Here is a 57,671-nt window from a genome sequence, read left to right on the forward strand (position 1 = left end):
AAACTTTTTTCAAGCGCTTAGCTTGGCTAATTTGACCTGCTGATTCGTTTTGGTTTCTTACGAAGCCATCCCGTGTCAGCGAGGTGGCATTATAGAGATTTCGATCACACTGGCAAGCCCTTTTTGAAGTTTTTCTTACTTTTTTGATTGTTCGAGCGTTTTTTGTTCAAAACACCCCATTTTCACTAGTATTCCTCTTAATTAAGGGCTTAAGGTGCCTATATAAAGGAGGATTTATGAGTTCAATACGCAGTTATAAAGGAATATCCCCTCAGATTGGGCAAGGTGTCTATATAGATACCAGTTCAGTACTGGTTGGTGATATCAAAATCGGTAACGACTCTAGCGTGTGGCCTTTGGTTGCAGCTCGAGGGGATGTGAACCACATTCATATTGGAGAGAGAACGAATATCCAAGATGGTAGTGTCTTGCACGTCACCCATAAGAATGCTGAAAACCCTGACGGTTATCCTCTCTTAATAGGTAATGATGTCACTATCGGGCATAAAGTAATGCTGCATGGCTGCACTATTGAGGATCGTGTACTTGTTGGTATGGGAGCGATCGTGTTGGATGGCGTGATTATCCAAAAAGAAGTGATGATTGGTGCTGGTAGCTTAGTGCCACCAAACAAGGTACTTGAAAGCGGTTACCTCTATGTAGGAAGCCCAGTAAAACAAGCTCGTCCATTAAATGATAAAGAGCGTGCCTTTCTACAGAAGTCTGCAGACAACTACGTTCAGAATAAAAATGACTATCTAGACTCTGTAATTTCAGTCTAAAGCGCTTTGATCTGAATCCGATTAGAGGAGTCATACTCCTCTTCTTCTATTAACTCTTCCGCTAGCTCTTCAATATCGAAACGTAACTCTGAAAAGATAACTAAAGCTTGATCGCCTTCTTCTATATCTTTACCTGCCAATCGTGATAATTCCTCAATAGACATGACACATTCAATCAATGCGCCCGACTGTTGTGCTGGGAACGTGATTGTTCGGCTCTCTTCATCCCAATCTTGGATATCAGGAAATAGAATTGATTGATTCATTTTTTATAAACACCCCATTACATCTCTAGATTTTTACGTAATTCTCTTAAAATCTGTTTTGTTCCCGGACGAAGACCACGCCAAAGCATAAAGCTTTCTGCTGCCTGCCCCACTAGCATACCCAAACCATCATAAGCAGCATGAACACCATTATCTAATGCCCATTGATTGAATACCGTCGTTCCAGATCCATAAACCATGTCATAAACGGCGCTAGTAGAATTGAAAATCACCTCAGACACTTCAGGAAGCTGCCCGCTTAGACCAGATGAGGTAGAGTTAATAATGACATCAAAGCCTTCATTAACATCACTTAGCCCCATCCCCTTGATGTTGCCATGCGACGAAAACATCTCAGCCAGAAGTTCAGCCTTGGAGCTGGTTCGATTAGCGACCACCAGCTGTTGTGGCTTTTGGTCGAGAAGAGGTTGAATCACTCCTCTCGCAGCACCACCAGCGCCAAGAAGAAGAACACGTGCTCCTTTTAGCGTGACTTGATGTTGAAGCAGGTCTTGAACTAAGCCCTCACCATCGGTGTTATCACCAATGATCTCTCCATCATCTAACTTCTTAAGGGTATTTACGGCACCAGCTAGTTCAGCTCTCTCAGTTAGGCGATTGGCTAACTGATAGGCATCTTCTTTAAAAGGCGCTGTGACATTGCACCCTCGACCACCTTCGCTGAAAAAGGTTTTGGCAGCAGTGATAAATTGACCGTGCTCTGGCTGTAATGCTGTATAGGTAAGTTGTTGGCTGGTTTGGCGAGCAAATAATGTGTGAATGAATGGCGATTTGCTTTGCCCAATAGGATTACCGAAAACGGCATAACGATCTACTTGCTGTGTCATATCCTTACCTAACAGAAATAATAAAAAGGGTCATCTATATAGATGACCCTATCACTATCCCTATAAGGAAGGAAGAACTACCAAACTCGAGGTTTGAGGTAGTCACTATAAAGCAGAGCTTCTGGTGAGCCCGCTTGCGGTTCGTAGCGGTATTCCCAGCGAGCCAATGGCGGCATCGACATTAATATAGACTCTGTACGACCGCCGCTTTGTAAACCAAATAGAGTGCCACGGTCATAGACTAAGTTAAATTCAACATAGCGACCACGACGATAAAGTTGGAAATCACGCTCGCGCTCACCATAAGGCGTCTGTTTGCGTCGTTCTACAATTGGTAAGTATGCGGCTGCAAAACCTTCACCGACCGCCTGCATATAAGCAAAGCTCTTTTCAAAGCCCCACTCGTTAAGATCATCAAAGAACAACCCACCAACACCACGTGTTTCGTCTCGGTGAGGAAGATAGAAGTACTTATCACACCACTCTTTATGCTCTTGATAAACATCATCACCAAACGGCGCACAAAGATCTTTAGCGGTTTGATGCCAAGATTGGCAGTCTTCATCGAAAGGATAAAATGGCGTTAAGTCAAAACCACCACCAAACCACCAAATCGGATCTTCCCCCTCTTTTTCCGCAATAAAGAATCGGACGTTCGCGTGTGAGGTTGGGATGTATGGGTTTTTAGGGTGGATAACTAATGAGACACCCATTGCCTCAAACTTACGTCCAGCTAATTCAGGGCGATGAGCCGTGGCAGAGGCAGGCATTGCCTTACCCGCTACGTGAGAGAAATTAACCCCACCTTGCTCAAATACCGCACCATTGGTCATCACGCGAGTTCGACCACCGCCACCAAGGCGCTCGCCGGGTTCACGCTGCCATGCATCTTCTTCAAACAATGCAGTACCATCAGCTTGCTCAAGCTGCTGGCAAATCGAATCTTGTAGGCTCAGTAAAAACTGTTTTACTGCTTCTTTATCAATTGCTGACATCTTTCTTCCTTTGCAGGGTTTAACCCTGTCTTAATATTTTCGACGTTTTTGCATCTCTAATTTCGCTTGGCTTCTCACGACCACCCGTTTGACCTTCTAAAATAGCCACCAAATGTTGACCCAGTTGCTGTTGAACTTCTTCAGTCGTCATACAAGGCGGTTCACCTGTCAGGTTAGCACTGGTCGAGGTTAACGGCTTACCGAATTCATTACACATTCTTTGAACTAAAGGGTGATCCGTCACTCGCACCGCGATGGATTCAAATTGGCCACTGACCCAGTCAGTTACTTTACTGCTGGTTGGCATTATCCAAGTCACTGGTCCCGGCCATGTTGCTTTTACGGTCGCTAACTGCGCTTCCGTCAACTGGCTTTCGTCAATATAGGGCAGCAACTGCTCGTAACTCGCAGCAATTAGGATCAACCCTTTCTCCATCGGCCGCTGTTTTAAATCGAGCAATTTCTTAATGGCTTGTGGATTATCGGGATCACAACCGACCCCAAAAACGCCTTCAGTCGGGTAAGCAATGACTTCACCTTGTTGTAATGCCTGCAAAGTATGTTGAAAGTTATCCACGGGTTGCCTCATTAAGTCAGTTATCGAACTCGCTAAGTGTACAAATTATCATTCACTGTGACTAAAGCTATTTGTTTATAAAATGTATCAATTAACAACTTAGACTGACGCAAACGTTTTCCTTAAGTAATTTTACCCGTATAATGCGCGCAAAATATCTAATCACTAATTAAATCGTACCTGAAGGAGTTTGAGATGACTGTCGGTATTATCATGGGTTCTAAATCTGATTGGCCAACAATGAAGCTAGCTGCAGAAATGTTGGATCAGTTTGGCGTGGCGTACGAAACAAAAGTGGTTTCTGCTCACCGCACACCTCAGTTGCTTGCAGACTACGCAACCAGTGCGAAAGAGCGCGGTATTAAAGTAATTATTGCTGGTGCTGGCGGTGCAGCGCACCTTCCGGGCATGGCTGCTGCTTTCACAAGCGTACCAGTTCTGGGTGTTCCAGTTCAGTCTAAAGCACTGAAAGGCATGGACTCTCTGCTTTCTATCGTGCAGATGCCAAAAGGTATCGCGGTAGGTACTTTGGCTATCGGTGAAGCTGGCGCTGCCAATGCAGGCATCCTAGCGGCTCAAATCATTGGTACACACAATGAAGAAGTAATGGCAAAAGTAGAAGCATTCCGTTCTGAGCAAACAGAAACGGTTTTGGCTAATCCAAACCCTGCAGAGGACTAATTTCCATGCATGTTCTTGTGTTAGGCGCGGGCCAACTTGCTCGCATGATGTCCCTAGCTGGGGCGCCGCTGAATATTGAAATTTCTGCTTTTGATGTTGGCAGCAAAAATATTGTTCACCCATTAACGCAAGCGATTCTAGGTAACGGCTTAGAAAATGCGATAGAGCGTGCGGACGTCATTACTGCTGAATTCGAACATATTCCTCACGATGTACTTGAGGTGTGTGAACGCAGCGGTAAGTTCTTACCGACAACAGAAGCAATTAAAGCCGGCGGTGACCGTCGTCTTGAAAAAGCCCTGTTAGACGAAGCAAATGTGAAAAATGCCAAATACTACGTGATTAACTCTCGCGAAGACTTTGACGCTGCGATCGCTCACGTTGGCTTACCAATGGTATTGAAGAGCACACTTGGTGGTTACGATGGCAAAGGTCAATGGCGCTTAAAAACATTAGACAATGTTGACGCAACTTGGACAGAAATGGCCGAGTGCATCGCCGCAACAGACAACCAAGCCATTGTGGCTGAAGAGTTCGTTCCGTTTGATCGCGAAGTATCACTGGTTGGTGCTCGTGGCGCTAATGGCGAGATTCAAGTGTACCCACTGGCTGAAAATGTTCACACCGACGGCGTGTTAAGCTTATCGACAGCGATTGATGACATTGAACTGCAAGAGCAAGCGAAAACCATGTTCACCGCAGTTGCAGAACGTTTGGACTACGTTGGCGTGCTTGCACTTGAGTTCTTTGATGTTCAAGGTTCACTGCTAGTTAATGAGATTGCACCACGAGTTCATAACTCTGGTCACTGGACGCAACAAGGCGCAGAGACTTGTCAGTTTGAAAACCACCTACGTGCAGTGTGTGGCATGCCACTAGGTAGCACTAAACTGATTCGTCCAACCGCAATGATCAACATTCTTGGCGAAGATACTCTTCCTGAGGCTATTCTTGCTCAAGGTGGTTGTCATGTTCATTGGTATGGCAAAGAAAAGCGTGCAGGTCGCAAGATGGGTCACATTAACGTGAGCGCTGACTACAACGCAGAATTACAAAGAGCTTTGTGCTCATTGGCTGAGATTCTTGATAAGCAAGCCTACCCTGCTGTGCATGAGTTTGCTGAGCAGATGAAGTAAGCCTACATTGGCTTATTGATGTAAAAAGTTTATTGGATACAAAAACGGCGCTCAGTGAGCGCCGTTTTTTTGTGTCTATAATATCGAGTTATTGAGATTGAATGTGGTGACACTTGCGATCAGCGCATTGCTTCTTGGTACCACTGGCTGTTTTCTTCTCAAGTAACAACGGGAACTGGCACTGTTCACAACGACCTATAACAGGTGGCTGATTAACGGCGAACTTACACTTAGGGTAGTTATCACACGCATAGAAGGTTTTGCCATAGCGAGATTTACGCTCAACCAAGTGGCCTCGACCACACTCAGGGCAGGCAACAAGTGGCTGCTCTTCAGGTTGTTCTTTCGGTTGGTCCAAAGATTCGATGTGATTACACTCTGGATAACTGCTACAGCCAATGAACATCCCAAAGCGACCTTGCCTTAATACCAATTCGTTTTGGCATTTAGGACACGGAACGCCCAGCTCTTTCACCACATGACCATCATTTTGATGAAGAGGCTTGATGTAATCACAGCTCGGATACTGCTTACAGCCTAAAAATGGGCCGTGCTTACCATGGCGAAGCTGAAGCTCCCCACCACACTGTGGACATGGTTTATGCTCTAACGCATGTTCATGTGCTGAAAAAAGCTGATTATCAATCTTACTACTCATGACAAGCCTGTATTAATGCAAGATACCTTGCTCTTTGGTGTACAACAGCTCTTCCATTTGCGTGTAAGCACTTTCATTACCCGGCACATTAAATAGCACCATTAAGATAATCCATTTCAGATCATCCAATTCAAATTCGTTGGTCTCAAGCCCCATCACACGATCAATCACCATTTCACGAATCTCTGTTGTGAGTACATTGATCTGCTCAAGGAACAGTAAGAAACCTCGACACTCCATATTAATACGTGAAATCTCTCGACTGGTATAAATACGCATCGAGGTATTGGAACACACACTAATCGCCGCTTGGTTCTCGGTATCTTGCAATGCTGCAAGATCTTCTAACCAATGGAGAGCCTTATAAATATCATCTTGGTGAAACCCTGCTCGAAGAAGCTCATCTTCCAGCTCATCTTGATCCACCTGCAATTCAGAATCGCTATGGATGTAGGTTTCAAACAAGTACATCAGTATGTCCATCATCATAGCTTAGCCTCTCCCCTTTCGAATATAGCCACCGGAAACTGCAACAACATGCCCTGAGAGCTCAAGCTCCAAAAGCTGCATCATGACCTCATGCACAGGTATATGGGTTCTCTGTGCCAAAATATCAACGGGTGTCGCCTCTAACCCTACGTTAGCGAACAGCTGTGGAAATGGCAATTGTTCATTTTCCCCAATACTGGACGTAGGTTCGAACAAACTGGGCTGCTGATCAATAGACCAGTCTAACAGACTCTTTATTTCAATCAGAACATCTTGAGCACTCTGTACCAAACATGCACCAGCTTTGATTAAACTATTCCCTCCACGACTGGTTGGGCTATGAATCGAACCTGGAAGCGCGAAAACCTCGCGCCCCTGCTCCATGGCATAGCGAGCCGTAATCAAAGAGCCACTTTTCTCAGCCGCTTCAACCACTAAGGTTCCTAGCGACAAGCCACTAATAATACGGTTACGTCGAGGGAAATGTTCAGGTCGTGGCTTTGCGCTTGGGCGGAATTCTGAGATCAGCGCACCATTCTCACAAATCCTATCCGCTAGGTTTCTGTGCCTCGCAGGGTAAATTGAATCCAAACCTGAACCTAAAACCGCGAAAGTCTCCCCTCCTTTATCTAGAGCGCCATCATGGGCATAACCATCAATACCAAGCGCTAAGCCGCTAGTGACAATCAAACCATTTTGTACAAACTCTTTAGCGAATGATTTCGCCGTCTGTAGACCTTCAATACTGGCATTACGGCTGCCAACCATCGCGATTTGAGGTTCAATCAGCTTTTCAACGTTACCTCTAACGAAAAGCACAGTAGGCGCCGAAGCAATCTCACTCAGCAATTTAGGATAATGTGGGCAACTCGGAGTCAGGATGTGATGGTTGGATTGTTTAGCTCGCCAAGCGAGACAAGCCTCTACCTCTCTTGGGGCCTGTTCTCTTAGATAGGAGATTTGTTTGGTTGATAAACCCAATGCTTGCAGCTGTTGCCCTGAGTAACCAACAATATTTAAAGGAGAATCAACACTGAGTAGGCGAGCAAGACGCTTTCCACCCAGTTGCGGAATAAAACTTAACGTTAACCAAGCGATCAGTTGCTCTTCATTCACTCGCTTCCCTCTTCTGTCACTGCAAGGTCCAAAGGCGATACCGCCACAATGTCATTACTTACTGGCTTTGAACTTTGAGTGATCAACGCGAGGCTAAAATACTCATAAGGACGAATGACCATCAAGCTACCGAGCGAGGTACTTGGTAGCTGCACTTTATTACTCGCCGCAGACTCTTTATAGCTGTATTCACCCTGCTTACCAAACACCACAGCACCGCTTTCACTGAGGGTAAACATAGAACCTTGGCGAAGGTTATCCTGTGAACCTTTGTTGATCACCACTACCTGATTCTTCGCGCTGTACTGGCTGCCATCTAATGAACCCAATATATTGGCAAACTGACCCGCAGCACTAGGCGCAGGGTAAAACGTGGTTGAGAGCTTCACCTGATCAACACCAAGCTCTGGCAACACAAGATCGTTAAGCAGTACCTCTTGCAGTTGAGTCTCTATCTGTAAGCTACTGAACTCAGCGTCCACTTCTTTTAAGCGTGCCGTGGCGACCAAACGCAACGAGGTCATACTCGCTTGAGGTTGCTGTCGCTGGTAGGTTTCAACGGCGCGGTAAATACCCCACTTTTGATGTTGTTGGTTGCCCGAGATAAACAACCGGTCTTCACCCGATAAGAATCTCTTCCCATCACTCGTTCCTAACACTCGTTGAGCCGATTGAATATCTTGCAGTTCAACCAAGCGATCAGATTGTAGGTAAGGAAGAACCAATCCTTCATTGACGGTTGGCACCGCTTTCTTCTCCGAGACACGAATCTTAGGGCTCAGCTTGATAACCGGTTTAAGACTCAATACCGGCTCACCATTAATCCAAACCAGAGACAATTTATCTCCAGGGTAAATAAGGTGAGGGTTTTCTATTTCAGGGTTTACCTGCCATAACCTTGGCCACAACCAAGGGCTATCGAGATACATCGCGGAGATATCCCATAAGGTATCGCCCTTAACCACCACATACGCCTCGGGTGCGCCTTGTTTAATGGTTAAAGGTTGCTCACTATTTTCAGCCATAGCGGCGAACGAAAGCGAGGCACAAATAAGAGATAAAGCGGGGGAAAAATGACGCATGACCTAGGTTCCTTGGTCTGAATATATGACATCTGATTGGAGAATTACCTTCAGGATGCTGTCATTTGACCTCTAAAATGTCTAGAATTGAGCCAACAAGGTTTAAGCTGTTTCGGCACAGTTCAATATTTCGAGTGTATATGTCTGTATTACAAGTATTAACATTACCAGATGATCGTCTACGTACCGTGGCGAAACCGGTAAAAGAAGTTACCCCAGAGATTCAAAAGTTCGTTGATGACATGATTGAAACCATGTACGACGAAGAAGGTATCGGCCTTGCGGCAACGCAAGTAGATTTCCATCAACGCATCGTTGTTATCGATATTTCAGAAACACGTGATGAGCCAATGGTGCTTATCAACCCTGAAATTACTGAGAAGCGCGGCGAAGATGGAATCGAAGAAGGCTGCCTATCTGTACCAGGCGCTCGAGCTCTAGTACCTCGCGCTGCAGAAGTAACGGTTAAAGCACTAGACCGTGACGGCAACGAATTCACATTCGACGCTGACGACCTTCTGGCTATCTGTGTTCAGCACGAACTTGACCACCTAGAAGGCAAGTTGTTTGTTGATTACCTATCGCCACTAAAGCGTAAACGTATCCAAGATAAGCTAGCGAAGATTAAACGTTTCAACGAGAAACAAGGTTAATAACCGCTGCTATTACTAAATTAGAAGGAAGCCTACCTTGAGTCAGTCTTTAAGAATTGTCTTTGCAGGTACTCCGGATTTCGCCGCCCGTCACTTGGCGGCGTTGTTGTCTTCGGAGCATGAAGTTGTTGCTGTTTACACACAGCCAGATCGCCCAGCAGGCCGCGGTAAAAAACTCACTGCGAGCCCAGTAAAAAACATCGCACTTGAAAACAATATTCCGGTTTACCAACCAGAAAACTTCAAGTCAGATGAGGCTAAGCAAGAGCTAGCTGAATTGAACGCTGACATCATGGTTGTTGTCGCTTACGGCTTATTGCTTCCGCAGGTTGTATTAGATACGCCTCGCTTAGGTTGTATCAACGTACATGGCTCTATCCTACCGCGCTGGCGTGGTGCTGCTCCGATTCAACGCTCTATTTGGGCAGGTGATAAAGAGACAGGCGTGACGATCATGCAGATGGATATCGGCCTAGATACTGGCGACATGCTAAGCATCGCAACGCTGCCTATCGAAGCGACAGATACTAGCGCATCAATGTACGAGAAGTTAGCGGGTCTTGGCCCTGACGCGCTTGTTGAATGTCTAGCGGACATCGCTTCTGGCAAAGCGGTTGCAGAAAAGCAAGACGATGAGCTTGCGAACTACGCGAAGAAGCTAAGCAAAGAAGAAGCGCGTATCAACTGGAGTGATGAAGCTGCGCATATTGAACGCTGCGTTCGTGCCTTCAACCCATGGCCAATGAGCCACTTTGAAGCTGCTGAGAACAGCATCAAAGTATGGCAAAGCCGTGTGGCAGAGCAAACTTCTGATAAGCCTTCAGGTACAATTCTGCAAGCGGATAAAACTGGTATCTACGTAGCGACAGGACAAGGCGTACTTGTTCTTGAACAGCTGCAAGTTCCAGGTAAAAAAGCCATGTCAGTTCAGGATATCTTGAACTCACGTGCAAGCTGGTTTGAAGTTGGTACACAGCTTTCTTAATCCGCTTTTAAAGCTGCTAATTACGCAGCTAAGAAAACCTTTACGAGGGCAGAGATGCCCTCATGTATTCAAATAAATATTCGGTACCCCTCATGAATGTTCGCGCTGCTGCTGCAAATGTCCTATTCCAAGTTGTCGATAAAGGCCACTCTCTTTCACACGCTCTCCCTGCGGCTCAAAAAACGATCCGTCCGCGAGACCATGCTCTACTGCAAGAGATTTGCTACGGCGCACTTCGTTACCTGCCTCGTTTAGAGTCAATCGCTAACGAACTGATGGAAAACCCACTTAAAGGTAAAAAGCGTGTATTCCACCACCTAATCTTGGTGGGCATTTACCAACTAAGCTTTATGCGTATCCCTTCGCATGCTGCGGTTGCTGAAACGGTTGAGGGTACTAAAACACTGCGTGGTCCAAGCCTGAGTGGTTTGATCAACGCTGTACTACGTAGCTACCTACGTGACCAAGAAGAACTAGACGAGAAAGCCGTTAGCCACAATGCAGGCAAATACGGCCACCCAAGCTGGATTCTAAAAATGCTTCAAGAGAGCTACCCAGATCAATGGGAGCAACTGGTTGAAGCAAACAACAGTAAGGCACCAATGTGGCTGCGCGTTAACCGCCAACACCACACTCGTGACGAGTATGTTGAACTGCTTAAAAACGAAAACATTGAATACACATTGCACCCTGAAGCTGCTGATGCCATAAAATTAGCTGCACCTTGTGATGTTACTTTGCTTCCTGGCTTCGACAGAGGTTGGGTATCAGTGCAAGACGCTGCCGCTCAGCTTTCGGTTGATTACCTAACACCAAAAGATGGTGAGCTGATCTTAGATTGTTGTGCTGCACCAGGTGGTAAAACGGCACACATTCTTGAGCACACTCAAGATACTGAAGTGGTTGCGATTGACTGCGACATCAAACGTCTAGACCGCGTTTACGATAACCTTGAGCGCCTGCAACTGCGTGCCGACGTAATTTGTGGTGATGCTCGCTACCCTGAAGAGTGGTGGATGGGTGATAAGTTCGACCGTATTCTGCTTGATGCACCTTGTTCAGCGACTGGCGTTATTCGCCGTCACCCTGACATCAAGTGGCTACGTCGTGCGTCTGACATTGATGCGCTGGCTGAACTGCAAAGCGAGATTATGGATGCAATGTGGCGTCAGCTGAAAGAAGGCGGCACCATGGTTTATGCGACTTGTTCTATCACGCCGCAAGAAAACGTGCTGCAAGTGAAAGCATTCCTAGCACGCACTGAGAACGCTACGTTGGTTGGGTCTGATATCGAAAATCCGGGTCGTCAAATACTACCTGGAGAAGAAGATATGGATGGCTTCTACTACGCAGTTCTAGTAAAACAGGCATAACAACTAACAGCGGCTAAGAATTTATTTCTTAGCCGCTGTTTCTTTCTAGTGCATTACCAAAGCGAAAAGAGAGCACTAGAATTACAACGGCAAAAAATAAGAGAAAGGCTATGAAGATCATTATTCTAGGTGCTGGACAAGTTGGCGGTACCCTTGCTGAAAACCTGGTTGGTGAAAACAACGACATCACCATTGTCGACCGTAATGCTGACCGACTTCGTGAACTTCAGGATAAGTACGACCTTAGGGTTGTAAACGGTTATGCCAGCCACCCAAACACACTACGTGAAGCGGGTGCGCAAGATGCCGACATGTTGGTTGCCGTAACCAACATGGATGAAACCAACATGGCTGCGTGTCAGGTTGCTTTCTCTCTTTTCAATACGCCGAACCGAATTGCTCGTATTCGCTCTCCTCAATACCTAGAAGAGAAAGAAGCGTTATTCAAATCAGGTGCCATCCCAGTCGATCACCTGATCGCACCCGAAGAACTAGTGACCAGCTACATCGAGCGCCTGATTCAATACCCAGGCGCACTGCAGGTTGTGAGCTTTGCTGAACAGAAGGTTAGCCTAGTAGCAGTAAAAGCCTACTACGGTGGTCCACTGGTGGGTAACGCACTGTCTGCTTTGCGTGAGCACATGCCGCACATTGATACCCGTGTTGCCGCTATTTTCCGTCAAGGTCGCCCTATTCGCCCACAAGGCACCACCATCATTGAAGCCGATGATGAGGTTTTCTTTGTGGCAGCGAGTAACCATATCCGCTCAGTAATGAGTGAGCTACAACGCCTAGAGAAACCGTACCGCCGCATCATGATTGTCGGTGGTGGTAACATTGGTGCAAGCTTGGCAAAACGCCTTGAGCAGAGCTACAGCATCAAGCTTATCGAGCGCAGCTACACTCGTGCCGAAAAGCTGTCTGAAGAATTAGAAAACACCATCGTCTTCTGTGGCGATGCGGCAGACCAAGAGCTGCTAACCGAAGAGAACATCGATCAAGTGGACGTGTTCATTGCCCTAACCAATGAAGATGAAACCAACATCATGTCAGCAATGCTGGCGAAGCGAATGGGTGCCAAGAAGGTAATGGTACTGATTCAGCGTGGTGCTTACGTAGACCTTGTTCAGGGTGGCGTGATTGATATTGCTATCTCTCCACAGCAAGCGACCATTTCTGCGCTGCTTACTCACGTTCGTCGTGCTGATATTGTTAACGTATCATCTCTACGTCGCGGCGCTGCAGAGGCGATCGAAGCCATTGCTCACGGTGACGAAACCACATCGAAAGTGGTTGGCCGAGCGATTGGCGACATCAAGCTACCACCGGGCACCACTATTGGTGCGATTGTTCGCGGAGAAGAAGTACTTATCGCGCACGATAGAACCGTAATCGAACAAGATGACCACGTAGTGATGTTCCTAGTGGACAAGAAATACGTACCTGATGTTGAGTCTCTATTCCAACCGAGCCCGTTCTTCTTATAGCCTTGTTCTCGTAAGTATCTTCTCGCAACCTTCTTCTTGTGAGAACGACGCTCCGGCACAAAGCTGTAATCAATTAAAGCTATGGTCTATTAAGCTATGGTCAACTTTCGTCCGATATTATTAGTGATAGGGTTAGTGTTATCAAAACTCGCCCTTTTCATGTACATCCCCACATTGGTTGCCTTTTTCACAGGCACCGGTGGCTTCCTCGAGTTTGGTCAATCGGTAGTGATCACGCACATTGTGGCGTTCATCTGCTTGAGCTTAGGGCGCTCCGCTAAGTTCCGACTTGGGGTGCGGGACATGTTCCTGATCACCTCTCTGGTATGGACGATAGCCAGTGCCTTTGCTGCACTGCCGTTTGTCTTCATCAACCACATCAGCTTCACTGACGCCTATTTTGAAACCATGTCTGGTATCACCACAACAGGCTCAACCGTATTAAGCGGCTTAGACAGCATGGCACCAAGCATTCTGTTGTGGCGTTCTATATTGCAATGGTTAGGTGGCATCGGCTTCATCGTTATGGCGGTAGCGGTTCTGCCAATGCTCAACGTCGGTGGTATGCGCCTGTTCCAAACCGAATCATCCGACTGGTCAGATAAAAGCAGCCCACGAGCAAAAACGGTCGCGAAGAACATCGTGGCGGTTTATCTGGTTCTGACTGGCTTGTGCATCATTAGCTATCTCTTTGCAGGCATGGGCATCTTTGACGCGATCAATCATGCCTTCACAACACTGTCTACGGGTGGTTACTCAACATCAGATGGCTCGATGAACCACTTCTCTAACAGTGCTCACTGGGTGGGAACCCTGTTCATGTTCCTTGGTGGTCTGCCGTTCCTACTGTTCGTTAGCGCACTGCGTGGCAGAAAACTCTCAATCCTCTACAAAGACGCGCAAGTGAGAGGCTTCACCTATCTATTCTTAGTCACCAGTGCCGTGATATCGACATGGTTGGTGGTTAGAGATGGCTACACGGTCATGGATGCGATGCGTGTTTCGATGTTCAATATTGTGTCAGTCGTAACCACAACCGGTTTTGGCTTAGAAGATTTCACCGCGTGGGGCGCTTTACCTACCACGCTGTTTGCCTTTTTAATGATGGCGGGCGCGTGCTCAGGTTCAACCTCTGGCGGTATCAAAATCTTCCGCTTCCAGATCGCGATGACCATGCTTCATAAGCAAATGATGAAACTGATTCACCCGTCGGGCGTGTTTGTTCAACGCTACAATCAGCGACCGGTGAATGACGATATTGTGCGTTCACTAGTCGCATTTGGTTTGATGTTCTTTATTACGATTATCTTAATTGCAGGTGGCTTGAGCGCGATGGGGCTTGATCCCGTGACCAGTATATCTGGCGCCATCACAGCCGTTGCCAACGTTGGTCCTGGTATGGGCAGCGTTATCGGTCCAACCGGGAACTTTGCTCCACTGCCCGACGCCGCTAAATGGTTGCTAAGCTTAGGAATGCTGATGGGGCGACTCGAGATATTGACGCTCATTGTTCTATTTTTCCCAGCCTTTTGGCGACGTTAACCAAGCACAAAATCAAGGAAACACAGATGAAATCATACGTACTTCTCGCTAGCGCATTGCTCGCAAACTCAGTATTCGTAAGTTCTGCCTTTGCTGATCAAATGGTCACCTTGCCTGATGGCAAGCAAGTGTTACTCAAAGATGATTTTACTTGGCAATACGTGGCACCGAAGCAAACGGAAGCAGCAGCGACAACATCTGAGTTCGCAGTGCCTGTTTCAGCAGCGCCTATTGCAGCAGCCCCTGTCGTAGCCGTACCTGTCGCAATGAACACGCGTGGTACTACGATTGTGGTTGATAGTAAGAAGCCAAGCTTACAGCTGTCTCAATCAGGAGTAGATGTTGTACTGGGTGCAAGTCGCTATGAAGATGGTGAGCTTATCATTCCGACAGCCATCACTAACCAAGGCACTCAAGCGGTCATTTTGGTATCACTTAACATAAGCGTATTTACTACAGAAGGTGAGTTGTTGGCAGAAGAAGAGGTTGCAGTGTGGAAATCAATCAAACGAATGGCCGACACATACCTACGACCAAAGACAGGTGAAGAAGGCAAGCTCATCAAGCTCGACCTAGAACAACACCCTGAATATCAGATTAAAGCTGAGATTACTGAAGTACTGGCTCGCTAAACCGGAGTCACATACAAATAAATAGCGAAGAAATGGCAAGCGCAGCCCGCCAAAACAAACAAGTGCCAGATGGCGTGGTTGTAAGGGATGCGTTTTGCCACATAGAAAATAACACCCAACGAGTAGATCACGCCACCGAGCGCCAATAACACCAAGCCACCTATCTCGATATTCATCGCCAGTTGATACACCACAATCAACGACAACCAGCCCATCGCTAAATAAATGAACAGCGATAGACGCTTAAACCGGTAGACGAAGGCAATCTTCATGATGATACCGACCAGCGCAATTCCCCAGATAACCGCCATCAAGCCCATCGCCAATGGGGTTCTTAAGCCAACCAATAAAAACGGGGTGTAGCTACCTGCGATGAGTAAGTAAATTGCACAGTGATCGAGGGTTTTCAATAAACGCTTGGTTTTTTCTGTGGTGATCGAGTGATAAAGCGTGGAAGCAAGAAAAAGCAGGATAATGCTGCTGCCATAGATTGCCATACTGGCAACCGTCAACATGTCGGCTTGGTAATCAAACGCGCGAATCAACAACAAGATCAGACCAACCACGCCAAGCACGACGCCCAAACCATGGGTTATCGCATTGGCGCGTTCTTCGATATCGCTGTATTCGCTAGCTGATGATGCAGACATGAGTATCCTACTAGAGTAAATGTTCAATTGACCTAGTATTGCACATTAAGATTACACGTGTAAGCTTAAATTTATATGACATCTTTTATGACATTAATGACGCCTAAACTGTGTGATGAGGCTAGGCTCTCTAAAGCTAAAGAACCAAAGAGCCAACTAAGAGGCGCTATCTAGATATTCAAGTACCATCTTGCCGGCTTCTTCCGGTGAGGTATCCAATGGCACACTCAATTGACGCTGTAGCTGACCCACTCCCAATAAACTCGCCAACATGCCTTTGGCACCGTCGCGATTGCGGTCTATCTCAAACCACAACTTAAGCTCAGTTTCATCACGATGAGCTACAACCTCAAGCTCACGCCAACGGCCATGATAAGGACCCGTCGTCGGAACAAACTCGAACTCTTGCACAAATGGCAGTTCAAAGCCTTCTACCGCTTCACACTCCACTTGGCGAATACGCAGCCCTTGAGCTTCAAGTTCGTTAAAAATACCATCAAGGAGTGCGTCAGGGCGCACTGTTAAGATGTCTTTATCCGATGGATCAATCGCCATCGCAATATCGAGCCCGGTTTCTAGCCACACCTTTGAATCACCAATCGTGACCGGAGTGTTCAGCGGGACATCAAACTCACATTCAAAATCACGGGTTTCACCCGGCTGAATAACAAAGGCATACGGCAGGCTCCATTTGGCCAACGAGTATGTCTGGTGCATTCGACGTGTTTGACCGCCCTCTTGCCTTTGCGAATTCATAGTAATTTCTTTGACGTAACGACAGCACAAGTTGAGATCGATATTGTCGATCTCTTGTGGCTGAGCGCCACCATAGACATGCACAATAATGCTCGCCTTCTTGCCTGGATAAAGCACTTCCTGTTGCAATACAGAATCCACCTTGGCAGATCCAATTCCAAAACTTGCTAACGTTTTCTTTAAGAACGACATATGCACCTCCTTTAAAGCATCATCTTAAGCCTGAAAGAGGTTCAAACTCAAATATACTGCTCACACTATTTTAGCTCTAATATCGTCTATTTATCACTCAGGCGTCGATCGATAACTTAGATAGTGATAATCTAAGCCTTGATATGCATGCATATCATTATCCTGATTTATTCTTCGGATTGGCGAAAGCCAGACGAGTGACGCTTCAAGCAATTGAGGTGGAGCTCATGGTAAATCAGGCCATTAGATTGGCAATGGATATGCCTGACCGTTAGGTAAATTAATGCGCCCAACAGCTGTCAGGTTCTCGCACACCAACCGTAGTGCGATGCGTCGTCGTAGTGGCTTTGTTGCTGCTCCAACGGCTAAGAAATTGGCTCCTACAATGACTCTAGTTGAGAAGACTGCTTTATTAGCACCGACTACAACGAAAGTGATTAAAGCCGCTTAACAAAAAGCGCAGTTTTTACTGCGCTTTTTTCTTGCCCGCTCCCATCTTGAAATGTGTTTACACATTGGTATTCCCTACCCGATTTGATACCTTAGCCACAAATCATTATAAAATTTGTGGAGAAATAAAGTATGAAGTGTCACCGCATTGAAGAACTGCTTGAACTGATGGAGCCTGAGTGGCAGAAAGATCAAGAGCTTAACCTATTAGAGTTCATCATTAAGCTATCAAAAGAAGCGGGCTACCAAGGCAAGCTTGAAGAACTGACTGACGATGTTCTTATCTATCACCTAAAAATGCGCAACAGCGAAAAAGATGAGATGATCCCGGGCCTGAAAAAAGACCAAGAAGATGATTTCAAAACCGCAATTCTAAAAGCACGTGGCCTTCTTTAGTCGCCCGTTAGTTTAGAGCTCAATTGCCGTATAGATAAAACACTCAATTTTAAAAAGCGACCACCAGGTCGCTTTTTTGTTTCTGTTCGCTATTTTTTCGTCACAACTGTTATGACTTTTGTTGTTAAAGGTTGATAGCGTTAAAGAAATGAGAACAAGATTGTCGCTATAATCGCCATCCATAAGAATCTTCTAAAATAATAAGAGTGAGTGCGATAACAACAAATGCACCAAGCTCAATTTCAACAGGTTCTCTAAACCATACTTTCAAGTAATGTCGTCATGCCCGACTTAACCGGGCAAACAAGCCACAAAAAGGATAGTCCATGAGTCAGGATAAAATCGATATCAAAGATGTGACTCCTAAAACCTTTAACCCGAAAACACATAAAGGTAATGGAGATCGATTTAACCCAAGTAACCGAATCTATGTTCGAGAAAGCAAAGGTAAATTCCAACAACTGCGTCGCTATGGCGGTTGGTTCTTACTTTTACTTTTTGCGCTTATCCCATGGATTCCCTTTGGTGAACGTCAAGCGATCTTGCTCGATATCGGCAGCCAACAGTTCAACTTCTTTGGCACCACCTTATACCCGCAAGATCTGACCCTACTCGCGATCCTATTTATGATTGCCGCGTTTGGCCTGTTTTTCATAACCACCTTCTTAGGCCGTGTCTGGTGTGGCTATTTATGCCCACAAACCGTCTGGACCTTCATGTATATCTGGTTCGAAGAGAAGCTAGAAGGCGCTGCCAATAAGCGAAAAAAACAAGACTCGGGCAAACTGACGAGCAATTTAATCCTCAGAAAAACCCTCAAACACATTGCGTGGTGGGCGATTGCCATTGCGACGGGCTTAACCTTTGTTGGTTACTTCATCCCAATCAAAGAGTTAGTGGTTGGCTTCTTTACCTTTAACTCGTCTTTCTGGCCGGTGTTTTGGGTACTGTTCTTTGCTGGATGTACTTATGCCAATGCGGGTTGGATGCGTTCAATTGTTTGTCTGCACATGTGTCCTTACGCGCGTTTCCAGTCGGCAATGTTCGATAAAGACACCTTCATCGTTGGTTACAACACAGAACGTGGTGAAAGCCGTGGCCCTCGCTCTCGTAAAGCCGATCCAAAAGAGCTTGGTCTAGGCGACTGTATTGACTGTAATCTGTGTGTACAAGTGTGCCCTACGGGTATCGATATCCGTGACGGCCTGCAATACGAGTGTATTAACTGCGGCGCGTGTATTGATGCCTGTGACAACACGATGGAGCGTATGGGCTATGAGAAAGGCCTGATCAATTACACCACCGAGCACAGACTTGAAGGTCACTCGACCAAGGTAATGCGTCCCAAGCTGTTGGGCTATGGCGCTATCTTGATCGTGATGCTGGGCTTGTTCTTCGCCCAAATCGCGAGCGTTGATCCTGCCGGCCTAAGTGTTCTGCGTGACCGAAACCAACTGTTTAGAGTCAATAACCAAGGGTTGGTTGAAAACACCTACACCTTGAAAGTGATCAACAAGACTCAACAAGAGCAAGAGTACAAACTCGATGTTAGCGGACTGCCCGATTCTATCTGGTATGGTAAACAGACGATTACTGTCGATCCAGGCGAGGTTTTGAACCTACCTATCAGTTTGGGCGCCGACCCAGAAAAACTGAGCTCACCAGTTTCGACAATTCAGTTTATACTCTCGGATAATGAAGAGTTTACGATGGAAGTCGAAAGCCGCTTTATCAAGAAGCTCTGATACCCGCACCGTAGTGCTTGGTATAACAACCCAATAAATGGAAAAAGGCTCAGTAATGAGCCTTTTTTATTCTATGACGATGCAAGCCTTTAACTTTGATAACCTGACTCCTGACTTCATGTGGTACGCACTGGAGAGCATCGGAGTTCGCGCTGAATCCGGGCTTCTCGCTCTCAACAGTTACGAAAACCGTGTCTATCAGTTCACCGATGAAGACCGTAAGCGCTACGTCGTTAAGTTTTACCGTCCACAACGCTGGAACAAGGCACAGATCCAAGAAGAGCATGACTTCGCACTCGAGCTTATCGAACAAGAGATGCCGGTTGCGCCTCCAATGCGAATCAACGGTGCAACCTTACATGAATACCAAGGCTACCTATTTGCACTATTTGAAAGTGTTGGCGGCAGACAGTATGAAGTTGACAATCTAGATCAATTGGAAGGCGTAGGACGCTTTCTTGGTCGTATTCATAAAGCCAGCGCGGGAAGAACATTCCAGCATCGCCCGACCATCAGCTTAGATGAATACCTTTATCAGCCACGTAAGATTCTAGAGAACTCTCAGTTTATCCCGACGCACCTAGAAAATGCCTTCTTCAATGACGTTGACCTTCTGATCAAAGAGCTAGAGAGCCAGTGGCCGAGCAACATTGAGAATATCCGCCTGCACGGTGACTGCCACCCTGGCAATATTTTGTGGCGCGATGGGCCAATGTTCGTCGATCTTGATGACGCACGTAACGGCCCTGCGATACAAGATCTGTGGATGCTGCTCAATGGCGAGCGCCAAGATAAGCTGATGCAACTGGATATTTTGCTAGAGAGTTACCAAGAGTTTTGCGATTTTAATACCGCACAACTGAAACTAATCGAACCACTACGCGGTCTACGTATGGTGCATTACATGGCATGGTTGGCGAAACGATGGCACGATCCTGCGTTTCCTCTGGCCTTCCCGTGGTTTAATGATCCGAAATATTGGGAGCAACAAGTACTTGCTTGTAAAGAGCAAATTGCTACCCTGCAAGAGCCACCACTTTCGTTAATGCCTCAGTGGTAACAGCAATCGCAACATACAACTAGATAAAAATTCAAACATAATGGAGATTGGATAAATGAAAAAGCTATTCGCATTTTTCTCATTGATCATGTTGAGCCTTACCGCTCACGCTGCGAAATTTAACGAAGGTGAACACTACAAAGTTCTCGACCTAGAAGCATCAAAAAAACCAATGGTGACAGAGTTCTTCTCTTTTTACTGCCCACACTGTAATAGCTTTGAGCCAATCATCCAGCAGCTAAAACAACAGCTACCTAAAGACGCTAAGCTACAGAAGAACCATGTTTCATTCATGGGTGGCAACATGGGTCTGCCAATGAGCAAAGCTTACGCGACAATGATTGCACTGAAAGTTGAAGATAAAATGGTGCCAGTGATGTTTAACCGCATCCACACAATGAACAAGCCACCACGTGATGAAGAAGAACTGCGTCAAATCTTCCTAGACGAAGGCGTTGATGCGAAGAAATTCGATGCTGCGTATAACGGCTTTGCTGTAGATTCTATGGTTCGTCGCTTCGACAAAGCATTCAAAGACAGCGGCCTTTCAGGTGTACCCGCTGTTGTGGTTAACAACCGCTACCTAGTAGAAGCTCAAGGTATCAACTCTCTTGATGAGTACTTCGAGCTCGTGAACTTCTTATTAAAGAAGTAAGCCATTGATGAAAGGAAGCTTCGGCTTCCTTTTTTTTTGCTAGTTCAAAAATCATTATTGATAAATAATTAACCTGGAAGTTTAAAGCTTTACTGCTATTAATAACCCGTCCTAAGAACCGGTGGGCAAGGAGCCCTTGAATGAAAATAAAAATAACTCTCTTGGCATTGAGCGTTGCGGCTTCTCCCGCTTTTGCCAAGCTTGCAGACCAACAAGGTTTCAGTGGTGAAATCTCTCTCAATACCGGGGTTACCTCTTCCACCTCGAACTTTAATACCGATGCTGATAGCAATCTTTCATCCACAGATCAGAAGGCTTCTTCGGAAAGCTCTTTTCTGGTTGCTCCTTTAGGTAGTGTTGCTTATACCTTTGGTGAAAAGCTAAACCATCAGGTATACACAGGTACCGCGCGAGATGATGTAGCAACAGGTACTGTAGTTCTCGAAGTCGGTTACAAATACCAACTTGAGTCAGGCATGGTGATCGACGCTTCACTGCTGCCAACCATTATGTCTGGTGAAACTTGGGCTGATCCATACAACACCACATCAGCTCGCACCAAGACCGATGAAACTGGCAATGCGTTTCGTTTGAAGCTAAGCAACATTGCGGGCTCAGCTTTCTCGCTAGACATGGCCTATGCGACCAAAGATGTCGACAAGGATGATATTCAAGATCAAGAGCTCAAACGAGATGCCAATACTCTCTACTTGAAAGGTCAATATCGCCTGCCACTTAGTCGTACCATGATGCTTATTCCATCCGTCATCTATCAAACACGTGATGCTGATGGTAAAGCTGAATCTTACGACCAATTCGGTGGTGAGGTAAGCTTGTTTGGTGGCATGGGGCGTCACAAGTACGCACTAACAGCGAGTTACAACCAACGCTCTTACGATGCGAGCAACCCGATCTACGACAAGAAACGCAGCGACGACAATATCAACCTATTCGCCGCCTATGAGTATGATCAATTCATGGATTGGGAAAACTGGTCGTTTATTTCACTGGCAGGCTACGGCACCAGCGACTCGAACATTACCTTCTACGACGAGTCTCAATATATCGTTTCAGTTGGCTTGAACTACAAGTTCTAACCTTAGCGAGTATGAACTGCAATCCAACGAAAGCCTGCATCTAAGCAGGCTTTTTCTGCTTGCTAGACAGCTTGAGCCGTGAGTTGTTTCAGCAAGCGATCCATCGCGCGATAGCCTAGCGCTTCTGATAGATGTTTCTTTTCGATCTGCTCGTTACCGTCAAGGTCGGCAATGGTTCGTGCCACCTTAATAATTCGATGATAAGCACGAATCGATAAACCCAAGCGATGTAGTGCTGTCTCAAGAAACTCTGCATCTTCGCGTCGCAGTGGGCAATACTTCTCAATTTCTCGGCTACCTAACAGTGCATTCGATTTATGGTTGCGAGATAGCATTAACTCTCGCGCCTGCCTAACCCTTTGCTTAACTACTTGAGTGGTTTCACCGCGATCACCGCCTTCGGCCAACATTCCTTTTGGCAACAGAGGTATCTCCAATGACATATCGAACCTATCCAGCAAGGGCCCAGATAAGCGATTGAGGTAACGCAGGATGATCTGTGGGTTGGCGCGCGCCTGGTTACCTTCGTAATAACCCGTTGGACTTGGGTTAAGTGCACCGACCAATTGAAAACGCGCAGGAAAACGAGTCTTGCCCGCAGCACGGGAGATAATGATCTCGCCCGACTCTAGTGGCTCTCGTAATGAATCAAGCACCTTGCGCTCAAACTCCGGCATCTCATCTAAGAACAATAAGCCGTTATGCGCTAAAGAGATCTCTCCGGGGCGAGGCACCGAACCACCACCCACTAATGCCGCCATTGAACTGGAATGGTGAGGAGAGCGAAAAGGTCGTTGCTTCCAGTTGTATTGATTGATTTCTTGTTGCGTTAACGAGGCCACCGACGCGGTTTCCATCGCTTCGTCATCACTCATTTCAGGTAATAGGTCACGCAGTCGAGAAGCGAGCATAGTTTTTCCGGTTCCGGGTGGGCCAAGAAACAATAAGTTATGATTCCCAGCAGCGGCTATCTCTAGAGCTCGCTTTCCTTGTTGTTGGCCGATAATATCTTGTAGGTCGCGAAGCACTGAAACATCAGCCTGATGATGTTCCGTTCTATATAGCCCAAGCTGAGCCTGTCCACACATGTCAGCACAAACCTCCAACAAGGTTTGTGCAGATTTATGCGCTCCCTTGCCCACCAGCGCAGCCTGATCACCGTTATGATGTGGGACAACTAAGCATCGCTCTACACTGTCGGCGGCTAACGTCGCAGGCAAAACGCCCTTTACCGAGCGAAGTTCTCCTGACAATGCCAACTCACCGATAAATTCATGTTGAGCTATTTTTGATGTCGGAAGCTGATCTGACGCCACCAAAATCCCAAGCGCGATGGGCAGGTCAAAACGGCCACCTTCTTTGGGCAAATCGGCTGGGGCGAGATTGACCGTGATTCTTTTCGATGGAAACTCAAAGCGAGAATTGATGATCGCGCTTCTCACTCGGTCTTTAGATTCCTTGACCGTTGTTTCAGGTAGACCCACCAGCGTGAAGCCAGGCATTCCGTTGCTTATATGCACCTCAACGGTCACTTCTGGCGCCTCTACACCCACACTAGCTCGGCTATGAATTATCGCGAGTCCCATAACTTTCCTTTGTCTTTGATTTAAAAGTATTCGCTCTGGATATTCGTTGCTCACCAAAGCGATAAGGTTGTTATATAGCTTGGTGGAATGGTATTTTAATGTGAAAAAAGAATGACATTTCCCTTGTCATGCGGCAGATTTGTGTGATAACACTAGAGATGTAGACATTTACTGAAGACAATAAACGAGAAAACTCGAATATTATGATTTTTAACGCTCGCATTTACGCACTGATTAACCTGATTATCGTAGTCATTATTAAGACTGCGCGGGGGCGAGTGGGAAGAAAGTAACCACGAATTAGAAAAAACCCCCGCACTGACAAGTCCGGGGGTTTTTTCTAATTTAAACATTCGATTTTTATATTTTTGAGCATTTTCGGCTTTGCCGATTTACAGGAAGAATGGGAGCACAAGATGTGCAGAGACAAAGGAAACAGTTACCAAAATAAAGGTAATACGGGAGAATTCCGATGAAAGGCGCAGAACTAGTCGTATCCGCACTCAAGCAACAAGGAATTGAGACCGTATTTGGTTACCCCGGTGGTGCCATCATGCCAATCTACGATGCACTCTATGACGGCGGGGTTGAACATATCCTATGTCGCCATGAGCAAGGCGCCGCTATGGCCGCGATCGGCATGGCTAGAGCAACACAAGATGTCGCTGTTTGTATGGCAACCTCGGGACCAGGTGCAACCAACCTAGTCACTGGCCTTGCTGATGCCTTTATGGATTCAATCCCATTGGTTGCTATCACAGGTCAGGTTGCAAGTTCCCACATTGGTACCGATGCATTCCAAGAAATGGATGTGATTGGTATGTCTCTGTCATGTACTAAACACAGCTACCTAGTAACTGATATTGAAGAGCTAGCTCCAACCCTCGCTGAAGCGTTTGTGGTAGCAAAGTCTGGCCGCCCTGGCCCGGTTATCGTCGATATCGCTAAAGACGTTCAACTAGCAGAAGCACCTGTTAATGCTCTTCCTGAATTTACTCCACCCGCAATTCCTGTTGCGACAACTGATGCCATTGAACAGGCACAGTACTTTTTGTCTCAAGCGACCCGTCCTGTTTTATACGTAGGTGGTGGTGTTCAACTTGCTAAAGCAACCGATGCGGTTCGTGAGTTTTTACGCCTAAACCCAATGCCAGCAGTAAGCACACTGAAAGGCTTGGGCACTATCGAACGTGACGACCCACACTACCTTGGCATGCTGGGTATGCACGGCACTAAAGCCGCTAACCTTGTGGTTCAAGAGAGTGACCTGTTGATTGTTGTCGGTGCTCGTTTTGATGACCGAGTAACTGGCAAACTCGATACCTTTGCGCCGCATGCTAAGGTTATCCATATCGATATCGATGCCGCTGAGTTCAGCAAACTGCGTCTTGCCAATGCGCCAATTCGCGGTGACATCAACAAGATCATGCCTCAACTAGAGCTAAGCCAAGACATCTCCTCTTGGGTTCATCACTCTGAAGGTCTTCGTAGCTCATTCAAATGGCGTTACGACCACCCTGGTGATCTGATTTTTGCTCCACTGCTGTTGAAGCAACTGTCAGACATGATGCCAGCAAGCTCTATCGTATCGACTGATGTGGGCCAACACCAAATGTGGGCAGCTCAGCACATTCAGCCTCGCGATCCACAGAACTTCATTACCTCTGCCGGTTTAGGCACCATGGGCTTTGGCTTGCCAGCTGCAATGGGTGCTTCGGTTGGGCGTCCTGATGACCAATCTATTCTAATCTCTGGTGATGGCTCGTTCATGATGAACGTGCAAGAGCTTGGCACGCTGAAACGCCGCCAAATCCCAGTGAAGATGGTACTTCTTAACAACTCTCGCTTGGGTATGGTTCGCCAATGGCAATCGTTGTTCTTCGATGGCCGCCATAGTGAAACTATCCTAGATGACAACCCAGACTTCGTAATGCTAGCGAAAGCGTTCGATATCCCGGGTAAAACCATCACGCGTAAAGAAGAAGTAGAGCCAGCACTAAAAGAGATGCTAGAGAGCAAAACCGCCTACCTACTTCATGTTCTTATCGATGAAGAAGAGAACGTATGGCCACTAGTACCGCCAGGTGCTTCAAACAGTGAGATGTTGGAGAACACATAACATGAAAAGATACCTATTAGACATCAAAGCCGATGATAAGCCTGTACTACTAGAGCGTGTTCTTCGTGTTATCCGCCACCGTGGCTTTATTGTTAAGCAAGTAGCGGGCACTCAAAACCACGAAAGCAAAGTGGCGAGTGTTGAGATCATTGTAGACAGTGACCGTCCGATCTCTTTCTTAGTCAATCAAATCGAAAAGCTGTGGGATGTGCGTACCGTTGACGTTATCTCTATCAGTCGTAATGAATTGCCAAACAACAACTTACAACAAAAGATAAACGCATAAGGAACCACAAACATGACAGCTAAAACGGCAGACTATATTTGGTTTAACGGTGAGATGGTTCCTTGGGCAGAGGCGAACGTTCACGTCCTGACTCACGCAATGCACTACGGTACTTCCGTATTTGAAGGTGTTCGTTGCTACAACACACCAAAGGGTCCGGTTATTTTCCGTCACCCTGAGCACGCTAAGCGCCTAAAAGACTCAGCAAAAATCTACCGCTTCCCTATTCCTTACACAGAGGAAGAAATTATGGAAGCGACTCGCGAAACGCTACGTCAAAATAAGCTAGAGTCAGCGTACATCCGCCCTCTCGGCTTTGTTGGTAACGTAGGTTTGGGCGTATGCCCTCCAGAAAACACTGAGATGGAACTGATCATCGCTGCTTTCCCTTGGGGTTCTTACCTAGGTGAAGAAGCGCTAGAAAACGGCGTTGATGCAATGATTTCTAGCTGGAACCGTGCCGCTCCAAACACGATCCCAACCGCAGCAAAAGCCGGTGGTAACTACCTATCTTCACTATTAGTTGGTGGCGAAGCTCGCCGTCATGGTTACGATGAAGGCATCGCACTGAGTGTTGATGGTTACCTTTCTGAAGGGGCTGGTGAGAACATCTTTGTGGTACGTAACGGCGTGCTATCCACACCACCAGCGACCAGTGCGATTCTGCCGGGTATCACGCGTGATTCGATCATGACACTAGCAAAAGACATGGGTTATGAGATCCGTGAAGAGAACATTGCTCGTGAAGCGCTATACCTTGCCGATGAAGTATTCATGACAGGCACAGCGGCGGAAATCGTTCCGGTTCGCAGCGTAGACAAAATTACAGTAGGTGAAGGCAAACGCGGTCCTATCACTGAAAAAGTTCAAGCGGCTTACTTTGGTCTATTCAATGGAACCACTGAAGATAAGTGGGGCTGGTTAGACTACGTTTACCCAGCAGACCAAACTTCAGAAAACCAAACGCAAACAACTAAGTAAGCAACAGCCAAATATTTTATAAGGATTTAAGCAATGCCAATCTATCGTTCAGCAACGACTACCCACGGACGCAACATGGCTGGTGCGCGCGCTTTATGGCGTGCAACTGGCGTTAAAGATGATGACTTCGGTAAGCCAATCATCGCAGTTGTAAACTCTTTCACTCAATTCGTACCAGGCCACGTTCACCTTAAAGATATGGGTCAATTGGTAGCAGGTGAAATCGAGAAAGCGGGCGGTATCGCTAAAGAATTCAACACCATCGCAGTTGATGATGGTATCGCAATGGGTCACGGTGGCATGCTGTACTCACTGCCATCACGTGAGCTTATCGCAGACTCAGTAGAGTACATGGTGAATGCTCACTGTGCGGATGCGATGGTATGTATCTCTAACTGTGACAAAATCACTCCGGGAATGATGATGGCTGCAATGCGCCTTAACATCCCAGTGATCTTTGTATCAGGCGGCCCAATGGAAGCAGGTAAAACCAAGCTTTCCGATCAAATCATCAAGTTAGACCTTGTTGATGCAATGATTCAAGGTGCCGATCCAACGATTTCTGATGAGCAAAGTGAGCAAGTAGAACGTTCTGCGTGTCCGACATGTGGTTCTTGTTCAGGTATGTTCACGGCTAACTCAATGAACTGTCTAACTGAAGCGCTAGGCCTATCTCAGCCTGGTAACGGTTCTATGCTAGCAACGCACGCTGACCGTGAAGAGCTATTCATCAATGCTGGTAAGCGTATCGTTGACCTGACTAAGCGTTACTACGAGCAAGATGACGAATCAGCACTGCCTCGTAACATCGCAAACCGCGCAGCATTTGAAAACGCGATGGCACTGGATATCGCAATGGGCGGTTCTAGTAACACCGTTCTTCACCTATTGGCAGCAGCTCAAGAAGGTGAAGTCGACTTTGATATGGGTGATATCGACGAGATGTCTCGCCGCGTTCCACACCTATGTAAGGTTGCGCCTTCAACACCTAAATACCACATGGAAGACGTTCACCGCGCTGGTGGTGTTATGGCTATCCTAGGTGAACTAGACCGCGCAGGCCTACTGAACAACCAAACTCGCACTGTACTTGGCCTAAGCATGCAAGAGCAGCTAGCTCAATACGACATCATGCAGACAGAAGACGAAGCGGTACTTAAGTTCTTCCGCGCGGGCCCAGCAGGTATTCGTACCACCAAAGCCTTCTCACAAGATTGCCGTTGGGATCGTCTTGATGACGACCGTAAAGAAGGTTGTATCCGTACTAAAGAGAATGCATTCAGCCAAGAAGGTGGCCTAGCCGTACTTTCAGGCAACATCGCCGTTGACGGTTGTATCGTTAAGACAGCAGGTGTTGATGAAGAGAACCTGAAATTCCAAGGTCCTGCTATCGTATTTGAAAGCCAAGACACAGCCGTAGACGGCATCTTAGCGGGTAAAGTAAAAGCAGGCGAAGTGGTTGTTATCCGTTACGAAGGTCCTAAAGGTGGTCCGGGCATGCAAGAAATGCTCTACCCAACTACCTACCTAAAATCTATGGGTCTAGGTAAGTCTTGTGCTCTTCTAACTGACGGACGTTTCTCTGGCGGTACATCCGGTTTGTCTATCGGTCACGCTTCTCCAGAAGCAGCAAGTGGCGGTGTGATTGGTCTAGTAAACACTGGCGATATCATCACTATCGACATCCCTAGCCGTTCAATCACACTTGATGTGCCTGAAGCCGAGCTAGAAGCGCGTCGTGTTAAGCAAGACGCACTAGGCTGGAAACCAGAAAACCGTCAGCGTGAAGTTTCATTCGCACTGAAAGCTTACGCAAGCATGGCAACCAGTGCCGACAAAGGCGCCGTGCGTGATAAGTCTAAGCTAGAGGGCTAGTCTATGAGTGATGACACGGTCAGTCCCCAAAAACAAACTGGCGCAGATTATCTGCGTCAGATCCTGAGAGCGCCAGTTTACGAAGCCGCAATCGTGACACCTCTGCAAGAGATGCCTCGCTTAAGTGCTCGCATTGGTAATCAGGTTCAGCTAAAGCGTGAAGACCGTCAGCCGGTCCACTCGTTCAAGCTACGTGGTGCCTACAACATGGTATCAAGCCTTTCAGAGCAACAGAAAGCCGCAGGTGTGATTGCAGCATCGGCAGGTAACCATGCTCAAGGTATGGCGCTGTCCGGTTCTAAGCTTGGTATTCAAACCACGATTGTGATGCCAAAAACCACACCAGACATCAAGGTTGATGCGGTACGTGGCTTTGGCGGTAACGTAGTTCTACACGGCAGCAACTTTGATGAAGCTAAAGCTGAAGCAGAACGCCTTTCCGCTGAACATGGCTACACCTTTGTGCCTCCATTCGATCACCCATTGGTGATCGCCGGACAGGGCACCATGGGTATGGAAATGCTTCAGCAAAATGGTCACATGGATTACATCTTTGTGCCTGTCGGTGGTGGTGGTTTGGCTGCGGGTGTTGCCGTGCTAGTTAAGCAATTGATGCCGGAAATAAAAGTCATCGCGGTTGAACCTGAAGATTCATCTTGCTTGAAAGCAGCACTGGATGCCGGTGAGCCAGTAGTACTGGATCAAGTCAGCATGTTTGCCGATGGCGTTGCGGTTAAGCGCATTGGTGAAGAGACATTCCGTCTGTGTCAGCAGTACATCGATGGTCACATTGCCGTGTCTAGCGATGAGATCTGCTCTGCGGTCAAAGACATCTTTGAAGACACTCGTGCGATTGCCGAGCCTTCTGGTGCGCTTGCTCTGGCTGGTTTAAAGAAGTTTGCAGAGCAGAACCAACTGCAAGGCAAACAACTGGCAACTGTACTTTCTGGTGCTAATACCAACTTCCATGGTCTGCGCTATGTGTCTGAACGTTGTGAGCTGGGTGAAAAGCGAGAAGGTCTACTTGCGGTTACGATTCCAGAGCGACAAGGAGCATTCCTAGAGTTCTGTAATATTATTGGTGGTCGAGCGGTAACTGAGTTTAACTACCGCCACAACGACGAAAGCCTAGCGAATATCTTCGTTGGTGTACGCCTACAAGGTGGTCAAGAAGAACTCGAACACATCATCAATGACTTACGTGAGGGCGGCTACCCGGTTGTCGATCTCTCTGATGATGAGATGGCAAAACTGCACATTCGTTACATGATTGGTGGCAAACCATCAAAACCATTGAAAGAGCGCCTATACAGCTTCGAGTTTCCTGAATACCCAGGAGCATTGATTAAGTTCCTTGATACCTTAGGTACCCATTGGAATATCAGCCTGTTCAACTACCGTAACCACGGCGCTGATTACGGCCGTGTATTGTGTGGATTCGAACTGGATGATGATGATTTAGCTCAGTTCTCAACACATCTACGAGAGCTTGGCTATCAGTGTAAAGATGAAACCGATAACCCTTCCTACAAGTTCTTCTTGTCATAAGAGTTAACGACCGAATCAAAAAGAGCGAGTATTTACTCGCTCTTTTTATTGGTGCTGATTCAACTCAAACTTGAAAAGGATCTTCTCGCTAAGATCATTAGACCGCCTTGCGATGATCCAACCAATCTTGGTGAAGTTGTTCACTCGATCCTAGGTATTTCACCATCCACTCGATCAACTTATGGTTATCGTCTTTTCGCCACACCAAACAACAATGACTCTGCGGACTCGGTTCAGGCAGTATTTTTTCCACCAGCAAGCCTTGTTCGATAATTGGCGCGGCAATGTGCCTCGGCATATAACCCACCCCTACTCCATTTTTAAGGCATTCAATTGCGCTATACCAATTGGGTAACAACAGGCGTCTTTGACTTGAGTAGTGGCCTGTGTGTCGCTTAGGGAGCACACTGGAGGTATCATCCAAGCAGATGGCTGGATATTGGCTCACGAACTCTTCATTGAGGTTCTGTTCGCGCACACACGGGTGACTTGGCGACATTACAAATGCCCAATCTAATTGCCCCATGTCTTTGACTTCAAAATCGCCACCAACTGGCACAGCTGAGGTGGCGCCAATCACGATATCCGCCCTGCCCTGTGCAATCGCTTCCCATGAGCCGTTGAATACCTCCATGTTGATCTGAAGTTCGGCAAACTCAAAGGTTTGATAGAACTCTTCAATCATCGGCTTCATCTTGTCGAGCTTCACCACATTATCGAGCGTCAGACGCAAGGTTTTCTTCCAACCTCGAGCTGCTCGACGAGTCTGGGCACTGACCTCTTCCATTTGCCTCAGTAGTGCACGCGCCTCTTCAATGAACAGTTCACCTGCCGGAGTGAGCTCAACCTTTCTCGGTAAACGCCTGAAAAGCAGCACATCCAGTTCTTGTTCGACCTGTCTGACACCATAACTGATCGCCGAGGGCACTTTGTGCAACTGCTCAGCCGCCGCGGTAAAACTGCCCAAGCGCGCTACCGTATCGAGCATTTCTAAAGAGGATTTAGAGAACATAAGCCTTCAAATTTTTTGATTGATAACCACATATTTTAGCGTTTTATTTTATCAGGTCTGAAAAATATAATGTCAGCATAAATAAACAGGGGCCTTCACTTCTGTATATCAAACAATTTTTTTGATGATAAAAACATCATTACCTTTAGCTTAATGGCATCTTATGAATATTTCTAAATTTCAATTGGTCTACCTTGCAGTTCTTTCAATGCTTGGCTTTATTGCGACCGATATGTACCTTCCTGCATTTAAGGCAATGGAAGTTGATTTCGCAACCGGCCCAGAGCAGATTGCCCTGTCTTTAACGGTATTCCTTGGCGGTATGGCAATGGGTCAGCTTCTTTGGGGCCTAGCGAGTGACAAGTATGGTCACCGTAATACGTTGGCGGTTGGTCTTGTTATCTTTACTGCGGCTTCATTCGGCTTAGCATTCAGCACCGAGGTATGGCACCTACTGACACTACGCTTCATTCAAGCGATCGGTGTATGTGCTCCAGCGGTAATCTGGCAAGCAATGGTAATCAAGCGTTACTCACAAAGCAGTAGCCAGCAAATTTTTGCAACCATCATGCCTTTGGTTGCGCTATCTCCTGCACTAGCACCTCAGCTAGGTGTGTTACTGGCGGATAACTTTGGCTGGCATAGTATCTTCATCACGTTGACCTTGATGGGTGCATTGCTAGTGGCAACAACAATGGCTCAACCAAAAGAAGCGCCCGAAGTAAAACAAACATCGATTAAGACAGACATCAAGATGTTGCTTAAATCAAAGCCTTACATGGGTAATGTTTTAATGTTTGCATCAGCATCGGCAGCGTTCTTCGCTTACCTAACGGGTATGCCTGAGATCATGGCTCAGCTAGGTTATGAAGCAAAAGACATCGGTTTGAGCTTTATCCCACAAACAATCGCGTTCATGGCGGGTGGTTACTTCGGTAAGCAAGCAGTGAAGAAATATGGCGATGGCGTTGTACTAAGAAACCTTATCGGTTTGTTCAGTGTAGCGGCGATGCTTATCTTTATCGCATCACAGTGGGAACTGACGTCAATCTGGCCTCTACTTGCGCCTTTCTGTTTGATTGCTGTCGCAAACGGCGCACTTTACCCAATCGTAGTAAACCGTGCTCTATCAAGCGCTAAACAAAGCCCAGCAACAGCTGCTGGTCTACAAAACAGCCTGCAAATCAGTATCAGTGGCCTATCAAGTGCATTGGTCGCGGCAATGGCTAGCCAAGCACTAAGCGCGACGGGTATTGCCGTTGTGATCTGTTTGGGTGCGTTGTGGGTTGGCTATATTGTTTCGAACAAAGAGCTTTCTGAACACTTCGCGACACCTGACAACTCTCGAGTAGTCGCTGACGAGAAACAAGACTAGTTTCTAAGTTAACGAAAACAAAAAAGAGCGAGATTACTCGCTCTTTTTTTATATCTAAATTTTACTTCTACTTATTTTGCAGCAACTTCACCATCGACTACTTCTAACGCTGGCGCTTTATGGCGGCTATATTCATCATAGTTAACCACTCGGCTGCGGCCCATATCTTTCGCCATGTACAAAGCATTATCGGCCATCTTAACCAGAGACTCGGTATCAGACGCTGGCTTAGGATAAGTGGCGACACCTATCGAAACACCCAACTGACCTAATGACAGACCTTTATGCTCAAGGTGCATTGAACGCACCGTATCACATAAGGTTTGACCAAACTCCGTCGCTTCTTGCATTGAATAATGTGGAAGCAGTACCGCTAACTCCTCACCACCGAGTCGGCAAGCAATCTCGTCTTCGCTAACACTCTGTTTGAGCAGTGCGCTGATCTCTTTCAATACGAAGTCACCTGCATCATGACCAAAGTTGTCATTGAAGCGTTTGAAGTGATCCAAATCGAGCATCAATAGCGATAATGGCTGCTCGCTGGTGGGCGAATTCATTGAGTGCTCTTCCAGTTTTTGTTCGAAGAAACGACGGTTGAATAAGCCAGTCAGCGGATCGCTCAATGCTTGAGAACGCAGTTTCTCTTGCAAGCTGAGGTTGGCTAAAGCGAGCCCCAAGTGTTCAGAAACACTAAAAGCCAACTGTTCGATAATCGGATCAATCTTGATATCACCTTGACCAAAATAGAGGTGCATAATGCCAATGGTATTGCCGTGCGCCGTCAGCGGAATACACAAGGTTTGATTGTTGTCCATTTCATGCATGTGACCACAAGTAAGAGAATGAAAATCGTTATTCGATAGATGAGCACGCCCTTTGCGCAGCGACCAGCACTCTTCCGGAGCAAAGCTGACACTGCCTGGCCATGTTTCTCCCCAATCAAGCTGAGTGTTCAACTGGTTACGAGATGCACGCATCAAAGAAACACTGCCATTCACCTGACCAAGAATACGCGGCAAGATATCTGAAACGATCTGCTGCGCCTCAACCATGTTGCTGCACGCGGCCAGCATAGTCGCAAGGCGATGCATCAGCTCAATTTCATGGGTTCTTTGGCGAATGCGCTCATCTTGCTTCTTCTGTTCTTCCTCCACTCGATGAACAATTTGGCGATTGCTCACGTAAGAGGTGCCAATCAAGAAACTCAAACTCAGCAACACCATCCCAACCAGAATCCCCATCAATTGGAAATTCATCTGTTTCAGTTGATGCATTGGCGAAGAGATCACGATAACGAAGTCTTGTCCGTTAACGCTCTCTTTCATTGAATAATAGATTCGGTCGATAGAGGTAACAGTACTAAAACGGACATCACTGCCAGTACCTTGTTGAAGGGCTTGCTTGAATTCAGGGCGGTTACCGTGATTTTCGACTCTAGCTAGTGCATGGTCTGAAAGATCCGTATCACCAATCACGACACCATCAGGACTGATCACTTGGATTCGAAGTCGAGTGTTGGCTTGCGTTAAGTCTCCGATGTAATCATCGACATCCATATCAGCTGTAAATAACTGACTATCTTCACGAATTTCATAGATAACATCTGACATCAAAGAGACAAGGTGATCACGCTCATTCTCAACAACCAGCTTTTCCAACGTTACATAAAAGCCATAGAGACCTATTAACATTGAAAAAGACAAAATAATGATCGGCAATGTTTGCCATTTCTTTTCAACCAATATCACCGTACATCAACCCATTTATACCGAACTACTGCCCGAATATTAACAATCTATTAAAAAAATACAATTGCCAAATTGATTATTTTGTTAGCAGTGAGTGACCGATACAAAAAAGCCAGTAGCGATGCTACTGGCTTTCGTAAGAATATCTTTTGAACGTTAGAGATTATTTCTTAGTTGGACGTTTCCAATCAGCAATCTTACGCTCTTTCGCACGGCTGATAACCAGCTCATTTTCAGAAACATCGCGTGTTACGGTAGAGCCAGCTCCAACGGTAGCACCATTACCAATCGTAACAGGCGCGATTAATTGGCTGTCTGAACCAACGAATACGTCGTCGCCAATGATGGTCTTAAACTTATTCGCACCATCATAATTACAAGTAATTGCACCCGCCCCTACGTTTACACGCTGACCAATTTCAGCATCGCCCAAGTACGTTAGGTGATTCGCTTTAGAACCTTCACCAAGGCGAGTGTTCTTCACTTCAACAAAGTTACCAACGTGCGAATCGTTACGCATGTCTGCACCAGGGCGTAGGCGAGTAAATGGACCAACCGTACAGTCTTCACCAACAGTCGCTCCTTCGATTACGCTGTATGGACGAATAACTGTGTTGTCATCGATCTCACAGTCTTTCAGCACGCAGCCAGTGCCGATAACCACGTTATCGCCAATGCTTACGCTGCCTTCGATGATAACGTTAGTATCAATCTCAACGTCCATACCGCACTGCAGTTCACCACGCAGATCAAAGCGGCTAGGGTCGCGTAGCATTACGCCTTGCTTCAATAGTTTGTCTGCTTGCTCAGCTTGGTAAGCGCGCTCTAGACGAGCCAGTTGCGAACGATCGTTAACGCCTTCCACTTCAATTGGGCTTACTGGGTGTACCGCTTCAACTGCACGACCTTCGTCGTGAGCCGCAGCGATAACGTCAGTCAGGTAATATTCACCCTGTGCGTTGTCGTTGCTTAGACCTGACAACCAGCGCTTCAGATCGCCACCAGTCGCCACCATAACGCCGGTATTGATCTCTTTGATAAGCTTCTGCTCATCCGTTGCATCTTTCTGTTCAACGATAGCCACAACAGGGCCATTACGACGAATAATACGTCCGTAGCCCATCGGGTTGTCTAACACGACAGTAAGTAGCGCGATGCCACCGTTTGGTTGAGCGTCTAATAGGTTTTCAATGGTTTCAGGTGAGATTAGTGGAACATCACCGTAGAGCACCAATACTTTTTCATCATCAGCGAAATGTGCAGATGCTTGATCCACAGCGTGACCTGTGCCGAGCTGTTCAGCTTGCAGTGCCCAGTTTACAGATTCTTCAGCTAAGGTAGCCTTCATCTGATCACCACCGTGGCCGTAAACCAGGTTGATGTTTTGAGCGCCTAGACCATTACATGTATCGATAACATGCTTCACCATTGGCTTACCCGCAAGTGTGTGCAGAACCTTTGGTGTGTTTGAATACATGCGAGTGCCTTTGCCCGCCGCGAGAATTACCGCGCTAAACTTCATTGTAAACCTATCCAACGTTATTTTTATTAAGCCGATATTGTAACCGTTTTTGGGCAAAAAATTAAATCGCAATAACCATTTAACCAGTAGTGATACGTAAAAGAAGCATTTTTGAGAATCTAAAAATGCAAAAAGGCGACCCTTAGGTCGCCTTTATCTCAGAGTCTGTAATCTTAAAAAGATTAACGACGCTGTTTTGTCAGTTCGATAACTCGTAACTGAGCAATGGCTTTAGCCAGTTCACCGGCCGCTTGTGCGAAGTCTATGTCGCCATGCTGATTTTGGATATTCTCCACAGCCTTGCGTTTAGCTTCTTCCGCCTTTGCTGCGTCTAGCTCTTCACCACGGATAGCTGTATCAGCCAGTACAGTCGCTGTACCAGGCTGAACTTCTACCATACCACCAGAAACATAAATAATTTCTTCGTGGCCGTGCTGCTTAACAATACGCACCATACCAGGCTTGATAGCGGTCAGCAGTGGAGTGTGACCATGGAAAATACCAAGCTCACCCTCACTACCGGTCACCTGAAACGTCTCAACAAGACCAGAGAAAATTTGTTTCTCGGCACTTACAACGTCTAGGTGAAAGGTTATTGCTGCCATATCGCCTCCTAGTTAGCCTTATAGCTTCTTAGCATTCTCGATAGCTTCGTCAATTGCACCACAGTACATGAACGCTTGCTCTGGAATGTCATCGTATTCACCAGATAGAAGACCTTGGAAGCCACGTAGAGTCTCTTTAAGAGGTACGTAAATGCCTGGGTCACCTGTAAATACTTCCGCTACGTGGTAAGGCTGAGTTAGGAACTTCTCAATCTTACGAGCACGAGATACAACTTGCTTATCTTCTTCAGATAGCTCGTCCATACCTAGGATAGCAATGATATCTTTCAGCTCTTTATAGCGCTGAAGAGTAGACTGAACGCCACGAGCGATGTCGTAGTGCTCTTGTCCAACTACCAATGGATCCAGTTGACGTGAAGTAGAATCTAGCGGGTCGATCGCAGGGTATAGACCCATAGATGCGATGTTACGGTTAAGTACAACCGTTGCATCCAAGTGAGCGAACGTTGTTGCTGGAGACGGGTCAGTCAAGTCATCCGCAGGTACGTATACCGCCTGTACAGACGTGATAGAACCAGCTTTAGTTGACGTGATACGCTCTTGTAGAACACCCATTTCTTCAGCCAGTGTAGGTTGGTAACCTACCGCAGAAGGCATACGACCTAGGAGTGCTGATACTTCAGTACCTGCTAGTGTGTAACGGTAGATGTTATCAACGAACAGTAGAACGTCACGACCTTCGTCACGGAAGCGCTCTGCCATTGTTAGGCCAGTCAGGGCAACACGTAGACGGTTACCTGGTGGCTCGTTCATCTGACCGTAAACCATCGCTACTTTTGATTCTTCAGGTTTTTCGATGTTTACAACACCTGCTTCCTGCATCTCAAAGTAGAAATCGTTACCTTCACGAGTACGCTCACCTACACCTGCAAATACAGATAGGCCTGAGTGTTGAAGTGCGATGTTGTTGATAAGTTCCATCATGTTAACGGTCTTACCTACACCAGCACCACCGAATAGACCGATTTTACCACCCTTAGCGAATGGACAAATCAAGTCGATTACTTTAACACCAGTTTCTAGAAGAGCTGTCTCGTTAGACTGCTCTTCGTAGCTTGGAGCTTCACGGTGAATGGCGTAATGCTCTTCAGCACCAATCTCGCCACACTCATCAATCGCGTCACCTAGGACATTCATGATACGACCCAATGTCTTAGTACCTACTGGTACTGAGATTGGAGCGCCAGTATTTTCAACTGTCAAACCACGACGTAAACCATCAGAGCTACCCATTACGATTGCGCGAACTACGCCACCGCCAAGTTGTTGCTGAACTTCAAGAACTAGACGTTCTTGTACTTCATTAACATTCAGAGCGTCGTATACACGAGGTACTTCACCCTGTGGGAACTCTACGTCGACTACCGCACCGATGATCTGTACGATCTTACCTGTAGCCATCGTTAATCCTCTAACTATTTAGTTTTACCTAAGCTTAAACCGCAGCTGCGCCTGAAACGATCTCAGAAAGTTCTTGTGTAATTGCCGCTTGACGCGCTTTGTTGTACACAAGTTCTAAGTCATCAATAATGTCACCAGCGTTATCTGTTGCTGATTTCATAGCAATCATTCGAGCCGCTTGCTCACAAGCAAGGTTCTCAACCACACCTTGGTACACTTGAGATTCGACATAGCGAACCAATAGTGCATCTAGTAGTGGTTTTGGCTCGGGCTCATAAATGTAGTCCCAAGAATGACTGCGTTTCATTTCTTCGCTGTCTGATTTAGGCAAAGGAAGTAATTGATCGATCGTTGGTTCTTGAACCATAGTGTTTTCAAACTTGTTGAACACTACGAACAGGCGATCTAATTCGCCTTCATCATATTTCTTCAGCATAACGCTTACAGAGCCAATCAAGTCTTCAAGGCTTGGACGATCGCCCAGACCAGAAACTTGAGCTGCTACTTTCGCGCCGCTGTTATTGAAAAATGCTGTCGCTTTAGAACCTACAATTGCAAGTTCAACGTCAGCACCTTTCTCAGACCAATCTTTCATGTCGTTCATGGCTTTCTTGAACAAGTTAATGTTCAAACCACCACAAAGACCACGGTCTGTAGAAACGATGATGTAACCAACACGTTTGGCTTCACGTTCCTCAAGATAAGGATGCTTATACTCGAGGCTACCATTAGCCAAATGACCGATCACTTTACGCATTGTTTCTGCATATGGACGAGTAGCTTCCATTGCGTCTTGAGAACGACGCATTTTTGAAGCTGCTACCATTTCCATTGCTTTCGTAATCTTCTGTGTGCTTTTAACACTACCGATTTTATTACGTATCTCTTTTGCGCCGGCCATCGTTACTCTCCGTTAATGGTATGAGGTGGCCCTAAGACCACCTACCAATTACCAGGTCTGGGTTGCCTTGAAATCGTCAACAAGCTTCTTCAGCTCAGCTTCGATTTCTTTATTGAAAGCACCCGTTGTGTCGATCTGTGTTGCTAGATCGGCATATTGACCACGAGCAAACGACAGTAAAGCAGCTTCAAAGTCTAGAACTTTAGAAAGTTCAACGTCTTGAAGGTATCCACGCTCTGCAGCGAAGATTACTAGAGCTTGGTCAAATACAGACATAGGAGCGTATTGCTTCTGCTTCATCAGTTCTGTAACTTTTTGACCGTGGTCTAGCTGCTTCTTAGTCGCTTCATCAAGATCCGAAGAGAACTGAGCAAATGCTGCAAGTTCACGGTATTGAGCTAGAGCAGTACGGATACCGCCAGATAGCTTCTTGATGATTTTAGTCTGCGCCGAACCACCTACACGAGAAACTGAGATACCAGGGTCAACAGCTGGACGTACGCCCGCGTTGAATAGCTCAGTTTGTAGGAAGATCTGACCATCGGTAATCGAGATTACGTTCGTCGGTACGAATGCAGATACGTCACCAGCTTGCGTTTCGATGATAGGAAGAGCAGTTAAAGAACCCGTCTTGCCTTTCACTTCGCCTTTAGTGAATTCTTCTACGTAGTGTTCGCTTACACGAGCAGCACGCTCTAGTAGACGAGAGTGAAGGTAGAAAACATCACCAGGGAACGCTTCACGACCTGGTGGACGCTTAAGTAGTAGCGAGATTTGACGGTAAGCTACAGCTTGCTTAGATAGGTCATCATAAACAATCAGTGCATCTTCACCGCGATCACGGAAGTATTCGCCCATCGCACAACCAGCATACGGTGCAAGGTATTGCAGCGCTGCAGATTCAGAAGCCGATGCAACAACAACAACAGTGTTTGCTAGTGCGCCGTGCTCTTCTAGTTTGCGAACTACGTTAGCAATAGTCGACGCTTTTTGGCCGATAGCTACGTAGATAGAGAAAATACCAGAATCTTTTTGGTTAATAATCGCATCGATCGCCATTGCTGTTTTACCAGTCTGACGGTCACCGATTACTAGTTCACGTTGACCACGACCGATAGGGATCATTGAGTCAACAGACTTGTAACCAGTTTGAACAGGTTGATCTACCGATTTACGGTCGATTACACCTGGTGCGATAATTTCTACAGGCGAAGTCAATTTAGCTTCGATTGGACCTTTACCATCAATTGGCTCACCTAGCGTGTTTACAACACGACCAAGCATTTCAGGACCTACTGGTACTTCTAGAATACGACCAGTACCTGTAACTTTCATGCCTTCCTGTAGGTCAGCATACGGGCCCATTACAACAGCACCAACCGAATCACGGTTCAAGTTCAGTGCTAGAGCGTAACGGCCACCCGGTAGTTCGATCATTTCACCTTGCATCACGTCCGCTAGGCCGTGGATGCTAAGGATGCCATCGCTTACAGAAACGATAGTACCTTCATTGCGAGCTTCACTAACAACGTCGAAAGATTCAATACGTTGTTTAATTAGATCGCTAATTTCAGTGGAATTAAGTTGCATGCTCCAATCCCCATTAAGACTGCAATGCATCGCTCAGGCGGTCTAAACGACTGCGCGCTGAGTTATCGATGACTAGGTCTCCGGCTCGAATAATAACTCCACTAAGTAGAGTCTCATCTATACTGCAATTCAGCTGAACTTTGCGCGCAAGGCGCAGTTCCAATTTGCTGATAATGCTTGTGCGTTGTTCTTCAGAAAGTTCAACAGCTGAAGTAACTTCAACGTCGATCTCTTTCTCATACTCTTTTTTGAGTATAAAGAACTCTTTACAAACATCAGGAAAAGCCATTAAGCGGCCATTCTCTGCCATCACTTTAATTAAGTTCTGGCCGAATTCATCAAATTGTTCGCCACAAATTACAATGAATACTTCAGCTAATTTTTCAGCAGTCATAGAACCGCTTAATAAATTGTGAACATCATCATTTTGTGCCACTTCGGCAGCAAAAGTAAGCATTTGACCCCATTGGTCTAGCTCACCTTTATCTACCGCAAAGTCAAACGCTGCTTTAGCATAGGGGCGTGCGATTGTAGTCAAATCAGACATATACAGCCCCTTGCTTTAAAGTTTTGCAGTAATGTTGTTAAGAAGATCATCGTGTACATCTTTATCGATTGTACGCTCAAGGATTTTCTCAGCACCAGCTATAGCCAGAGTTGCGACTTGTTTGCGCAGGTCATCACGGGCACGTGTACGCTCTGCTTCAATTTCTGCTTCAGCTTGCGCTAAGATTTTCTGGCGTTCTGCCTGAGCTTCTTCGCGTGCTTCATCAATAATTTGAGCTTTACGTTTGTTTGCCTGATCAATAACCTCAGTTGCAGTGCGCTTTGCTTCTTTCATTTGCTCAGAAGCGTTGGCTTGTGCCAGGTTCAAGTCTTTAGCAGCGCGTTCAGCGGCTACAAGACCGTCAGCAATTTTTTTCTGACGTTCTTCAATTGCTTGCATGATTGGTGGCCATACATATTTCATGCAGAACCAAACAAACAGTGAAAAAGCAATTGCTTGACCTAGCAGAGTTGCGTTCATATTCACAACAGCTACCCCTCGTTAAGAATCAACTACAAAAATTTAATTAACTATTAAAGAGTTAATTAGCCTGCTAGTTGACCAACAAATGGGTTAGCAAACGTGAATAGTAGTGCGATTACGATACCGATCATTGGAACAGCATCCAGTAGACCAGCGATGATGAACATCTTAACTTGTAGCATTGGAGCCATTTCAGGTTGACGCGCAGCGCCTTCTAGGAATTTACCACCAAGAATAGCAAAACCAATTGCAGTACCTACGGCACAAAGACCAACAATAATAGCAACAGCGATTGCTGAAAAACTTAGTACAGTTTCCATTTACGTTCTCCGATTAACATTAATAGTTAGAATAAAGCTTAAAAATTTTTTAGTGATCACTATCTTCATGAGCCATTGATAAGTAAACGATTGTCAACATCATGAAAACAAACGCTTGAATCAATATAACTAAGATATGGAAGATAGCCCAAGGTAGTGCACCTACCCATTGTAAGTACCACGGTAGCATTGCCGCGATAAGAATAAACACCACCTCACCCGCAAACATATTACCAAATAAACGCATACCTAGAGATAGTGGCTTCGCTAATAACGAAATTACCTCAAGTACCAAGTTAAATGGGATCATGATTGGGTGATTAAATGGATGCAGTGCCAATTCTTTAGCAAATCCGCCTAGGCCTTTCACTTTGATGCTGTAGTAGATCATCAGAGCAAAAACACCCAAAGCCATTGCCATGGTTATATTTACATCAGCTGTAGGAACCACTTTCAAGTAAGGGATACCTAGCCAATGCTCTGCAGGATATGGTAAGAAATCGATAGGCACTAAGTCCATCAAGTTCATAATGATAATCCAGCAGAATATAGTCAGTGCTAGTGGGGCAATCAGAGGGTTGCGACCATGGAAAGTTTCTTTAACGTTGTCGCCAACGAATTCCACTACCATTTCAACAAAACACTGAAGCTTACCAGGTACACCTACTGTTGCTTTCTTAGCGACTGAGCGAAAAACCCAAAGGAATAACATCCCTGTCAACACCGAAAAAAACAGACTGTCTATATGTACGTTCCAGAAACTTGTCTCCTCTACAAGACCAAACTTAGCTAAAGAAAGGTTTTGTAAATGGTGTTCAATGTATCCGGATGCTGTTGGCGCAGCCATAACTCATCCTATTTTTTATTGTTAATGAAAAGCACTGGCGCAAAGATATTAATACCTAGAACCAGTAAATAGGTCAGTTTGAGGGGAATTAATTCCACCTGCATATACATGTAGACAATAGAGAATAGTAGAACTGTGATAAGGATCTTTAGTGCTTCACCTGCATAGAACGACGCCGCAACTAACTTAGTTGCGCGAGCTCCACAAAATAGGAAAGCACACACACAAAAAACCACATTCGCGATGACAAAAATACCGCCACCAACCAATGCAGCAAAACCCCAATCAGGATTAACAGCTAAACCTAACCCTATCGCCACTAATATAACCGCGCTAAGCTCGATCAATAACATTTGCTTTGCAAGCACTCGTCCTGGTCTTGCTAACGCCGCTACCATGTATTCGTTCCTCTTTAAGCCCACTTTACCACTCGCTTAAAAGCGTGCTGAGAAATTGGCGAAAATTATACGTTCAGCCAAATTGATTGCAATAAGAATGCAGCAATCATTTACATTTCTGTATACAAACCGACAACTTTTGTAAGAAATTACTTGTTTATTACATAATTGACCTAAATCAATTATCTCATTTAGTACTCTAGTTTAGCAATAAGTTGCTCTAATTTGTGAGGCTCATCAAGAGTAATTGTCACTTTTGAATTACCGCTAACAGAACGAGTAACTGAAACGTTTGCTTGCAATTTTTCCGTGAGTCTTCGTGAAAGTTCGATGGCCTCAGTGTCTTCGGGCTTCGATTCAGCTTCAACGTCTGGTTTTAAGCACTTTTTGACAAGTTGCTCAGTTTGACGCACGGTCATTTTTTTGGTTGCTGCAGTATTCGCTGCCTCAACCTGGGTAACACCTTCAAGCGCAAGCAGTGCTCTAGCATGCCCCATTTCTAGTTGTTTACTGGAAACTAAACCTTTTACTTCATTTTCGAGCTGATTTAGACGTAATAAGTTACTAACGGTAGCTCTGGATTTACCAATCACATCGGCGACCTGCTGATGTGTCAGTGAAAACTCGTTCTGCAAGCGCTCTAGCGCTTGTGATTCTTCGATAACATTCAGATCTTCACGTTGAATGTTCTCGATCAATGCCATCGCAATCGCGGCCTTGTCTTCTACTCTCTTGATCAAGCATGGAACTTGTTTAAGACCAGCTTGACGAGCCGCTCTCCAACGACGTTCACCAGCAATAATCTCAAATTGGTCGTGCGCTAAAGGGCGTACAACGATCGGTTGGATAATGCCTTGAGATTGTATAGATGCCGCTAACTCTTCTAGCGCTTCCGGCGCAATATCCTTACGCGGTTGATATACACCTGGCTTTAAGCAACCGACAGCAAGTTCGATGAGCTCACCATCAGCCGATAACGCTTGACTATGAGAAGCTACTTGTTGTTTTTCACGAGCCAGAGAGCTAGTTGCAAGCAATGCATCTAGCCCCTTTCCTAAACCGCGCTTAGACATTGAGCGAATTCCTTTGGTTAGACCTATACTGGGACTTCTTCACGACGCAACATTTCGCCTGCAAGAGCAAGATATGCCTTCGCTCCTGCGGAATATTTGTCGTAGTACATTGCTGGCTTGCCATGACTAGGCGCTTCTGCCAGACGCACATTTCTAGGGATAACAGTTCGGTAGACTTTGCTACCAAAATGTTTTTTGAGTTGATCAGATACTTCGTTCGATAAGCGGTTACGAGGATCGTACATAGTACGTAGAAGACCTTCGATCTTAAGATTCTCGTTTACTACCGCAGCGAGTTTACTGATGGTATCCATCAACGCAGTCAAACCTTCCAAAGCAAAGTATTCACATTGCATAGGAACCAATACGGAGTCGGCCGCAGCCATCGCGTTGATTGTAAGAAGGTTTAATGAGGGCGGACAATCAATAAAGATGAAATCATAGTTATTGCGAATGGGTTCGAGTGCATTTTTTAAACGAACTTCACGAGCAAACACTTCCATCAGCTTGATTTCTGCCGCAGTAACATCACCGTTCGCGGCGATGAGGTCATAATTGCCAGATGTACTCCGGCAAACCACCTCATCAAATGGGGTGTCTTCAACCAACAAATCGTAAGCTGTTGCTTCAACTTGATACTTGTCGACACCGCTCGCCATAGTGGCATTACCTTGAGGATCGAGGTCAACAACCAATATCTTGCGTTTTGTTGCCGCCATTGATGCTGCTAAATTAATGCAAGTTGTTGTTTTTCCTACGCCACCCTTCTGGTTGGCAATTGCTACGATTCTACCCACTATGGCCTCGCTGATTATCCCTGACGCGATAAAGTAACTAGATGACGCTCTCCATCAAGCTCTGGCACTTGCAAAGCTTTAATGTCTGTCACTGAACACCATTCAGGTAACAGGTCGATTTCGTCTCTAGGATGTTGTCCCTTAAGAGCCAAAAATACACCGGATTGCTCTTTAGGTAAATGGTGACACCACTCTACCATGTCTGTCATTGACGCAAATGCACGACTGAGCACTGCATCAAACTTTTCTTCTGGTTGAAATTCTTCAACGCGACTTTGAACCGGTACCACGTTGTCGATACCCAGCTCATGAATCACCTGTTTGATAAAACGAATACGCTTACCTAGGCTGTCTAGCAAGTAAAACTCGCAGTCTGGATTCATGATTGAGAGCGGAATCCCAGGAAGACCAGGTCCCGTACCCACATCGATAAAGCGCTTACCTTGTAAGTGAGTGCTAACAATGATGCTATCTAAGATATGTTTCACCATCATTTCTTGTGGGTCACGAACTGATGTTAGGTTATAAGCTTTGTTCCACTTGTTCAGTAACTCAACGTAGCCAACCAACTGGCCACGTTGTTTTTCAGATACTTCAAGTTCAGTCTGGCCAATAAGGTGATCCAGTTTTTCGCGTAATGCGCTCATTATGCTTCCTCACCTTTTTTCAACAGGCCGTGTTTTTTCAAGTAAACCAACAGAATTGAGATTGCTGCAGGTGTGATACCTGAAATTCGCGAAGCAATACCAATTGAGTCAGGCTTAGCTGTCGTTAGTTTAAGAACCACTTCGTTAGAAAGTCCTTTTACCTTGCTGTAATCGATATCAGCAGGCAGTTTGGTGTTTTCATGACGCAGTGATTTTTCAATTTCGTCTTGTTGACGCTGAATGTAACCATCGTACTTCACTTGGATCTCAACTTGCTCAGACGCTTGTTGATCTTCCAGTGCAGGACCAAAACGATCCAATGCGGTTAACTGTGAATAAGTCATTTCAGGGCGACGAAGAAGATCTTCACCGCTCGCTTCACGAGACATTGGTGTTTTCAGAATTTGGTTCAGTTGATCAATATCTTCAGATTTTGGATTAATCCAAGTCTCTTTCAGACGTTGACGCTCCTTCTCCATGTTTTCCATCTTCTCGTTGAAACGAGCCCAACGAGCGTCATCAACAAGGCCAAGTTCACGCGACTTTTCAGTCAAGCGGATATCGGCGTTGTCTTCACGAAGCAGCAGACGGTATTCCGCGCGAGACGTAAACATGCGGTAAGGTTCTTTGGTACCCATGGTAGATAGGTCGTCGATAAGCACGCCCATGTAAGCTTGGTCACGACGTGGACTCCAGCCTTCTTTGCCTTGAGTAAACAAACTTGCATTCAGACCGGCCATCAAGCCTTGTGCAGCCGCTTCTTCATAGCCAGTGGTACCGTTGATTTGACCCGCAAAGAATAGACCTTTGATAAACTTAGTTTCGTAAGTCAGCTTAAGGTCGCGAGGATCAAAGAAATCGTACTCAATCGCATAGCCAGGGCGAACGATATGAGCATTTTCAAAGCCCTTCATCGAACGAACAATTTGAACCTGTACATCAAACGGCAGACTGGTAGAGATACCATTCGGGTATAGCTCGTGAGTCGTTAGACCTTCTGGCTCAATAAAAATTTGGTGACTGTTCTTGTCAGCAAAACGCATTACTTTGTCTTCAATCGAAGGGCAGTAACGAGGGCCAATGCCTTCAATCACACCCGCGTACATAGGGCTGCGATCAAGGTTGGCACGAATTACGTCATGCGTATTTTCATTGGTATGCGTGATGTAACATGGAATTTGACGAGGTTGTTGAGCTCGGCTGCCCATGAACGAGAAAACAGGCGTCGGGTTATCACCGTGCTGAACCTCAAGCTCAGAAAAATCAACGCTACGCGCATCGATACGAGGAGGAGTACCTGTTTTCAGGCGATCAACTCGGAATGGAAGATCACGAAGACGGTCAGCCAGTGCGATCGATGGTGGATCACCAGCACGGCCACCTGAAGAACTTTCCATACCAATATGGATCTTGCCGCCTAGGAATGTGCCCACAGTCAGAACCACAGCGCTTGCGCGGAACTTAAGGCCCATCTGCGTTACCACACCTACCACTTGATCCTGTTCAACGATCAAGTCATCAACCGACTGTTGGAACAAAGTCAGGTTTGGCGTGTTTTCAAGAACGTTACGAACAAAGGCTTTGTACAGTGCGCGGTCAGCTTGTGCACGAGTAGCACGAACCGCAGGGCCTTTTGATGCGTTCAATGTTCTGAACTGAATACCTGCATGATCAATAGCTTGCGCCATTAATCCACCCATTGCATCGACCTCTTTTACCAAGTGGCCCTTACCGATCCCGCCAATGGCTGGGTTACAAGACATTTGTCCTAGTGTATCGATATTATGAGTAAGTAATAACGTACTTTGACCAGTACGTGCAGATGCGAGTGCGGCTTCCGTTCCTGCATGGCCACCACCAACAACGATGACGTCAAATTTTTCGTGATAAAGCATGAACCGACCTCAGGTATTCAAACGTTTTCTAGATTGATAAAAAGGAGCGATATTCTACCTGTTTTCATAGCCTGAGAAAACGTTTTTGGGATTTTTCGAAAAAGCTGTTTTTAATTAATATAGATAAGATCTTTAAGGAGATCTTTTATTAGATCTATTATTAGGATCGAGGTTATCTGTGGATAAGTCGAAAATGATCAACAAGATCATGGATCTTTTTTGGATCAAATGATGTGATCTAACTTTGATCAGGATGAGGATTAGCTGGGATCAAAATGGCTACTTATTCACAGGAGGAAATTAGCCTAAAACTTGTTATTTGAATAACTATAGGTTAATCACCGTATATGTATGATCTTATCCACAGAAGAAATTGAAAATAGATCGCTAATTTTCGATGTTTTTGAAAAAAAGTTATTCACAATCACGATGTTCAGAGACAAAAAAAGCGGCATAAGCCGCTTTTTGAGAGAGGAGAGAGGTTAAAACTGGTCGCTATGATCGTTGAACCAAGCTTCTGCTGCGTCTTCTGGTACCGGAGTTTCCAATACATCGATGGTAAAACAGTCAGAAATAGGCTGAGCACCGAGCTCTTTCATCTGGCTGTGGACTGATTTTCCCGCCAAACAGAAGGTATCGTAACTCGAATCACCAAGCGCCACGACAGCAAAGCGAACCGGGCTTAAATCTGGAGATTGCTGGGTCAATGCGTCGATAAACGGCTTAATATTATCTGGAAATTCACCCGCACCATGAGTTGAAGTCACCAGCAACCAAAAGCCTTGTTGGGGAATATCATCGAATTCAGGCTGATTATGAAGGGTGATCTCGTGGCCTTGCTCTTCAAGAAGATCATTAAGGTGATCGCCAACGTACTCTGCACCACCTAAGGTGCTGCCTGTAATAATGTGGATCATTAAGCTGTCCTTACTAAAGAAAAAGGCCAGCATGAGCCGGCCTTTAAAGGTTATTTACCAATACAGAAAGAGGTGAAGATACGGCCGAGTAGGTCATCGGAACTGAATTCACCAGTAATCTCGTTAAGGTGTTGCTGCGTTATACGCAGTTCTTCTGCCAAGATTTCCCCTGCCATATAGCCTTCGAGCTGTTGCTGGCCAATATCTAGATGCTCAGATGCGCGTTCTAGGGCATCTAAGTGGCGACGACGTGCCATGAAGCCACCTTCATTGCCACCAGCAAAGCCCATGCAATCTTTTAAGTGATTACGTAGTGCATCAACGCCTTGTCCCGTCTTTGCTGATAGTCGAATCAGAGTTGGATCATTAACATGGCAAATCCCGAGATCTTCACCGGTTTGATCGGCTTTGTTACGAATCACGGTCATTCCGATGTTATTCGGCAGACGATCAACGAAATCTGGCCAGATATCTTTCGGGTCGGTTGCATCGGTAGTGGTGCCATCGACCATAAATAAAACGCGATCGGCTTGAGCAATTTCTTCCCAAGCGCGTTCAATACCGATTTTTTCGACTTCATCCGAGGCTTCACGCAGGCCTGCGGTATCAATAATGTGCAGTGGCATACCATCAATATGGATATGTTCACGAAGTACATCACGGGTTGTACCTGCAATATCAGTCACAATCGCGGAGTCTTTACCCGATAATGCATTCAGTAAGCTCGACTTACCGGCATTAGGACGACCTGCAATCACCACCTTCATACCTTCACGCATGATGGCACCTTGATTGGCTTCTTGGCGAACCGCTTCGAGGTTGTCGATGATAGCTTGTAAGTCAGCACTTACTTTACCGTCAGCAAGGAAATCAATCTCTTCTTCTGGGAAGTCGATAGCGGCTTCAACATAGATGCGTAAGTGAATCAGAGAGTCCACCAGCGTATTAATGCGTTTCGAGAACTCACCTTGCAACGATTGCAGAGCTGATTTCGCCGCTTCTTCTGAACTGGCATCAATGAGGTCAGCAATCGCTTCTGCTTGGGTTAAATCCATCTTGTCGTTCAAGAAGGCACGCTCCGAGAACTCACCAGGGCGTGCTGCGCGTAGCCCTGGAATCGCGAGGATGCGCTTGATGAGCATATCCATTACCACAGGGCCGCCGTGGCCTTGTAGCTCTAATACGTCTTCACCGGTAAACGAGTGCGGGTTAGGAAAGTAAAGCGCGATGCCTTGGTCTAGCTCTAAACCATCGTGAGATTTAAAAGGGGTGTACTCAGCGTAACGTGGTTTCAGTACTTTGCCGGTAACTTCAAGCGCAACTTGGGCTGCTTGTGGGCCTGAAACGCGAATAATACCGACGCCGCCACGGCCGGGTGCAGTCGCTTGAGCAACAATCGTATCTGTAGTCATAGTTGTGCCTGCTAGCATGTGAAAGCCAAAAAGGGGCGCTCACGATTAATCAATTAGCTGAATTGTAATCAGCTAAAAACAAAAAGGCGACCTTTTGGTCGCCTTTCTTTGTCTCTTTCTATTATCGAACTTACTTAGAATGTAAGCCTTTCTTTTCCAGCGCGCGGTAGATAAGCGTTTGCTGAATCAGAGTTACGATGTTCGATACTAGCCAGTATAGAACCAGACCTGAAGGGAAGAACAGGAAGAAGAATGTGAACATAACCGGCATAAAGGTCATGATCTTCTGCTGCATTGGATCCGTTACAGTTGTCGGGCTCATCTTCTGGATTAGGAACATTGAAGCCCCCATCAGAAGTGGCAAGATGTAGTATGGGTCTTGTGCTGAAAGGTCAGTAATCCAACCGAAGAACGGTGAGTGACGCAGTTCAACAGACTCCATTAGTGCCCAGTATAGCGAAATGAAGATAGGCATTTGCAGAAGGATAGGTAAACAGCCACCTAGTGGGTTTACTTTCTCTTTCTTGTAAAGCTCCATCATTTCTTGGCTCATGCGTTGACGGTCGTCGCCGATACGCTCACGCATTGCAGTCAGCTTAGGCTGAAGCATACGCATTTTCGCCATAGACGTGTACTGAGCTTTCGTTAGTGGGTACATAGCACCACGAACGATGAAAGTTAGACAGATGATTGCCAGACCCCAGTTCACAACGATGCCTTGAATGAACGAAAGCAGAGTATGAAGTGGTTTAGCAATGAACCATAACCAACCGTAGTCAACTACTAGGTCTAGGTTAGGTGCAACAGCAGCCATTTGGTCTTGAAGTTTAGGACCAACCCAAAGCGTTGCTTTGAAGTTTGCTTCGTCGCCAGTAGCGATGGTTTTGTTCGGCATGCGAACACCGATGTCGCCAAGGTTACCAATTACACGAGTGTAAAGGTTGCTGCCTGCTTCGTCGCGTGGGATCCATGCACTTGCAAAGTAGTGCTGAATCATCGCTGCCCAACCTTGACCGTTTGCTAGGTTAAGAGACAGGTTGCGATCTTGCATGTCGTCGAAGCTGTATTTTTTGTAACGCGTATCTTCCGTAGAGTAAGCACCACCACGGTAAGTTGGCATTGTTAGGCTACCGCCGTCATCCATTACGTTCTGACGCAGGTGAGCGTACATGCCGAATGTCGCGTTGTTACCAGAGTTGTTGACTACATCGTATTCAACATCCATTGCGTAGCTGCCACGCTTAAGGATGAATGTTTTCGTGTAATCAAGGCCGTTCGCTTGGTAAGTCATCGGGATGCGTAGTTCATCCTGACCATCAGCAAGCGTGAAGCTGTCTGCTGAAACTGTGTAGCTTGGGCGGTTTGTGCTGCTTAAATCGATACCTTGAGGACCCACTAGACCGCTTTGTGCGATAAATTGGTGACCTGGTTCGTTTTTAAGAAGAACAAACGTATCTTCAGAATCGAACTCAGCAGAGTAATCGTTTAGGTTTGCTTTAACGACATCACCACCAACCGTATCAATTGACAGAGTCAGTACATCAGTTGTTACTGTGATAGTTTTAGCAGAAGAAGCAACTTGACCAGGAGCCGGGTCTAGATCATCTGCATAAGATGGCGCTGGTAGGGTGCTGCCAGATTGTGCCTGCTCAACCGCTTGTGGTGCTGGATTCTGAGCTACGTTCCATTGTTGGAACAGTAGGAAAGAAACCAAAGCCAATGCGATTAACAGGATATTACGTTGAGAATCCATCGTTATTTATCTCTGTCTTGTTTTTGGACTGGTGGAACGGGGTCAAAGCCCCCTTCGTTCAAAGGATGGCATTTTAATAGACGTTTGCCTGATAACCAACACCCTTTTACAAAACCGTGAGCTTTCAACGCTTCTATCGCATATAAAGAGCAGGTTGGAGTAAATCGGCAGCGTGGGCCGATGAGTGGACTAATAAACCATCTATAAAAATAGATGGGTATTAGCGCTATCCACGCGAAGGGCGAGACAGGCGAAGCCATAATTTGTCGAGTAGCTTGAACATTTCTTCATTGCTTAAATCTTGCGCGCTCTTCTTAGCGATTACAACAAAATCTTTGTTAGGAAGTTTGTGTTGAGTGTTACGAAAGCTTTCACGAGTAAGACGCTTGAATCGGTTACGACCCACGGCGGTTTTAATCTGCTTTTTCGGAACGGCTAATCCAAGACGAGGATTTGAAAGAGAGTTATTTCGGGCAATGATGGTGAAATGAGGGGAGCCAGCTCGATGAGCTTGCTTGAAGACATTTTGATAATGTTCGGGAGTTAACAAGCGTAACTCCCGACCGAAGGCTAGCTTATTCAAAATAATCAAAGATTACTTAGAAAGACGCTTACGGCCTTTTGCACGACGTGCATTGATTGTTGCGCGACCGTTCTTAGTAGCCATGCGAGCACGGAAACCGTGAGTACGCTTACGCTTTAGAACTGTAGGTTGAAAAGTGCGTTTCATTGTAATTACCTTACTGATCAGTAGTTTTAGGTTTTTGTTAAACCCGGCGTGGGCATTTTTTCTCTTCTTTATATAAGAAAGGAAAACCGACGCCTCTCAACAAAGAGGCGGAATTGTAATCACTGTCACAAAAAGTGTCAATGATTGGGTTAACTAAAATTCCGGTCGGGGGATTATACGTAGAATAACTAAAATCACAAGGATCCTTAGTCGATCCCAACCTTATTTAAGAATTTTTTTAATTTAGGATCCTGTGGATTACCAAAAATATCCTGTGGAGATCCCTGCTCGATAATATGACCGTCAGCCATGAAGATCACTCGGTCTGCGACCTCTCTCGCGAACTGCATTTCATGGGTAACCACCAGCATGGTTTGATGCTGATTTGCCAGTTTTTTCATTAGGTTAAGCACTTCGCCAACCCACTCAGGATCGAGCGCTGAAGTCGGCTCATCAAACAGTAAAAGCTCGGGTTGTAGTGCCATTGCACGGCCAATACCCACCCGTTGTTGCTGGCCACCAGAGAGCGCGGCTGGGTAGCTATCACCTTTGTCACCTAAGCCAATATCATCAAGTATTTGTTGTGCTTTTTCATGGGCTTGCTGTTTTTTCCAACCACGAACGGTAATTAAACCTTCAGCAATATTCTGTCTCGCGGTTTGGTGAGCGAACAGTGCATAGTTTTGGAACACAAAACCGGTCTTACGACGCAGTGCAAGCACCTCTGCCTTAGTGTGTTTCTGAGTATCAACCTTGATATCATCAATCGAAATCGTGCCTTGATCGGCTTGCTCTAGAAAATTCACACAACGCAGTAGGGTAGATTTACCCGTACCACTTGAACCTATGATGACAATTATCTCACCTTGTTTGATTTCTAGGTCGATCCCTTTCAAAACTTCGGTGTCACCAAACTGCTTGTGGATATTTTGTAATTTGATCATCGTACATACGCCTTATTCAGTTTCACTTCGGCCCAAATTTGAATACGAGTGAGGATAACCACCACGCCCCAGTAAATCAGTGCGACTGCTAAGAAAGCCTCGAAGAAGCGGAAACTTGAAGAAGCCTCCATCTGAGCTTTAGCCATGATTTCGGCGACACCTAGGGTGAAGGCAAGTGAAGTCGACTTGATCATATCGATGAAGTAGTTCATCAACGACGGCAGTGCCACGCGAGTTGCTTGCGGTAAGATCACTCGGCGCATCGCTTGGCTGGTTGTCATACCGACCGAAAGGCTGGCTTCCATCTGGCTGCGATCAATACCGATAATCGCGGCACGAATACTTTCTGCCATATACGCGGCAAAGTGCAGGGTTAAGCCAATCACAGCGGCGCTGAAGGCATCCAACCCAACCATCCACGGGAAGACTTGTGGTAAGCCGTAATAAAGGAGGAACAGCTGCACCAACAGTGGTGTGCCTCGGAAGAAGCTAATGTACAGCTGGCTCAGTTGGTCGAGCACTGGGATTTTGAATACACGAATATTCGCCAGTATCAGAGACAGGATCAGAGCAAAGAACAAGCCCCAGGTCGCCATCTCCATCGTGGTGCCTAAATACTTCAGTAGTATTGGCAACAGCTCTAGCATGTAATTAAAGTCAAATCCCATAATCTATCTCGTATTTTTATTGGCAGTGTTGTTCTATATGTAAGTACTGTTGTATCAGGTTTTTTAATCAGTGCACAAAAGCAAAAAGCCCACCGCTGTATAAAGCAGTGGGCCTTGAATGGAGAAAGTGATTAATTACTTCTGAGTAATGTCCGCACCAAACCATTTCTGAGAGATACTTTCTAGCGTACCATCTGCGCGCATTGCTGCTAATGCTTCATTTACTTCTGCTTGCAGTTTTTTGCCGTTATCGTTGTCGACGAAAGGCCAAGCGTTTTCAATTGTTTCGAATGGCTGACCTGCTAGTTGTAATGGTAGACCAGTCTTCTTGATAAGCTCTAGTGCTGATAGGCGATCCATTACGAATGCATCGGCACGACCCAGTGCCACGTCATGTTCAATACCTGTATCGTAGGTTTTTACATTGATCTTGCCATCTTTGTCGTAGCTGCGAAGCAGTTGTTCAAAGTTTGAGCCTAGGTTTACCGCAACCGTCTTGCCATCAAGGTCTTCGATGCCTTTAATGCTGTCATTACCTTTACGAACGGTAATTTGTGCGCCGTCTACTACGTATGGGTCTGCGAATAGGTATTTCGCTTTACGTGCATCCGTCATTGTAATTTGGTTTGAAATGGTATCGATGCGACCCGTTTCAAGAAGACCAAACAGACCAGAGAAGTTTGCCGTTACGTATTCAACCTTGTAATCGTTACGCTTACCGATCTCATCCCATAAATCCACTTCAAAACCCTGTAGCTGGTCTTGTTTAACGAACGTAAACGGGAAATAGCGACCAGACATGCCGACTTTAACTTCAGTCGCAGCTTGAACAGTAGCAGCAGAGAGTGCGATAGCCGCAATTGCAGCCTTAATCCAGTTATTCATTTGGTAACTCCTTATATTTATGGGTTTGGATGTTACTGGGAAAATGCTCACTAGAATAAATAACCAGATGTTATTAACCATAACCAGATTGAATTCCCGATTTGGGGATAACTAGCAAGGATCCGGGCATAAGTGGATCATTGTGTGAGTAAATTAGGGGCAAGATGTGTGGATCCACCGATAAATTACAAATTTATTGTGAATAACTTGGATCTTATTCACTGGATCTGTGATCAATTGCTGGTGATCTGACTTATCAACAGGTAAAATTAGCGGTCATTTCATATTACTTTAAATAGAGTGAGGGCACCGTGTCATCTTCGCTTTGGTTGCAGTGTTTGCAACAGCTTCAAGAAGAGTTACCAGCTACAGAATTCAGTATGTGGGTTCGTCCGTTACAAGCGGAACTCAATGACAATACTCTAACTCTATTTGCACCGAACCGTTTCGTACTCGATTGGGTTCGTGATAAGTATCTAAATAGCATTAACCGTCTGCTGCAAGAATATTGCGGTAACGATATCCCACATCTTCATTTTGAAGTGGGAAGCAAGCGTGTGATTGCACCAAAGCCTGCGACACCGACACCAACTCAGACTCGCACTGCAGCTGATGTGGCCGCTGAGTCATCAGCACCTGCGCAATTACAAGCTCGCAAACCTGTCCATAATATCTGGCGTGATGAAGAGCCTGTCGCGGTTGACTTGAATCACCGCTCAAACGTGAACCCAAAACATAAGTTCAATAACTTTGTTGAAGGTAAGTCGAACCAACTCGGTTTGGCTGCGGCACGTCAGGTTTCTGATAACCCAGGTACAGCCTACAACCCGTTGTTCCTATACGGCGGCACTGGTTTAGGTAAAACGCACTTGTTGCATGCGGTGGGTAACGCCATTGTTGATAATAAGCCGAATGCTAAAGTGGTTTACATGCACTCAGAGCGCTTTGTTCAAGACATGGTGAAAGCGCTCCAAAACAACGCGATCGAAGAATTTAAGCGCTACTACCGTAGTGTTGATGCATTGCTTATCGATGATATCCAATTCTTTGCTAATAAAGAGCGTTCTCAAGAAGAGTTCTTCCATACCTTTAACGCGCTGCTTGAAGGCAATCAACAGATCATCCTAACGTCTGACCGTTATCCAAAAGAGATCAACGGGGTAGAAGATCGTCTTAAATCTCGTTTCGGCTGGGGTTTGACGGTAGCGATTGAGCCACCAGAGCTTGAGACACGTGTTGCGATCTTGATGAAGAAAGCCGAAGACCACCAAATTCACCTTGCGGATGAAGTGGCGTTCTTTATTGCCAAGCGTCTACGCTCTAACGTTCGTGAACTGGAAGGCGCATTGAACCGTGTTATTGCGAATGCAAACTTCACTGGCCGCCCGATCACGATCGACTTCGTGCGTGAAGCACTGCGTGACCTACTTGCACTGCAAGAAAAACTGGTCACTATTGATAACATTCAAAAGACAGTAGCCGAGTACTACAAAATCAAAGTCGCTGATCTATTGTCTAAGCGTCGTTCTCGTTCTGTTGCTCGTCCACGTCAATTGGCGATGGCACTGGCGAAAGAGCTAACAAACCACAGCTTGCCTGAGATTGGCGATGCATTCGGTGGTCGTGACCACACGACGGTACTGCATGCTTGTCGTAAGATTGCTCAGCTGCGTGAAGAGAGCCACGACATTAAAGAAGATTATTCGAACTTGATTCGTACCCTTTCTTCTTAATACACAGTATTCTTAACCTTAATAAGCAGAATCTTGGCCACGTACTATTACGCAGTGCCATTTAGACCGTAAGAGCAAGATATGAAATTTACCATTGAACGTAGTCACCTGATTAAGCCATTACAACAAGTATCTGGCGCACTCGGTGGCAGGCCAACGCTTCCAATTCTAGGAAACCTACTGATTAAAGTAGAAGATAACGTGTTGTCGATGACAGCGACGGATCTAGAAGTTGAACTGATCAGCCGTGTAACGCTTGAAGGTGATTTCGAAGCGGGTAGCATTACCGTACCTTCACGTAAATTCCTAGATATCTGCCGTGGATTGCCAGATAACTCAGTGATCACGGTGGTATTGGATGGTGACCGTATTCAGGTTCGCTCTGGTCGTAGCCGCTTCTCTTTAGCAACATTACCTGCGGCAGATTTTCCAAATATTGAAGACTGGAGCAGTGAAGTTGAAGTGTCAGTGACACAAGCTGAACTTCGCGGTCTTATCGAGAAAACACAATTCTCAATGGCGAACCAAGATGTTCGTTACTACCTCAACGGTATGTTGTTTGAGATTGAAGGCTCTATCCTGCGCAGCGTAGCGACCGATGGTCACCGTATGGCAGTATCTCAAGCACAACTGGGTGCGGATTTTGCTCAGAAGCAGATCATTGTTCCTCGTAAAGGTGTTCAAGAGTTAGTGAAGCTATTGGATGCACCTGAACAGCCAGTAACACTGCAAATTGGTAACTCTAACGT

At 46.0% G+C, this 57,671-nt stretch carries 59 protein-coding genes (1 of these 59 running past the window's edge); 23 read left to right on the forward strand and 36 right to left on the reverse strand.

Annotation, left to right across the window (positions count from 1 at the left end):
- Positions 1-236: 236 nt before the first annotated feature.
- Positions 237-782 (forward strand): gamma carbonic anhydrase family protein, encoded by a 546-nt coding sequence (locus tag AB4323_RS19270; protein ID WP_017058763.1) that lies wholly within the window; start codon positions 237-239, stop codon positions 780-782.
- Here the strand turns inward: AB4323_RS19270 and AB4323_RS19275 are convergent.
- The 4 genes from AB4323_RS19275 to AB4323_RS19290 all read right to left on the reverse strand — a co-directional run bounded on the left by AB4323_RS19275 (position 779) and on the right by AB4323_RS19290 (position 3,468).
- Positions 779-1,048 carry a DUF1488 domain-containing protein gene (locus tag AB4323_RS19275; RefSeq protein WP_017058764.1) on the reverse strand — a complete coding sequence of 90 codons (270 nt, stop codon included), beginning with the start codon at positions 1,046-1,048 and terminating at the stop codon, positions 779-781. The two genes, AB4323_RS19270 and AB4323_RS19275, sit on opposite strands and share 4 nt — an antisense overlap.
- Positions 1,049-1,065: 17 nt before the next feature.
- A complete protein-coding gene (aroE, locus tag AB4323_RS19280) occupies positions 1,066-1,896 on the reverse strand; it encodes a shikimate dehydrogenase (protein ID WP_017067739.1) in 831 nt (276 codons plus the stop codon).
- A 77-nt stretch (positions 1,897-1,973) separates the two neighbouring features.
- Complete coding sequence (hemF, locus tag AB4323_RS19285; RefSeq protein WP_372153129.1) at positions 1,974-2,891, reverse strand: oxygen-dependent coproporphyrinogen oxidase; 918 nt, start codon at positions 2,889-2,891, stop codon at positions 1,974-1,976.
- 19 nt (positions 2,892-2,910) lie between these two features.
- Positions 2,911-3,468: an L-threonylcarbamoyladenylate synthase gene (locus tag AB4323_RS19290; RefSeq protein ID WP_004735778.1), complete on the reverse strand. Its 558-nt coding sequence runs from the start codon at positions 3,466-3,468 to the stop codon at positions 2,911-2,913.
- 195 nt (positions 3,469-3,663) lie between these two features.
- On the opposite strand from AB4323_RS19290, the gene purE reads away from it, so the two are divergent.
- Both purE and AB4323_RS19300 read left to right on the forward strand, forming a co-directional pair.
- Positions 3,664-4,149 carry a 5-(carboxyamino)imidazole ribonucleotide mutase gene (purE, locus tag AB4323_RS19295; RefSeq protein ID WP_004735777.1) on the forward strand — a complete coding sequence of 162 codons (486 nt, stop codon included), beginning with the start codon at positions 3,664-3,666 and terminating at the stop codon, positions 4,147-4,149.
- Positions 4,150-4,154: 5 nt separating this feature from the next.
- Positions 4,155-5,285, forward strand: coding sequence for a 5-(carboxyamino)imidazole ribonucleotide synthase (locus AB4323_RS19300; RefSeq protein WP_017058768.1), 1,131 nt, complete (start codon positions 4,155-4,157; stop codon positions 5,283-5,285).
- An 88-nt stretch (positions 5,286-5,373) separates the two neighbouring features.
- Here the strand turns inward: AB4323_RS19300 and AB4323_RS19305 are convergent, their stop codons facing one another.
- The 4 genes from AB4323_RS19305 to AB4323_RS19320 are packed head-to-tail and all read right to left on the reverse strand — an operon-like array spanning position 5,374 to position 8,630.
- Positions 5,374-5,943 (reverse strand): type I DNA topoisomerase, encoded by a 570-nt coding sequence (locus AB4323_RS19305; protein WP_372153131.1) that lies wholly within the window; start codon positions 5,941-5,943, stop codon positions 5,374-5,376.
- A gap of 12 nt (positions 5,944-5,955) precedes the next feature.
- Positions 5,956-6,432 carry a DUF494 family protein gene (locus AB4323_RS19310; protein WP_009848094.1) on the reverse strand — a complete coding sequence of 159 codons (477 nt, stop codon included), beginning with the start codon at positions 6,430-6,432 and terminating at the stop codon, positions 5,956-5,958.
- Positions 6,433-6,435: 3 nt separating this feature from the next.
- Positions 6,436-7,548 carry a DNA-processing protein DprA gene (dprA, locus tag AB4323_RS19315; protein WP_372153133.1) on the reverse strand — a complete coding sequence of 371 codons (1,113 nt, stop codon included), beginning with the start codon at positions 7,546-7,548 and terminating at the stop codon, positions 6,436-6,438.
- Positions 7,545-8,630, reverse strand: a complete 1,086-nt coding sequence (locus AB4323_RS19320) for a LysM peptidoglycan-binding domain-containing protein (protein ID WP_372146177.1) — start codon at positions 8,628-8,630, stop codon at positions 7,545-7,547. The genes dprA and AB4323_RS19320 overlap by 4 nt, the downstream gene beginning before the upstream one ends.
- A gap of 140 nt (positions 8,631-8,770) precedes the next feature.
- Here AB4323_RS19320 and def point away from each other — a divergent pair, with 140 nt between their 5' ends.
- The 6 genes from def (at position 8,771) to AB4323_RS19350 (ending at position 15,302) form a co-directional block, all read left to right on the forward strand.
- Positions 8,771-9,283 (forward strand): peptide deformylase, encoded by a 513-nt coding sequence (gene def / locus AB4323_RS19325; RefSeq protein ID WP_017058772.1) that lies wholly within the window; start codon positions 8,771-8,773, stop codon positions 9,281-9,283.
- 37 nt (positions 9,284-9,320) lie between these two features.
- Positions 9,321-10,268 carry a methionyl-tRNA formyltransferase gene (gene fmt / locus AB4323_RS19330; protein WP_017063006.1) on the forward strand — a complete coding sequence of 316 codons (948 nt, stop codon included), beginning with the start codon at positions 9,321-9,323 and terminating at the stop codon, positions 10,266-10,268.
- 92 nt (positions 10,269-10,360) lie between these two features.
- Positions 10,361-11,641: a 16S rRNA (cytosine(967)-C(5))-methyltransferase RsmB gene (gene rsmB / locus AB4323_RS19335; RefSeq protein WP_017058774.1), complete on the forward strand. Its 1,281-nt coding sequence runs from the start codon at positions 10,361-10,363 to the stop codon at positions 11,639-11,641.
- 110 nt (positions 11,642-11,751) lie between these two features.
- A complete protein-coding gene (trkA, locus tag AB4323_RS19340; protein WP_004735766.1) occupies positions 11,752-13,128 on the forward strand; it encodes a Trk system potassium transporter TrkA in 1,377 nt (458 codons plus the stop codon).
- Positions 13,129-13,224: 96 nt separating this feature from the next.
- Positions 13,225-14,670: a TrkH family potassium uptake protein gene (locus AB4323_RS19345; protein WP_017077319.1), complete on the forward strand. Its 1,446-nt coding sequence runs from the start codon at positions 13,225-13,227 to the stop codon at positions 14,668-14,670.
- A gap of 26 nt (positions 14,671-14,696) precedes the next feature.
- Positions 14,697-15,302, forward strand: coding sequence for a DUF3157 family protein (locus AB4323_RS19350; protein ID WP_372111122.1), 606 nt, complete (start codon positions 14,697-14,699; stop codon positions 15,300-15,302).
- On the opposite strand, the gene AB4323_RS19355 is transcribed toward AB4323_RS19350, so the two are convergent.
- Both AB4323_RS19355 and AB4323_RS19360 read right to left on the reverse strand, forming a co-directional pair.
- Positions 15,299-15,952 carry a hemolysin III family protein gene (locus AB4323_RS19355; RefSeq protein WP_086971960.1) on the reverse strand — a complete coding sequence of 218 codons (654 nt, stop codon included), beginning with the start codon at positions 15,950-15,952 and terminating at the stop codon, positions 15,299-15,301. The two genes, AB4323_RS19350 and AB4323_RS19355, sit on opposite strands and share 4 nt — an antisense overlap.
- A gap of 156 nt (positions 15,953-16,108) precedes the next feature.
- A complete protein-coding gene (locus tag AB4323_RS19360) occupies positions 16,109-16,900 on the reverse strand; it encodes a sporulation protein (protein ID WP_372153136.1) in 792 nt (263 codons plus the stop codon).
- Between the two features lie 283 nt (positions 16,901-17,183).
- On the opposite strand from AB4323_RS19360, the gene AB4323_RS19365 reads away from it, so the two are divergent.
- From AB4323_RS19365 to AB4323_RS19390, 6 genes are all read left to right on the forward strand, one after another.
- Entirely contained in the window at positions 17,184-17,351 is a 168-nt protein-coding gene (locus tag AB4323_RS19365; protein WP_004739323.1) for a hypothetical protein, read from the forward strand.
- A gap of 131 nt (positions 17,352-17,482) precedes the next feature.
- Positions 17,483-17,746, forward strand: coding sequence for a YihD family protein (locus AB4323_RS19370; protein ID WP_009848104.1), 264 nt, complete (start codon positions 17,483-17,485; stop codon positions 17,744-17,746).
- A gap of 326 nt (positions 17,747-18,072) precedes the next feature.
- Positions 18,073-19,491 carry a cytochrome c oxidase accessory protein CcoG gene (ccoG, locus tag AB4323_RS19375; RefSeq protein ID WP_372153138.1) on the forward strand — a complete coding sequence of 473 codons (1,419 nt, stop codon included), beginning with the start codon at positions 18,073-18,075 and terminating at the stop codon, positions 19,489-19,491.
- A 73-nt stretch (positions 19,492-19,564) separates the two neighbouring features.
- Positions 19,565-20,551, forward strand: coding sequence for a serine/threonine protein kinase (locus tag AB4323_RS19380; RefSeq protein WP_017058781.1), 987 nt, complete (start codon positions 19,565-19,567; stop codon positions 20,549-20,551).
- Between the two features lie 55 nt (positions 20,552-20,606).
- Positions 20,607-21,206 carry a thiol:disulfide interchange protein DsbA/DsbL gene (locus AB4323_RS19385; RefSeq protein ID WP_017063015.1) on the forward strand — a complete coding sequence of 200 codons (600 nt, stop codon included), beginning with the start codon at positions 20,607-20,609 and terminating at the stop codon, positions 21,204-21,206.
- A gap of 140 nt (positions 21,207-21,346) precedes the next feature.
- A complete protein-coding gene (locus tag AB4323_RS19390) occupies positions 21,347-22,303 on the forward strand; it encodes a DUF2860 domain-containing protein (protein ID WP_372153139.1) in 957 nt (318 codons plus the stop codon).
- A 62-nt stretch (positions 22,304-22,365) separates the two neighbouring features.
- Here the strand turns inward: AB4323_RS19390 and AB4323_RS19395 are convergent, their stop codons facing one another.
- Entirely contained in the window at positions 22,366-23,889 is a 1,524-nt protein-coding gene (locus tag AB4323_RS19395) for a YifB family Mg chelatase-like AAA ATPase (protein WP_017058783.1), read from the reverse strand.
- Between the two features lie 472 nt (positions 23,890-24,361).
- On the opposite strand from AB4323_RS19395, the gene ilvG reads away from it, so the two are divergent.
- From ilvG to ilvA, 5 genes are read left to right on the forward strand one after another with little or no spacing between them, the layout of a single operon-like run.
- On the forward strand, positions 24,362-26,008 hold the full coding sequence (gene ilvG, locus AB4323_RS19400; RefSeq protein WP_017058784.1) for an acetolactate synthase 2 catalytic subunit: 1,647 nt from the start codon (positions 24,362-24,364) through the stop codon (positions 26,006-26,008).
- 1 nt (position 26,009) lies between these two features.
- On the forward strand, positions 26,010-26,294 hold the full coding sequence (gene ilvM / locus AB4323_RS19405; RefSeq protein ID WP_017055442.1) for an acetolactate synthase 2 small subunit: 285 nt from the start codon (positions 26,010-26,012) through the stop codon (positions 26,292-26,294).
- Between the two features lie 12 nt (positions 26,295-26,306).
- Positions 26,307-27,275 carry a branched-chain amino acid transaminase gene (locus AB4323_RS19410; RefSeq protein ID WP_017063017.1) on the forward strand — a complete coding sequence of 323 codons (969 nt, stop codon included), beginning with the start codon at positions 26,307-26,309 and terminating at the stop codon, positions 27,273-27,275.
- 33 nt (positions 27,276-27,308) lie between these two features.
- The gene (ilvD, locus tag AB4323_RS19415; RefSeq protein WP_017058786.1) at positions 27,309-29,150 is read left to right on the forward strand and encodes a dihydroxy-acid dehydratase; all 1,842 of its coding nucleotides are present in this window, start codon (positions 27,309-27,311) and stop codon (positions 29,148-29,150) included.
- A gap of 3 nt (positions 29,151-29,153) precedes the next feature.
- Positions 29,154-30,698 (forward strand): threonine ammonia-lyase, biosynthetic, encoded by a 1,545-nt coding sequence (gene ilvA, locus AB4323_RS19420; RefSeq protein ID WP_102429012.1) that lies wholly within the window; start codon positions 29,154-29,156, stop codon positions 30,696-30,698.
- Positions 30,699-30,795: 97 nt separating this feature from the next.
- Here the strand turns inward: ilvA and punR are convergent, their stop codons facing one another.
- The gene (punR, locus tag AB4323_RS19425; protein ID WP_136974240.1) at positions 30,796-31,710 is read right to left on the reverse strand and encodes a DNA-binding transcriptional activator PunR; all 915 of its coding nucleotides are present in this window, start codon (positions 31,708-31,710) and stop codon (positions 30,796-30,798) included.
- 163 nt (positions 31,711-31,873) lie between these two features.
- Here punR and punC point away from each other — a divergent pair, with 163 nt between their 5' ends.
- Positions 31,874-33,085 carry a purine nucleoside transporter PunC gene (gene punC, locus AB4323_RS19430; protein ID WP_050633564.1) on the forward strand — a complete coding sequence of 404 codons (1,212 nt, stop codon included), beginning with the start codon at positions 31,874-31,876 and terminating at the stop codon, positions 33,083-33,085.
- Between the two features lie 71 nt (positions 33,086-33,156).
- Here the strand turns inward: punC and AB4323_RS19435 are convergent, their stop codons facing one another.
- The 24 genes from AB4323_RS19435 to AB4323_RS19550 all read right to left on the reverse strand — a co-directional run bounded on the left by AB4323_RS19435 (position 33,157) and on the right by AB4323_RS19550 (position 55,189).
- Entirely contained in the window at positions 33,157-34,776 is a 1,620-nt protein-coding gene (locus AB4323_RS19435) for a diguanylate cyclase (protein WP_372153148.1), read from the reverse strand.
- Between the two features lie 220 nt (positions 34,777-34,996).
- Positions 34,997-36,355, reverse strand: coding sequence for a bifunctional UDP-N-acetylglucosamine diphosphorylase/glucosamine-1-phosphate N-acetyltransferase GlmU (gene glmU, locus AB4323_RS19440; protein WP_372153141.1), 1,359 nt, complete (start codon positions 36,353-36,355; stop codon positions 34,997-34,999).
- A gap of 182 nt (positions 36,356-36,537) precedes the next feature.
- Positions 36,538-36,960: a F0F1 ATP synthase subunit epsilon gene (locus tag AB4323_RS19445; protein WP_004735742.1), complete on the reverse strand. Its 423-nt coding sequence runs from the start codon at positions 36,958-36,960 to the stop codon at positions 36,538-36,540.
- A gap of 18 nt (positions 36,961-36,978) precedes the next feature.
- Complete coding sequence (gene atpD / locus AB4323_RS19450; RefSeq protein ID WP_017058792.1) at positions 36,979-38,382, reverse strand: F0F1 ATP synthase subunit beta; 1,404 nt, start codon at positions 38,380-38,382, stop codon at positions 36,979-36,981.
- A gap of 34 nt (positions 38,383-38,416) precedes the next feature.
- Positions 38,417-39,283, reverse strand: coding sequence for a F0F1 ATP synthase subunit gamma (gene atpG, locus AB4323_RS19455; RefSeq protein WP_016794171.1), 867 nt, complete (start codon positions 39,281-39,283; stop codon positions 38,417-38,419).
- Positions 39,284-39,331: 48 nt separating this feature from the next.
- Positions 39,332-40,873 carry a F0F1 ATP synthase subunit alpha gene (gene atpA, locus AB4323_RS19460; protein WP_017063023.1) on the reverse strand — a complete coding sequence of 514 codons (1,542 nt, stop codon included), beginning with the start codon at positions 40,871-40,873 and terminating at the stop codon, positions 39,332-39,334.
- A 13-nt stretch (positions 40,874-40,886) separates the two neighbouring features.
- Positions 40,887-41,420, reverse strand: a complete 534-nt coding sequence (gene atpH, locus AB4323_RS19465) for a F0F1 ATP synthase subunit delta (RefSeq protein ID WP_010433233.1) — start codon at positions 41,418-41,420, stop codon at positions 40,887-40,889.
- Between the two features lie 15 nt (positions 41,421-41,435).
- Entirely contained in the window at positions 41,436-41,906 is a 471-nt protein-coding gene (gene atpF / locus AB4323_RS19470) for a F0F1 ATP synthase subunit B (RefSeq protein ID WP_010433231.1), read from the reverse strand.
- Between the two features lie 59 nt (positions 41,907-41,965).
- Entirely contained in the window at positions 41,966-42,223 is a 258-nt protein-coding gene (gene atpE, locus AB4323_RS19475) for a F0F1 ATP synthase subunit C (protein WP_004411110.1), read from the reverse strand.
- Between the two features lie 49 nt (positions 42,224-42,272).
- Entirely contained in the window at positions 42,273-43,070 is a 798-nt protein-coding gene (gene atpB, locus AB4323_RS19480; protein WP_009848124.1) for a F0F1 ATP synthase subunit A, read from the reverse strand.
- A gap of 8 nt (positions 43,071-43,078) precedes the next feature.
- Positions 43,079-43,468 (reverse strand): F0F1 ATP synthase subunit I, encoded by a 390-nt coding sequence (locus AB4323_RS19485; protein WP_010433210.1) that lies wholly within the window; start codon positions 43,466-43,468, stop codon positions 43,079-43,081.
- Positions 43,469-43,659: 191 nt separating this feature from the next.
- Entirely contained in the window at positions 43,660-44,541 is an 882-nt protein-coding gene (locus AB4323_RS19490; protein ID WP_372153143.1) for a ParB/RepB/Spo0J family partition protein, read from the reverse strand.
- Positions 44,542-44,564: 23 nt separating this feature from the next.
- Positions 44,565-45,338, reverse strand: coding sequence for a ParA family protein (locus AB4323_RS19495; protein WP_029235097.1), 774 nt, complete (start codon positions 45,336-45,338; stop codon positions 44,565-44,567).
- Between the two features lie 14 nt (positions 45,339-45,352).
- On the reverse strand, positions 45,353-45,985 hold the full coding sequence (gene rsmG, locus AB4323_RS19500) for a 16S rRNA (guanine(527)-N(7))-methyltransferase RsmG (protein ID WP_017058801.1): 633 nt from the start codon (positions 45,983-45,985) through the stop codon (positions 45,353-45,355).
- Entirely contained in the window at positions 45,985-47,880 is a 1,896-nt protein-coding gene (gene mnmG / locus AB4323_RS19505; RefSeq protein WP_017058802.1) for a tRNA uridine-5-carboxymethylaminomethyl(34) synthesis enzyme MnmG, read from the reverse strand. Before mnmG ends, rsmG begins: the two co-directional genes overlap by 1 nt.
- Positions 47,881-48,362: 482 nt before the next feature.
- On the reverse strand, positions 48,363-48,797 hold the full coding sequence (gene mioC, locus AB4323_RS19510; protein ID WP_017058804.1) for an FMN-binding protein MioC: 435 nt from the start codon (positions 48,795-48,797) through the stop codon (positions 48,363-48,365).
- A gap of 50 nt (positions 48,798-48,847) precedes the next feature.
- On the reverse strand, positions 48,848-50,209 hold the full coding sequence (gene mnmE / locus AB4323_RS19515; protein ID WP_029235098.1) for a tRNA uridine-5-carboxymethylaminomethyl(34) synthesis GTPase MnmE: 1,362 nt from the start codon (positions 50,207-50,209) through the stop codon (positions 48,848-48,850).
- Between the two features lie 130 nt (positions 50,210-50,339).
- Positions 50,340-51,962, reverse strand: a complete 1,623-nt coding sequence (gene yidC / locus AB4323_RS19520; protein WP_017058806.1) for a membrane protein insertase YidC — start codon at positions 51,960-51,962, stop codon at positions 50,340-50,342.
- A gap of 2 nt (positions 51,963-51,964) precedes the next feature.
- A complete protein-coding gene (yidD, locus tag AB4323_RS19525; protein ID WP_004735802.1) occupies positions 51,965-52,222 on the reverse strand; it encodes a membrane protein insertion efficiency factor YidD in 258 nt (85 codons plus the stop codon).
- Positions 52,189-52,512, reverse strand: a complete 324-nt coding sequence (rnpA, locus tag AB4323_RS19530) for a ribonuclease P protein component (protein WP_017055478.1) — start codon at positions 52,510-52,512, stop codon at positions 52,189-52,191. The genes yidD and rnpA overlap by 34 nt, the downstream gene beginning before the upstream one ends.
- Before the next feature lie 45 nt (positions 52,513-52,557).
- Positions 52,558-52,692, reverse strand: coding sequence for a 50S ribosomal protein L34 (gene rpmH / locus AB4323_RS19535; protein WP_004735800.1), 135 nt, complete (start codon positions 52,690-52,692; stop codon positions 52,558-52,560).
- A gap of 206 nt (positions 52,693-52,898) precedes the next feature.
- Positions 52,899-53,636 carry an amino acid ABC transporter ATP-binding protein gene (locus tag AB4323_RS19540; RefSeq protein WP_017058807.1) on the reverse strand — a complete coding sequence of 246 codons (738 nt, stop codon included), beginning with the start codon at positions 53,634-53,636 and terminating at the stop codon, positions 52,899-52,901.
- On the reverse strand, positions 53,633-54,304 hold the full coding sequence (locus tag AB4323_RS19545) for an amino acid ABC transporter permease (RefSeq protein ID WP_009848134.1): 672 nt from the start codon (positions 54,302-54,304) through the stop codon (positions 53,633-53,635). The genes AB4323_RS19540 and AB4323_RS19545 overlap by 4 nt, the downstream gene beginning before the upstream one ends.
- A 135-nt stretch (positions 54,305-54,439) precedes the next feature.
- Positions 54,440-55,189: an amino acid ABC transporter substrate-binding protein gene (locus tag AB4323_RS19550; RefSeq protein WP_009848135.1), complete on the reverse strand. Its 750-nt coding sequence runs from the start codon at positions 55,187-55,189 to the stop codon at positions 54,440-54,442.
- Positions 55,190-55,500: 311 nt separating this feature from the next.
- Here AB4323_RS19550 and dnaA point away from each other — a divergent pair, with 311 nt between their 5' ends.
- Both dnaA and dnaN read left to right on the forward strand, forming a co-directional pair.
- On the forward strand, positions 55,501-56,922 hold the full coding sequence (gene dnaA / locus AB4323_RS19555; RefSeq protein ID WP_017058808.1) for a chromosomal replication initiator protein DnaA: 1,422 nt from the start codon (positions 55,501-55,503) through the stop codon (positions 56,920-56,922).
- Between the two features lie 81 nt (positions 56,923-57,003).
- Positions 57,004-57,671 carry the 5' portion of a DNA polymerase III subunit beta gene (gene dnaN / locus AB4323_RS19560; protein ID WP_017058809.1) on the forward strand. 433 nt of this gene lie beyond the right edge of the window, so only the first 668 of its 1,101 coding nucleotides appear in the window; its start codon is at positions 57,004-57,006; its stop codon lies beyond the right edge, outside the window.

This window comes from Vibrio sp. 10N.261.52.C11 (assembly GCF_041471405.1).
GTDB classification, from domain to species: Bacteria; Pseudomonadota; Gammaproteobacteria; order Enterobacterales; family Vibrionaceae; genus Vibrio; species Vibrio crassostreae_C.

Coding starts and splice junctions, on each gene's coding strand:
- ilvD (WP_017058786.1), top strand. CDS start 27,309: ATGCCAATCTATCGTTCAGCAACGACTACCCACGGACGCAACATGGCT.
- AB4323_RS19360 (WP_372153136.1), bottom strand. CDS start 16,900: ATGTCGTTCTTAAAGAAAACGTTAGCAAGTTTTGGAATTGGATCTGCC.
- yidC (WP_017058806.1), bottom strand. CDS start 51,962: ATGGATTCTCAACGTAATATCCTGTTAATCGCATTGGCTTTGGTTTCT.
- AB4323_RS19445 (WP_004735742.1), bottom strand. CDS start 36,960: ATGGCAGCAATAACCTTTCACCTAGACGTTGTAAGTGCCGAGAAACAA.
- glmU (WP_372153141.1), bottom strand. CDS start 36,355: ATGAAGTTTAGCGCGGTAATTCTCGCGGCGGGCAAAGGCACTCGCATG.
- atpH (WP_010433233.1), bottom strand. CDS start 41,420: ATGTCTGATTTGACTACAATCGCACGCCCCTATGCTAAAGCAGCGTTT.
- AB4323_RS19395 (WP_017058783.1), bottom strand. CDS start 23,889: ATGGGACTCGCGATAATTCATAGCCGAGCTAGTGTGGGTGTAGAGGCG.
- aroE (WP_017067739.1), bottom strand. CDS start 1,896: ATGACACAGCAAGTAGATCGTTATGCCGTTTTCGGTAATCCTATTGGG.
- ilvM (WP_017055442.1), top strand. CDS start 26,010: ATGAAAAGATACCTATTAGACATCAAAGCCGATGATAAGCCTGTACTA.
- AB4323_RS19370 (WP_009848104.1), top strand. CDS start 17,483: ATGAAGTGTCACCGCATTGAAGAACTGCTTGAACTGATGGAGCCTGAG.
- rsmG (WP_017058801.1), bottom strand. CDS start 45,985: ATGAGCGCATTACGCGAAAAACTGGATCACCTTATTGGCCAGACTGAA.
- AB4323_RS19385 (WP_017063015.1), top strand. CDS start 20,607: ATGAAAAAGCTATTCGCATTTTTCTCATTGATCATGTTGAGCCTTACC.
- AB4323_RS19320 (WP_372146177.1), bottom strand. CDS start 8,630: ATGCGTCATTTTTCCCCCGCTTTATCTCTTATTTGTGCCTCGCTTTCG.
- AB4323_RS19310 (WP_009848094.1), bottom strand. CDS start 6,432: ATGATGATGGACATACTGATGTACTTGTTTGAAACCTACATCCATAGC.
- AB4323_RS19275 (WP_017058764.1), bottom strand. CDS start 1,048: ATGAATCAATCAATTCTATTTCCTGATATCCAAGATTGGGATGAAGAG.
- rpmH (WP_004735800.1), bottom strand. CDS start 52,692: ATGAAACGCACTTTTCAACCTACAGTTCTAAAGCGTAAGCGTACTCAC.
- punC (WP_050633564.1), top strand. CDS start 31,874: ATGAATATTTCTAAATTTCAATTGGTCTACCTTGCAGTTCTTTCAATG.
- AB4323_RS19365 (WP_004739323.1), top strand. CDS start 17,184: ATGCGCCCAACAGCTGTCAGGTTCTCGCACACCAACCGTAGTGCGATG.
- atpG (WP_016794171.1), bottom strand. CDS start 39,283: ATGGCCGGCGCAAAAGAGATACGTAATAAAATCGGTAGTGTTAAAAGC.
- hemF (WP_372153129.1), bottom strand. CDS start 2,891: ATGTCAGCAATTGATAAAGAAGCAGTAAAACAGTTTTTACTGAGCCTA.
- AB4323_RS19305 (WP_372153131.1), bottom strand. CDS start 5,943: ATGAGTAGTAAGATTGATAATCAGCTTTTTTCAGCACATGAACATGCG.
- rsmB (WP_017058774.1), top strand. CDS start 10,361: ATGAATGTTCGCGCTGCTGCTGCAAATGTCCTATTCCAAGTTGTCGAT.
- AB4323_RS19410 (WP_017063017.1), top strand. CDS start 26,307: ATGACAGCTAAAACGGCAGACTATATTTGGTTTAACGGTGAGATGGTT.
- AB4323_RS19550 (WP_009848135.1), bottom strand. CDS start 55,189: ATGAATAACTGGATTAAGGCTGCAATTGCGGCTATCGCACTCTCTGCT.
- AB4323_RS19490 (WP_372153143.1), bottom strand. CDS start 44,541: ATGTCTAAGCGCGGTTTAGGAAAGGGGCTAGATGCATTGCTTGCAACT.
- mioC (WP_017058804.1), bottom strand. CDS start 48,797: ATGATCCACATTATTACAGGCAGCACCTTAGGTGGTGCAGAGTACGTT.
- punR (WP_136974240.1), bottom strand. CDS start 31,710: ATGTTCTCTAAATCCTCTTTAGAAATGCTCGATACGGTAGCGCGCTTG.
- atpD (WP_017058792.1), bottom strand. CDS start 38,382: ATGGCTACAGGTAAGATCGTACAGATCATCGGTGCGGTAGTCGACGTA.
- AB4323_RS19485 (WP_010433210.1), bottom strand. CDS start 43,468: ATGGTAGCGGCGTTAGCAAGACCAGGACGAGTGCTTGCAAAGCAAATG.
- purE (WP_004735777.1), top strand. CDS start 3,664: ATGACTGTCGGTATTATCATGGGTTCTAAATCTGATTGGCCAACAATG.
- mnmG (WP_017058802.1), bottom strand. CDS start 47,880: ATGCTTTATCACGAAAAATTTGACGTCATCGTTGTTGGTGGTGGCCAT.
- ilvA (WP_102429012.1), top strand. CDS start 29,154: ATGAGTGATGACACGGTCAGTCCCCAAAAACAAACTGGCGCAGATTAT.
- yidD (WP_004735802.1), bottom strand. CDS start 52,222: ATGGCTTCGCCTGTCTCGCCCTTCGCGTGGATAGCGCTAATACCCATC.
- ccoG (WP_372153138.1), top strand. CDS start 18,073: ATGAGTCAGGATAAAATCGATATCAAAGATGTGACTCCTAAAACCTTT.
- AB4323_RS19345 (WP_017077319.1), top strand. CDS start 13,225: ATGGTCAACTTTCGTCCGATATTATTAGTGATAGGGTTAGTGTTATCA.
- atpB (WP_009848124.1), bottom strand. CDS start 43,070: ATGGCTGCGCCAACAGCATCCGGATACATTGAACACCATTTACAAAAC.
- AB4323_RS19545 (WP_009848134.1), bottom strand. CDS start 54,304: ATGGGATTTGACTTTAATTACATGCTAGAGCTGTTGCCAATACTACTG.
- AB4323_RS19435 (WP_372153148.1), bottom strand. CDS start 34,776: ATGTTAATAGGTCTCTATGGCTTTTATGTAACGTTGGAAAAGCTGGTT.
- atpE (WP_004411110.1), bottom strand. CDS start 42,223: ATGGAAACTGTACTAAGTTTTTCAGCAATCGCTGTTGCTATTATTGTT.
- atpA (WP_017063023.1), bottom strand. CDS start 40,873: ATGCAACTTAATTCCACTGAAATTAGCGATCTAATTAAACAACGTATT.
- AB4323_RS19270 (WP_017058763.1), top strand. CDS start 237: ATGAGTTCAATACGCAGTTATAAAGGAATATCCCCTCAGATTGGGCAA.
- def (WP_017058772.1), top strand. CDS start 8,771: ATGTCTGTATTACAAGTATTAACATTACCAGATGATCGTCTACGTACC.
- mnmE (WP_029235098.1), bottom strand. CDS start 50,209: ATGACTACAGATACGATTGTTGCTCAAGCGACTGCACCCGGCCGTGGC.
- ilvG (WP_017058784.1), top strand. CDS start 24,362: ATGAAAGGCGCAGAACTAGTCGTATCCGCACTCAAGCAACAAGGAATT.
- AB4323_RS19300 (WP_017058768.1), top strand. CDS start 4,155: ATGCATGTTCTTGTGTTAGGCGCGGGCCAACTTGCTCGCATGATGTCC.
- AB4323_RS19380 (WP_017058781.1), top strand. CDS start 19,565: ATGACGATGCAAGCCTTTAACTTTGATAACCTGACTCCTGACTTCATG.
- AB4323_RS19355 (WP_086971960.1), bottom strand. CDS start 15,952: ATGTCTGCATCATCAGCTAGCGAATACAGCGATATCGAAGAACGCGCC.
- trkA (WP_004735766.1), top strand. CDS start 11,752: ATGAAGATCATTATTCTAGGTGCTGGACAAGTTGGCGGTACCCTTGCT.
- AB4323_RS19540 (WP_017058807.1), bottom strand. CDS start 53,636: ATGATCAAATTACAAAATATCCACAAGCAGTTTGGTGACACCGAAGTT.
- AB4323_RS19390 (WP_372153139.1), top strand. CDS start 21,347: ATGAAAATAAAAATAACTCTCTTGGCATTGAGCGTTGCGGCTTCTCCC.
- AB4323_RS19350 (WP_372111122.1), top strand. CDS start 14,697: ATGAAATCATACGTACTTCTCGCTAGCGCATTGCTCGCAAACTCAGTA.